Annotated in this window: 48 protein-coding genes and 6 pseudogenes; 28 read left to right on the top strand and 26 right to left on the bottom strand. The window is 57.6% G+C overall.

All coding sequences use genetic code 11. The features are described 5' to 3' along the window. Window positions 1-597: 597 nt before the first annotated feature. Window positions 598-1,059, top strand: a complete 462-nt coding sequence (locus tag AB4048_RS21965; protein ID WP_442204107.1) for a hypothetical protein — start codon at window positions 598-600, stop codon at window positions 1,057-1,059. Here the strand turns inward: AB4048_RS21965 and AB4048_RS21960 are convergent. Then, complete coding sequence (locus AB4048_RS21960) at window positions 1,056-2,012, bottom strand: IS1595 family transposase (protein WP_442204106.1); 957 nt, start codon at window positions 2,010-2,012, stop codon at window positions 1,056-1,058. The two genes, AB4048_RS21965 and AB4048_RS21960, sit on opposite strands and share 4 nt — an antisense overlap. 2 nt (window positions 2,013-2,014) lie before the next feature. Beyond that, window positions 2,015-2,149, bottom strand: coding sequence for a hypothetical protein (locus tag AB4048_RS21955; protein WP_442204105.1), 135 nt, complete (start codon window positions 2,147-2,149; stop codon window positions 2,015-2,017). 395 nt (window positions 2,150-2,544) lie between these two features. On the opposite strand from AB4048_RS21955, the gene AB4048_RS21950 reads away from it, so the two are divergent. Then, window positions 2,545-3,948 (top strand): ATP-binding protein, encoded by a 1,404-nt coding sequence (locus AB4048_RS21950; RefSeq protein ID WP_442204104.1) that lies wholly within the window; start codon window positions 2,545-2,547, stop codon window positions 3,946-3,948. Window positions 3,949-4,220: 272 nt separating this feature from the next. Here AB4048_RS21950 and AB4048_RS21945 read toward each other — a convergent pair. From AB4048_RS21945 to AB4048_RS21935, 3 genes and pseudogenes are all read right to left on the bottom strand, one after another. Further along, window positions 4,221-6,610, bottom strand: a pseudogene (locus AB4048_RS21945) (phosphoketolase family protein). Between the two features lie 2 nt (window positions 6,611-6,612). Continuing rightward, on the bottom strand, window positions 6,613-6,936 hold the full coding sequence (locus tag AB4048_RS21940; RefSeq protein ID WP_442204103.1) for a hypothetical protein: 324 nt from the start codon (window positions 6,934-6,936) through the stop codon (window positions 6,613-6,615). Beyond that, on the bottom strand, window positions 6,923-8,548 hold the full coding sequence (locus AB4048_RS21935) for an MBL fold metallo-hydrolase RNA specificity domain-containing protein (RefSeq protein ID WP_442204102.1): 1,626 nt from the start codon (window positions 8,546-8,548) through the stop codon (window positions 6,923-6,925). The genes AB4048_RS21940 and AB4048_RS21935 overlap by 14 nt, the downstream gene beginning before the upstream one ends. Before the next feature lie 120 nt (window positions 8,549-8,668). Here AB4048_RS21935 and AB4048_RS21930 point away from each other — a divergent pair, with 120 nt between their 5' ends. Beyond that, window positions 8,669-9,502, top strand: coding sequence for a universal stress protein (locus AB4048_RS21930; RefSeq protein WP_442204101.1), 834 nt, complete (start codon window positions 8,669-8,671; stop codon window positions 9,500-9,502). A gap of 416 nt (window positions 9,503-9,918) precedes the next feature. Here the strand turns inward: AB4048_RS21930 and AB4048_RS21925 are convergent, their stop codons facing one another. Continuing rightward, a complete protein-coding gene (locus tag AB4048_RS21925; RefSeq protein ID WP_442204100.1) occupies window positions 9,919-10,740 on the bottom strand; it encodes a MarC family protein in 822 nt (273 codons plus the stop codon). 303 nt (window positions 10,741-11,043) lie between these two features. Here AB4048_RS21925 and AB4048_RS21920 point away from each other — a divergent pair, with 303 nt between their 5' ends. The 4 genes from AB4048_RS21920 (at window position 11,044) to AB4048_RS21905 (ending at window position 16,498) form a co-directional block, all read left to right on the top strand. Then, window positions 11,044-11,712, top strand: a complete 669-nt coding sequence (locus tag AB4048_RS21920; RefSeq protein WP_442204099.1) for a VIT1/CCC1 transporter family protein — start codon at window positions 11,044-11,046, stop codon at window positions 11,710-11,712. 505 nt (window positions 11,713-12,217) lie between these two features. Then, on the top strand, window positions 12,218-13,624 hold the full coding sequence (locus AB4048_RS21915; RefSeq protein WP_442204098.1) for a DUF2252 domain-containing protein: 1,407 nt from the start codon (window positions 12,218-12,220) through the stop codon (window positions 13,622-13,624). 27 nt (window positions 13,625-13,651) lie between these two features. Continuing rightward, on the top strand, window positions 13,652-15,388 hold the full coding sequence (locus AB4048_RS21910) for a SulP family inorganic anion transporter (protein WP_442204097.1): 1,737 nt from the start codon (window positions 13,652-13,654) through the stop codon (window positions 15,386-15,388). Between the two features lie 609 nt (window positions 15,389-15,997). Continuing rightward, the gene (locus tag AB4048_RS21905) at window positions 15,998-16,498 is read left to right on the top strand and encodes a cytochrome b (RefSeq protein WP_442204096.1); all 501 of its coding nucleotides are present in this window, start codon (window positions 15,998-16,000) and stop codon (window positions 16,496-16,498) included. A 397-nt stretch (window positions 16,499-16,895) separates the two neighbouring features. Here AB4048_RS21905 and AB4048_RS21900 read toward each other — a convergent pair whose 3' ends face one another. The 5 genes from AB4048_RS21900 to AB4048_RS21880 all read right to left on the bottom strand — a co-directional run bounded on the left by AB4048_RS21900 (window position 16,896) and on the right by AB4048_RS21880 (window position 22,010). Continuing rightward, complete coding sequence (locus AB4048_RS21900; RefSeq protein WP_442204095.1) at window positions 16,896-17,210, bottom strand: c-type cytochrome; 315 nt, start codon at window positions 17,208-17,210, stop codon at window positions 16,896-16,898. Between the two features lie 14 nt (window positions 17,211-17,224). Beyond that, a complete protein-coding gene (locus AB4048_RS21895) occupies window positions 17,225-17,686 on the bottom strand; it encodes a pyridoxamine 5'-phosphate oxidase family protein (protein WP_442204094.1) in 462 nt (153 codons plus the stop codon). 618 nt (window positions 17,687-18,304) lie between these two features. Next, window positions 18,305-20,410: a mechanosensitive ion channel family protein gene (locus AB4048_RS21890; protein WP_442204093.1), complete on the bottom strand. Its 2,106-nt coding sequence runs from the start codon at window positions 20,408-20,410 to the stop codon at window positions 18,305-18,307. Between the two features lie 157 nt (window positions 20,411-20,567). Further along, window positions 20,568-21,071 (bottom strand): Hsp20/alpha crystallin family protein, encoded by a 504-nt coding sequence (locus tag AB4048_RS21885; protein WP_442204092.1) that lies wholly within the window; start codon window positions 21,069-21,071, stop codon window positions 20,568-20,570. A 114-nt stretch (window positions 21,072-21,185) separates the two neighbouring features. Beyond that, entirely contained in the window at window positions 21,186-22,010 is an 825-nt protein-coding gene (locus tag AB4048_RS21880; protein WP_442204091.1) for a universal stress protein, read from the bottom strand. 240 nt (window positions 22,011-22,250) lie between these two features. Here AB4048_RS21880 and AB4048_RS21875 point away from each other — a divergent pair, with 240 nt between their 5' ends. Then, window positions 22,251-22,940 carry a universal stress protein gene (locus AB4048_RS21875; protein WP_442204090.1) on the top strand — a complete coding sequence of 230 codons (690 nt, stop codon included), beginning with the start codon at window positions 22,251-22,253 and terminating at the stop codon, window positions 22,938-22,940. Here AB4048_RS21875 and AB4048_RS21870 read toward each other — a convergent pair. Beyond that, window positions 22,937-24,808, bottom strand: a complete 1,872-nt coding sequence (locus AB4048_RS21870; RefSeq protein ID WP_442204089.1) for a heavy metal translocating P-type ATPase — start codon at window positions 24,806-24,808, stop codon at window positions 22,937-22,939. The genes AB4048_RS21875 and AB4048_RS21870 overlap by 4 nt on opposite strands. Before the next feature lie 137 nt (window positions 24,809-24,945). Here AB4048_RS21870 and AB4048_RS21865 point away from each other — a divergent pair, with 137 nt between their 5' ends. After that, complete coding sequence (locus tag AB4048_RS21865; RefSeq protein WP_442204088.1) at window positions 24,946-25,389, top strand: hypothetical protein; 444 nt, start codon at window positions 24,946-24,948, stop codon at window positions 25,387-25,389. On the opposite strand, the gene AB4048_RS21860 is transcribed toward AB4048_RS21865, so the two are convergent. After that, window positions 25,346-26,095 carry a response regulator gene (locus AB4048_RS21860; protein WP_442204087.1) on the bottom strand — a complete coding sequence of 250 codons (750 nt, stop codon included), beginning with the start codon at window positions 26,093-26,095 and terminating at the stop codon, window positions 25,346-25,348. The genes AB4048_RS21865 and AB4048_RS21860 overlap by 44 nt on opposite strands. Window positions 26,096-26,212: 117 nt before the next feature. Here AB4048_RS21860 and AB4048_RS21855 point away from each other — a divergent pair, with 117 nt between their 5' ends. Both AB4048_RS21855 and AB4048_RS21850 read left to right on the top strand, forming a co-directional pair. Next, on the top strand, window positions 26,213-26,926 hold the full coding sequence (locus tag AB4048_RS21855; protein WP_442204086.1) for a helix-turn-helix domain-containing protein: 714 nt from the start codon (window positions 26,213-26,215) through the stop codon (window positions 26,924-26,926). A 22-nt stretch (window positions 26,927-26,948) separates the two neighbouring features. Next, entirely contained in the window at window positions 26,949-28,850 is a 1,902-nt protein-coding gene (locus AB4048_RS21850; protein WP_442204109.1) for a PAS domain S-box protein, read from the top strand. Window positions 28,851-29,001: 151 nt separating this feature from the next. Here the strand turns inward: AB4048_RS21850 and mgtA are convergent, their stop codons facing one another. Next, window positions 29,002-31,656 carry a magnesium-translocating P-type ATPase gene (gene mgtA, locus AB4048_RS21845; RefSeq protein ID WP_442204085.1) on the bottom strand — a complete coding sequence of 885 codons (2,655 nt, stop codon included), beginning with the start codon at window positions 31,654-31,656 and terminating at the stop codon, window positions 29,002-29,004. 721 nt (window positions 31,657-32,377) lie between these two features. Continuing rightward, window positions 32,378-32,515 carry a hypothetical protein gene (locus AB4048_RS21840; protein ID WP_442204084.1) on the bottom strand — a complete coding sequence of 46 codons (138 nt, stop codon included), beginning with the start codon at window positions 32,513-32,515 and terminating at the stop codon, window positions 32,378-32,380. A gap of 356 nt (window positions 32,516-32,871) precedes the next feature. Here AB4048_RS21840 and AB4048_RS21835 point away from each other — a divergent pair, with 356 nt between their 5' ends. Next, a complete protein-coding gene (locus tag AB4048_RS21835; protein ID WP_442204083.1) occupies window positions 32,872-33,309 on the top strand; it encodes a plastocyanin/azurin family copper-binding protein in 438 nt (145 codons plus the stop codon). A 177-nt stretch (window positions 33,310-33,486) separates the two neighbouring features. On the opposite strand, the gene AB4048_RS21830 is transcribed toward AB4048_RS21835, so the two are convergent. Continuing rightward, on the bottom strand, window positions 33,487-34,569 hold the full coding sequence (locus tag AB4048_RS21830) for an ABC transporter ATP-binding protein (protein ID WP_442204082.1): 1,083 nt from the start codon (window positions 34,567-34,569) through the stop codon (window positions 33,487-33,489). 80 nt (window positions 34,570-34,649) lie between these two features. On the opposite strand from AB4048_RS21830, the gene AB4048_RS21825 reads away from it, so the two are divergent. Then, window positions 34,650-34,937, top strand: a complete 288-nt coding sequence (locus tag AB4048_RS21825; RefSeq protein ID WP_442204110.1) for a DDE-type integrase/transposase/recombinase — start codon at window positions 34,650-34,652, stop codon at window positions 34,935-34,937. On the opposite strand, the pseudogene AB4048_RS21820 reads toward AB4048_RS21825, so the two are convergent. Continuing rightward, a pseudogene (locus AB4048_RS21820) lies at window positions 34,896-35,106 on the bottom strand (heavy metal translocating P-type ATPase); the annotation flags it as partial. The gene AB4048_RS21825 and the pseudogene AB4048_RS21820 sit on opposite strands and share 42 nt — an antisense overlap. A 175-nt stretch (window positions 35,107-35,281) precedes the next feature. Next, a complete protein-coding gene (locus tag AB4048_RS21815) occupies window positions 35,282-36,265 on the bottom strand; it encodes a zinc-dependent alcohol dehydrogenase family protein (protein WP_442204108.1) in 984 nt (327 codons plus the stop codon). Window positions 36,266-36,571: 306 nt separating this feature from the next. Here AB4048_RS21815 and AB4048_RS21810 point away from each other — a divergent pair, with 306 nt between their 5' ends. From AB4048_RS21810 to AB4048_RS21785, 6 genes are all read left to right on the top strand, one after another. Then, window positions 36,572-37,219, top strand: a complete 648-nt coding sequence (locus AB4048_RS21810) for a BON domain-containing protein (protein WP_442204081.1) — start codon at window positions 36,572-36,574, stop codon at window positions 37,217-37,219. Between the two features lie 55 nt (window positions 37,220-37,274). Continuing rightward, entirely contained in the window at window positions 37,275-37,610 is a 336-nt protein-coding gene (locus AB4048_RS21805) for a hypothetical protein (protein ID WP_442204080.1), read from the top strand. Window positions 37,611-37,645: 35 nt separating this feature from the next. Next, complete coding sequence (locus AB4048_RS21800; RefSeq protein WP_442204079.1) at window positions 37,646-38,176, top strand: CYTH domain-containing protein; 531 nt, start codon at window positions 37,646-37,648, stop codon at window positions 38,174-38,176. A gap of 358 nt (window positions 38,177-38,534) precedes the next feature. Next, the gene (locus AB4048_RS21795; RefSeq protein ID WP_442204078.1) at window positions 38,535-38,828 is read left to right on the top strand and encodes an HdeA/HdeB family chaperone; all 294 of its coding nucleotides are present in this window, start codon (window positions 38,535-38,537) and stop codon (window positions 38,826-38,828) included. A gap of 239 nt (window positions 38,829-39,067) precedes the next feature. Next, window positions 39,068-41,488 carry an arylsulfatase gene (locus AB4048_RS21790; RefSeq protein ID WP_442204077.1) on the top strand — a complete coding sequence of 807 codons (2,421 nt, stop codon included), beginning with the start codon at window positions 39,068-39,070 and terminating at the stop codon, window positions 41,486-41,488. Between the two features lie 42 nt (window positions 41,489-41,530). Then, on the top strand, window positions 41,531-41,869 hold the full coding sequence (locus AB4048_RS21785) for a hypothetical protein (RefSeq protein ID WP_442204076.1): 339 nt from the start codon (window positions 41,531-41,533) through the stop codon (window positions 41,867-41,869). Window positions 41,870-41,971: 102 nt separating this feature from the next. Here AB4048_RS21785 and AB4048_RS21780 read toward each other — a convergent pair whose 3' ends face one another. Genes AB4048_RS21780 through AB4048_RS21765 form a run of 4 tightly spaced genes read right to left on the bottom strand, consistent with a single transcriptional unit; the run spans window position 41,972 to window position 44,798 of the window. Continuing rightward, a complete protein-coding gene (locus AB4048_RS21780; RefSeq protein WP_442204075.1) occupies window positions 41,972-43,291 on the bottom strand; it encodes a sensor histidine kinase in 1,320 nt (439 codons plus the stop codon). Continuing rightward, window positions 43,288-43,965 (bottom strand): response regulator transcription factor, encoded by a 678-nt coding sequence (locus AB4048_RS21775; protein WP_442204074.1) that lies wholly within the window; start codon window positions 43,963-43,965, stop codon window positions 43,288-43,290. The genes AB4048_RS21780 and AB4048_RS21775 overlap by 4 nt, the downstream gene beginning before the upstream one ends. Beyond that, entirely contained in the window at window positions 43,962-44,528 is a 567-nt protein-coding gene (locus AB4048_RS21770) for a cytochrome b/b6 domain-containing protein (protein WP_442204073.1), read from the bottom strand. Before AB4048_RS21770 ends, AB4048_RS21775 begins: the two co-directional genes overlap by 4 nt. 3 nt (window positions 44,529-44,531) lie before the next feature. Further along, a complete protein-coding gene (locus AB4048_RS21765) occupies window positions 44,532-44,798 on the bottom strand; it encodes a PepSY domain-containing protein (protein ID WP_442204072.1) in 267 nt (88 codons plus the stop codon). Between the two features lie 350 nt (window positions 44,799-45,148). Between AB4048_RS21765 and AB4048_RS21760 the strand changes: the two are divergent. Both AB4048_RS21760 and AB4048_RS21755 read left to right on the top strand, forming a co-directional pair. After that, window positions 45,149-45,953 (top strand): annotated as a pseudogene (locus tag AB4048_RS21760) (type III polyketide synthase); the annotation flags it as partial. Window positions 45,954-45,967: 14 nt separating this feature from the next. Further along, window positions 45,968-46,426: pseudogene (locus tag AB4048_RS21755) on the top strand (isoprenylcysteine carboxyl methyltransferase family protein); the annotation flags it as partial. A gap of 369 nt (window positions 46,427-46,795) precedes the next feature. Here the strand turns inward: AB4048_RS21755 and AB4048_RS21750 are convergent. Then, a complete protein-coding gene (locus tag AB4048_RS21750) occupies window positions 46,796-47,584 on the bottom strand; it encodes a PRC-barrel domain-containing protein (protein WP_442204071.1) in 789 nt (262 codons plus the stop codon). Window positions 47,585-48,000: 416 nt separating this feature from the next. Between AB4048_RS21750 and AB4048_RS21745 the strand changes: the two genes are divergently transcribed. The 3 genes from AB4048_RS21745 (at window position 48,001) to AB4048_RS21735 (ending at window position 48,976) form a co-directional block, all read left to right on the top strand. Then, the gene (locus AB4048_RS21745) at window positions 48,001-48,210 is read left to right on the top strand and encodes a cold-shock protein (protein WP_442204070.1); all 210 of its coding nucleotides are present in this window, start codon (window positions 48,001-48,003) and stop codon (window positions 48,208-48,210) included. Window positions 48,211-48,341: 131 nt separating this feature from the next. Then, window positions 48,342-48,560 (top strand): hypothetical protein, encoded by a 219-nt coding sequence (locus tag AB4048_RS21740; protein WP_442204069.1) that lies wholly within the window; start codon window positions 48,342-48,344, stop codon window positions 48,558-48,560. Window positions 48,561-48,595: 35 nt separating this feature from the next. Next, window positions 48,596-48,976, top strand: a complete 381-nt coding sequence (locus AB4048_RS21735; protein ID WP_442204068.1) for a DUF6481 family protein — start codon at window positions 48,596-48,598, stop codon at window positions 48,974-48,976. Between the two features lie 124 nt (window positions 48,977-49,100). On the opposite strand, the gene AB4048_RS21730 is transcribed toward AB4048_RS21735, so the two are convergent. Together AB4048_RS21730 and AB4048_RS21725 are read right to left on the bottom strand one after the other, a co-directional pair. Next, window positions 49,101-49,493 (bottom strand): response regulator, encoded by a 393-nt coding sequence (locus AB4048_RS21730; RefSeq protein ID WP_442204067.1) that lies wholly within the window; start codon window positions 49,491-49,493, stop codon window positions 49,101-49,103. Between the two features lie 70 nt (window positions 49,494-49,563). After that, window positions 49,564-50,447, bottom strand: a pseudogene (locus tag AB4048_RS21725) (sensor histidine kinase); the annotation flags it as partial. 604 nt (window positions 50,448-51,051) lie between these two features. On the opposite strand from AB4048_RS21725, the gene AB4048_RS21720 reads away from it, so the two are divergent. The 3 genes and pseudogenes from AB4048_RS21720 (at window position 51,052) to AB4048_RS21710 (ending at window position 55,523) form a co-directional block, all read left to right on the top strand. Beyond that, the gene (locus AB4048_RS21720; protein ID WP_442204066.1) at window positions 51,052-51,420 is read left to right on the top strand and encodes a hypothetical protein; all 369 of its coding nucleotides are present in this window, start codon (window positions 51,052-51,054) and stop codon (window positions 51,418-51,420) included. A 3,027-nt stretch (window positions 51,421-54,447) separates the two neighbouring features. Beyond that, window positions 54,448-55,147, top strand: a pseudogene (locus tag AB4048_RS21715) (IS6 family transposase). Between the two features lie 208 nt (window positions 55,148-55,355). Next, entirely contained in the window at window positions 55,356-55,523 is a 168-nt protein-coding gene (locus tag AB4048_RS21710; protein ID WP_442204065.1) for a hypothetical protein, read from the top strand. A gap of 105 nt (window positions 55,524-55,628) precedes the next feature. On the opposite strand, the gene AB4048_RS21705 is transcribed toward AB4048_RS21710, so the two are convergent. Continuing rightward, the gene (locus tag AB4048_RS21705; RefSeq protein ID WP_442204064.1) at window positions 55,629-56,126 is read right to left on the bottom strand and encodes a histidine kinase; all 498 of its coding nucleotides are present in this window, start codon (window positions 56,124-56,126) and stop codon (window positions 55,629-55,631) included. A gap of 585 nt (window positions 56,127-56,711) precedes the next feature. On the opposite strand from AB4048_RS21705, the gene AB4048_RS21700 reads away from it, so the two are divergent. After that, a partial coding sequence (locus AB4048_RS21700; protein WP_442204063.1) for an aquaporin occupies window positions 56,712-56,912 on the top strand: 201 nt, incomplete at its 3' end.

The following is a 56,912-nucleotide window of genomic DNA, read 5'->3' as shown; positions in this document are numbered from 1 at the left end:
GGATTACGCTCAGTAACGCCATGTCGATCACTCCAAAGCCCCCGCTGAAACCACAGGGGATGATTGAAACATGGGTCAATTCTCAGTGATATTTTCCCGCAATCCCGGGTCAGCTCTCAGCGCAAATCAACACGTAGCCAAACTGGAGCATCAGGTTCATGAGAAAATTGTGAGAGAACTTGATGCTCATATTCGCGGCCAAGAGGCATTGAATGCGGCGGGTTCGTCTTTGCCGGGCTTTGGGAGAGGACGTGTGATCGACGATCGATTCACTCAGATGACGCACAGGAATCGCCACACAATGGCTTTGGACCTATAACAACGAACGGCCAAACATGGGCATTGGCGGCATCACACCCGCACCGAAACTGAAAACGGCTGCGTGAATTCTACTGATGAGCCCCGTTAAAAACGGGGGGATTACCCTGGTTGCCGACGTCCGTCACGGCTCCGAGATTGCTTTCATCCATCGAACAATACCCCGCTATCAACTTCGAGAGCGATAATCGCAGATAGGCGCGGCATTAGGTAGCAAAAACCACCAGACCTGAAATGGTATCCCGACTACCCTGGTTTCCGGTAAAAACGGAGCCTCGAATGAGTGTAGCGTACGAGTTGAAGCAGAAGGGAGCCGCCTTGATTGATAGGCTGCAGCAGCTTGAAAGGGAGCGGGTAGACATTCAGGAACTGATGAGAGCGCTGGAGCGCGTGATCCTGAGCTATGAGCCAGACTTCCACGCATCGTTACAGCCGGGGTCAGGTCGCGGTGATCGGCCTCGTAAGGCAAAGCCGTCGTCGTCCGAGGTAAAAGCGGCCATGAATGGCATAAACAAGCGCCAAGCCGTCTTGGAGGTCTTGCGCGAAGTAGGAGAACCGATCTCGGTTACCGACTGCGCTACGAAGTTCGCCTCCAAGCTTGGAATCCCGAGCGAGCCACAGAACCTCTCAGACATCGAACACCGCCTATCGGCGGTCCTCACCCAACTGTCGACTGCGGGACGCGTTCGGCAGTCCGGCCAATTCGGCGGCCGTAAGGTTCTGTGGGAGGTCGCCGCTTAGCCTTCCCAGATCATGTCAGGTGGCTTGTTACCCTGCCAGTACCCGCACAGATAGCGTGACGTCGGGCGAGATAGCGCCTTGCCCAGCACCTGGAACGTATGGCCGCGGTTGCTCATCTGGCGGCAGTCCTCGCGCCACGCGAGTTCGGCCACGTACCAGTCGAAGTACTTCAACGAAAACCGATGGTGGATGCCGGCGTAGGCTCGTTGGACCCGCGAGAAGAAGCTCTCGACCTGGTTGGTGTTCGTGCCGTCGTCGGTCTGATATGCCTTTGAATGGTTGACGCGTTTCAACGCGTTCAAGCCAGCCAAGTCGTTATAGCTGCCGTGCTCGTCCGCGAAGACCGTTGCCTCCCGCGACACGTGATCTCGGACGGCCGCCCAAGCCGCATTGCTGTCTTCGTCTCGGATGATCCGCGTGAACGTCTGCCCTCCCAGTCCGCGCTGGCGGATCGCAAGGGCGCACAGACGCTTCATGTTCTGGTATTTCTTGAGGCGACGATCAATGCGATCCTCGGCCTTGTTTTCAGGACGAATGTGGCCGCCAGCGTACTTGCCGTCAATCTCGACCTCGCCATCGAGTACCATCCCCTCCCTGCGCCATGCGATGGCCTCGCGCAGCTTCATCAGGAGGACCCAGGCGGTCTTGTATTGGACGCCGATCTCGCGCGAGAGCTGGAGCGCGGCTTTGCCTTTCACCGAGTTCGCCGAGAACCAGATGGCGATGAGCATCTTTTTGAAGCTCAGCTTGCGTGCATGGAAAACTGTGCCAGAGGTGACGCTGAACACCGCCTTGCAGGTCTTCTCGGTGCATTTGAAGCGGTTGCGGCTCATCGTATGGCAGTGCAACGTTCCGCACTTGGGGCAGTAAGGCTCGCCCTCCGTTTCGTGCCAGCGAAGGCGCTTAAACCAGTTGTAGGCGGTCGTATCCCGCATCTTGGCGAGATCGAGCACCGTCAGCGTTCGGCACTCTGGCGAGAGCAGGAAATGCTGGCCCTTGGGCGTATTTCCAAGCCCCCGCCCATGGCACTGACGGCCAACACCGAGGCGTGGCTACGGTGGGCAATGGCGGCGGTGGCGATGATGGTCATGTTCAGGCTCCAGAGGTCGAAAGCAGGCACAGCGGATCGGCGGCCGAAGGCCGCGGGGAGATCAGAGCTGTATGCGTATCATCCTGAACATGCCCCAGGTTCTTACACGGTCCTCCGCAAGAGTCGATCAGAGGAGGTCTAAATGGTTAATTGCTGAAGGTCGACAAACACACACTTGGGGAACTCTTTCTGCCTACGCGAGATCAACAGCCGGCTTTCAAAGGGAATAGGCTTGCCCTGCTGCCTGAGGAAAAATCGACAATCTGGAGAAGGTTTGGAGAGCCCACAGCGCGCAGAACTTGACAAAAGGGATCGTCACTAAGATAATCACGATTAAGGTAATCACGATTAAGGTAATCACGATTAAGTTAACTATATTTACCAAAGGCAGGCATATGCAGTTTCTCGGGCGCGAACGTGAACTCAAGCTGGTGCGGACCGAATTGGATTCGCAACGACCCTCCCTCATCATCGTATTTGGCCGACGGCGGATCGGCAAATCGCGGTTCCTTCGGGAGGCCGCTAAGAATCGCCCGGAAATCTACTTTCAGGCGACCCGCGTCTCATCACTTTTGAACTTGGAGCAGTTCAAATCCGATGTCGGAAAGGCAATCGGATCAAAGCCACAGCTCGAAGCCCTGTCAAGCTGGGAGGGGGTACTGCACTATGTTGCCGAGCATGCCGGCGAGCATCCGGGATTGATCGTCACGATCGACGAATTTCCCTATCTGCTTGATAACGAGCCAGCGCTGCCATCGATCGTGCAGAAATTCTGGGATTCCGGCGCGCTTGCAGATGGGGCGATGAAACTAATCCTTTGCGGCTCTGCCATTTCTCAAATGGAAGACCTGTTGGCGGAACGGAACCCGCTTTACGGGCGAAAAACCCTGTCGCTCGACATGAAGGCCTTGCCCCTTGTCGATGTCGCCAAGTTTTTCCCGGAGTACACGGCCGACGACATTATCAGAACCTATGCGATTTTCGGCGGCATTCCCTACTATCTTCAGCTTTGCGACGCTCGGGAACCGCTCCGCAACAACGTCATCAAACTCTTGCTCACCGAGACAGGCACGCTGATCGACGAACCGAACACGCTGCTGCAGACCGAACTCAGAGAGCCGTCCTTTTACTCAAGCGTGGTTGCGGCTGTATCTGACGGTTGCAACACTAAGTCGGAGATCGCAAACCGACTGGATGTCAAAGCAGACGGTATTGGACCGTACCTGGCAAAACTGCTCGCGCTTGATTTGATCGATAATTCGAAATCGTTGGATGCCGACGAAAAGGGCCGAAACCGCCGCTATCGCGTTGCAGACAGCCTGATGTCGTTCTGGCATCGTTTCGTGCGACCAAACCTGAGCGCGATCAGCAGCGGGTTTGGCGAGGAGGTTTACGACCGCGTCGTGGAGCCTCGGTTCTCCGAATATATGGGGATTGCGTTCGAACCGATCGCCCTTCAATTTGCAAGGCTTCATCTGCAGGAGGTCCTTGCGGTTCCGACGCAGGAGGTTGGCCAGATTTGGGGTCACGCCGATTTCGACATCGATGTCGCGGGGCGATTATTGGATGGTGCATTTTTCTATGGCGAATGCAAATGGCGATCGCGCGTGATCGACCTTGGCCACGTCCGATTGTTGCGTGAGCGATCCGAGAAAACGACTTACGGGGAAGGAGCGACGGGCAAGCACTACCTGTTTTTCAGTAGAAGTGGTTTTTCAAGCGATGTCGAGAGTTTGGCGAAAGAAGACGAGCGGCTGCATCTGATAACCCCAGAAACACTGGTAAAACCGCGTCGGTAGAGGCGACAACGTGGGCGCGTTGCCACTCCTAACGCGCCGCCTGACGCATGTGGCACTTGCTCCATAACGCCGATAATTTCTGTAGTAATTCAGATACCTAAGCTGCTTTTGGTGGTCTTTGCTACCTAATGCCGGATAGGCGACGGGATGCATTGACGCAGCGCAATTCCGAAGAACGCTGCGATGATGCCTCTTCAGCGACTGCCGCGTCGATCCTTTCCGTAGAAGACCGGCGACTTCTAGCCGTTGTCGCGGATATAATGTCGGCACATTCATGGAGTCTTTCTAAAGTCGCGCCAGCGCGAGTTGCGGATCTCCGGCATGTCCTCGCCGTTCTCGCAGATATATGTTCGATGCGAGGAGAGTTTCGTGTGCAGGAGCTCGACGAGGTCTGGCGCCTTCTCGGCTAGTCCTGGAATCCGACCGATGGCCTCAAGTGCGAGATGATATCGGTCGACCCCGTTCAACACGGTCATGTCGAATGGGTGGTTGTCGTTCCTTCCTCGACAAACCCGCGCACGTGGATGTTGCGATGGTTCGTACGGCGATAAGTCAACCGATGGATCAGGTATGGGTAGCCGTGATAAGCGAAGATGACTGGCCTGTCGGCCGTGAATATCCGATCGAACGTCGCGTCGTCCAGACCGTGCGGATGCTGCGAAGGATCCTGCAGGGCTAGAAGATCGACAACGTTGACCGTGCGGATCTTCAAGTCAGGTATGGATTCGTGCAGCAGCATCGCTGCAGCGAGCGTCTCCATTGTCGGGACGTCACCGGCGCAGGCCATGATCACGTCTGGCGCGATGGCATTGTCCTCGTAACTTGCCCACTCCCAGATGCCCAGGCCGGCTTCACAATGTGTTCGGGCTTCGTCAATCGTCAGGTACTGGGATTCCGGCTGCTTGCCAGCGACGATCACGTTGATCCGGTCGTAGGTCTTCAGGCAATGGTCGCCGACCCATAGAAGCGTATTGGCGTCTGGTGGCAGGTAAATGCGGACAATGTCAGCCTTCTTATTGGCAACTAGATCGACAAAGCCTGGGTCCTGATGCGAGAAGCCGTTGTGGTCCTGCCTCCATACATGGGATGAGAGCAGGTAGTTCAAAGACGAGATCGGCTTGCGCCATTCCAGTCCGCGGGCGACCTTGAGCCACTTGGCGTGCTGGTTGAACATAGAATCCACGATATGGATGAACGCTTCGTAGCATGAAAAGAGGCCGTGGCGCCCGGTCAATAGATAGCCTTCAAGCCAGCCTTGGCAAAGGTGTTCGCTGAGAACTTCCATCACGCGTCCGTCGCGCGAAAGATGGACGTCGTAGTCTTCGATGTGTTCCATCCACACCCGCTCGGTCACTTCGAAGACGCTGCCCAGCCGGTTCGATTCCGTTTCGTCCGGGCCGAAGACACGAAAGTTCGATGCGGATGCGTTCAGCTTGAACACGTCGCGCAGATAGTTTCCCAGAATTTCCGTCGATTGGACCTGTCTACTTCCCCGCTCGCCGATATCGACTTCGTAGTTCCTGAGGTCGGGCAGCACGAGTTCTTTCCGCAGAACCCCGCCGTTGGCAAACGGCGTCGCGCCCATGCGTTTTCCACCAACGGGCGCGAGAGCCCGCAGTTCAGACTTGAGGCGTCCGGATGCGTCGAAAAGGTCGTCCGGATTGTAACTGCGCATCCAGTCTTCGAGAATTTTTCGATGAGCATCGTCCTCTCTGCAGTTGGCGACCGGCACCTGATGTGCGCGCCAAAAACCCTCCACCCTCTTGCCGTCGACTTCCTTTGGACCAGTCCAACCCTTGGGACTGCGGAGCACGATCATGGGCCAGCGCGGCACGCCCGGTTTAGAGGCATTTTGGCGCGCCTCGTCCTGCAGCACCTGGATGTGATCGAACGCCTGGTCAAGGCCAGCGGCCATCTTTCGATGCATCTCCAAAGGCTCGTGGCCCTCGATGAAGATCGGGTCGTATCCGTACCCCCGGAAGAGGCTTTTCAAATCCTCGTCGCTGCAGCGAGCAAGGATTGTCGGGTTTGCGATCTTGTAGCCGTTGAGATGCAGGACTGGCAGGACGGCGCCGTCGCGCCGCGGGTTGAGAAATTTCGTAGAGTGCCAGGCGGCGGCAAGCGGCCCTGTTTCCGCCTCTCCGTCGCCGACGACGCACACGGCCACTAATTCTGGATTGTCGAACACCGCACCGAAAGCATGGACAAGCGCATAGCCGAGTTCGCCGCCTTCATGGATCGAACCGGGTGTTTCCGGCGCGACATGGCTCGGGATACCTCCCGGAAAGGAGAACTGTCTGAATAGCCGCCGCATTCCCTCCACAGACTCAGGGACCTCCGGATAGATCTCGCTATAGGAGCCTTCGAGATAAGTGTTCGCGACCATACCAGGACCACCGTGGCCAGGCCCGCAAACGTACAATACGTCGAGATCGCGGGCCCTGATGATGCGGTTCAAGTGAGCGTAGACAAAGTTTAGTCCCGGCGTCGTGCCCCAATGACCGAGCAGGCGCGGCTTGATATGCTCCGGCTTCAGTGGTTGGCGCAGCAGCGGATTATCCATCAGGTAGATCTGGCCTACCGACAGGTAGTTGGCGGCCCGCCAGTATCGGTCGATGAGATCGAGATCGAGGTCGTTGGGAGCTGTCACGGCGTTCTGCATTTTCAGACCTCCTCTAGCGTCTTCTTTTCTGTCGCTTGTTCGGCGGAAGCCGCTTCGATCGCCGAGTCCAGTAGTTGCAGACCATAGTCAGCCGCAGCCGTCTGGTCTTCAAAGCAGAGCCCTTCCGTCCTGCATCGGCAGGCGAGATCGCGTTTGATGTTTTGGCGAATGTGGGAAATGCTGCGTGCCTTTCGTTGCTTTAACCGCTCCCGTAGGCAGGCAAGAGCCACGACTTCCATCACGATCAGCTTGCCCTCAACCTCGCCAAGCGTGGGGATCGCAAAACGTTCACCGCCGCGTTTGCAGTCTCGATCAGTTGACAGCATTTTCGTTCCTCCTGTTGCGTTCCGAATCTGTCCCTGCCTCCAGAGCGCGGCGCAGTCTGCGCAGGATGACGTCGCGGTGCTTGCGGTCGGCGGCGCGGCTCAAGCGATCCGACATGTCGAGAAGGAGGTTCTGATATTCGTTGTGCCAATCCGCGTGACCGGCCTCCTCGGGCTGAAGACGCGGGTATGCCGGAGGCACGATAGGCTCCGCGAAGGTGTCCGTAAGCCGATACCCAGCATCGAGGCAGGGGAATGTGATCGCGACAGGGACCAACTGTTTCAAGCGGGCCGCCATCGCATGTCGCGCCGGCTCCTCGCCATGTACAAGGAACAATCCCTTGTGGATCGGGCGTCGCTGCGTAACCCATTCCTGCAACTCGCTCGCATCTGCATGGCCGCTATAGGCATCTAGGACCGCGATGGTAGCCCTAACCTTGATCTCGTCTCCCTGGATCCGAACCACGCTGGCTCCTTCCTGAAGCACGCGGCCCAACGTGCCGGCGGCTTGAAAGCCGACGATTAGAACTGTGCACTCGGGTCGCCAAAGCCAGTTGCGGAGCCGGTGTCGAATTCTGCCGGCTTCGCACATGCCACTGGCTGCGATGATGATGTGAAACCCTGTGACGAAATCGAGCGCCTTCGATTGTTCGGCACTCTCTGTAAATCCGACGTTGGGCGCGTTCAGCCCCCGGATGAATGCTTCGCCGTTGATCGCGCTGCGAGCATGCTTCTTGAAGACATTCGTTGCTCGGGACGCCAGCGGCGAGTCGATTACGACTGGGCAACGAGCTAGCGTCCCTTGGTCCATCAGCGCGATGAGATCGGTGAGGACCTCCTGCGTGCGCTCCACCGCGAAGGAGGGGATCAGCAGCACGCCATTGGACTGATAGGCCTTTGCAACGATTTCCTGCAAGCGGAGACGCCGCGCCTGGGTCGTATACTCGTCGCGCTCGCGGTCGCCGTATGTGCTTTCACAAACAAGGTAGTCGACATCCGCCGGCGCCTCGGGGGGACGCTCCAAAAGCTTGGTCTGGGGACCGATATCGCCCGAGAACAGGATGCGCCTTCGGTCTTGTTCGCCGGCGGTCTCCAATTCGATCGAGGCGGCGCCCAAGAGATGCCCTGAATTCCAGAAACGGAATCGCACGCCCTCGGTAGCTGCCTGCCATTGCCCGTAGTCGACGCCTCGGAACTGCGGCATCAAGCGGCGCGCGTCATCGGCAGTATAGATCGCCTCAACCGGCTCGCGAGACCGCCATCGGTTTCGACGATTGAGCTGCTCGACTTCGGACTCCTGAATGTGGCCAGAGTCCTGAAGCATGATGGAGCAGAGATCTATCGTCGCCGGCGTCGCGAAAATCGGACCACTGAAGCCGTTCTTGGCAAGCTTCGGCAGCAGTCCGGAGTGGTCGATATGGGCATGGGTCAACAGAACGCAGTCGATGCTCGACGGTTCAAAGGGGAAGGGTCTGTAGTTCAGCTCCTTTTCCGTTTTGGAACCTTGAAACATCCCGCAATCCACCAGGATCCGGGCCTTGCCGAACTCCAGCAGGAAGCACGAGCCGGTCACTGAGCCTGCGGCGCCGTGAAAATGTAGGATGGGGTCTGACATGTCGCCTCCTATCTGCTCCGGTCCAGACTACGAGGTCCAAAACTTTTCGCTTTGACGAAGGTCAAGGAGCTGTCAGACAGCGCAGCTATCCTCCTTGCAATCAATCAGGGAGAAACCGAAATGACGATCAAAACCGTATTAAGCATCCTAGACGCCAGCAAGTTCGACGAAGACTTGAAGAACGCGATCGAGTTCAGCCGGGCTCGTGGCGCGCACCTGACCGCGATGGTGATTTCGATCGGGGAGGCGGGAACACTTGCAAACTACAATTCCATCGGCGGCGTCTGGATTGACCAACGACAGACTGAGATCGATGATCTTCTTGAAAAGACAAATCAGATCAAGGAGATATTGATAGGTAGCGACATTTCTTACGATGTACAGCAGGTCTATACCGAGTTTGTCTGGGCGGACGAGGACATCGCCGAGCAGGCGCTGTATTCGGATCTGGTTCTCGTTGGCCGGCAGGCGGTTGCGGACAAAGATCTCCGCAGACGAATTATCGATGGGGCTCTTTTCCAGACCCCGACGCCGATCCTGATCAATCCGAGCAAGACGGCGGTTTCCACCATTGTCAAATCCGTTCTTCTTGCATGGGACTCAAGCGCCGAGGCGTCGCGCGCCGCCCGCCAGGCGCTGGACCTCCTCAAGCAAGCACAGGAAGTTCATGTGACCTTGGTGGATCCCGTAGCGCTTGTCGGAGTCAACGGAGAGGAACCCGGTGCAGACGTCGCGACATATTTGGCACGCCACGGAGTCAACGTCCGGGTCGACTGCGTCTCTAGCGGAGGGCGACGGATTACTGACGTACTGCGACAGCATGCCGTCGATGCTGCTGCCGATTTGATCGTCATGGGCGCCTACAGCCATCCCCGCTGGCAGGAGAGATTGTTCGGAGGCGTGACCAGAAATATGATCGAAGAAAACGTCATGCCATTGTTCCTATCTCACTGAAAAGGAGAAACGCCCGAATCCACGGCTTCGGGCGTTTCCCTCGCAACATTTGCCTCTTGCGCCAAATCTCGGTCAGGCGCTCCAATGCCGAGGATGAAATTCAGCTTCAAGCACTCGGCAAGGGAGCAATTAAGCGTTCGGATCGTCCGTCGAGGTGAGGATGACCCCGAAAGAGGTCGAGCGCCGCTTGGTGCCTATCCGCTGACTCGGCGACGGTGGGTTCTCCCCCCAAGAACAACGCGCCCGTATGCGCTCTCTAGTTGTCGGAAGCAACTTACAGGTTGGGTAGAGGTGTTTGCCAAGTGGTTTCGCTGTCATAGGAGCAAGCGGTCCGGTGATAGGTGCCGCTTGCGGAAATTCTCAGAGAGGGAGAATGCCGGTTGAAGCGCGCAGCTTTCCCGTGTCACACCGAAACACTACCAAACAATCATATCGATACTGTGCAGTATGATCTGCAGGCCGAGCGCTGCCTGCGTAACCCCGAGCACCACCGCCAATACTTGAAGGGCAGTACCGGTCCACCTTAGAATCGTGCCAGCAAATATCATCGCCACCCAGTCCATCGCCAGGATCAGTGATACAAGTATCGTCACGGCGAGGCTTTGCCCTTGGCTGCCATTGGCTAGCGTAGCAAAAACAATTACAGCAGCAATACCATACGGCGTGACGATCGTTGGAAACGCCAGCGGGGTGAGTGCCAGCCGCAGATCTGGCGGTTGATCCGGCTCAGCCGGTCGTTCCGGCACGGTGATAGACTGCTGCATTATGGTTCGAAGGGCTACTAAAAATAGAATGATGCCTCCCGTCATTGCCAGCACGGGCAGGGAAATTTCAAAGTTCTCAAGCATGCTGCGTCCCAAAATTCCTGCGATCGCCAATGCTGCCGCCGAGAAAAGAATAGCTCTCGTGGCCATGCGTCGGCGGATGCGGGGTGCCCAGTTGCCTGCAATGGCGACGAAGGGCACTAGGATCTTACTTGGGCCAAGCATCAGAAAGAGCATGAAGAACATCTTGCGTGCACCGAACTCCACTTGCGGCATTTCCCCACTAAAAGCCGCTTCCGCAACGGAATATATGGGCAGAAAGGTGGCGAAGACCGCGGCCAAACCAATAACTGGAAGGATTGTCGGGATAGCACTCAGCGCCCAGCGCCTCTTTTGACCAATTGGCTGTATCGAACCAATGGGGATGCGCGCCTTGGATTCGGTGGGGTTAGGGATCTTTGTCTGATGGTTCATTCTCGATCATTCTTCAGCCACGCTTGCGCCTGCTCCGCTTTCAAGTCAGAACAGTCGAACAGCACGCTTTTCCCAAAGATCCGAAGTCATTGTTTACCTTGAGGCGGACGGAATGAAGTTTGCCCCCTCGCGAATTCGGATAGCTTCCACCATAACCGCTTCTCGCAAGATTGCATAAGCAATCACATAATCTTCGGGCGGGCTCTGTTCTATGATGTAGGTCAATGCTTAGGCAGCGCTGTAGGCATACACACTGGACGTGGCTGTGCGTCGAGAGCGAACGTGACAGCATCGGGGGGAGCCATGACGCAGCAGTCATTCATCTTTCGCTTTCTCGACCCTGGTGACGCGCTTGGTGAAATACTGTTCGGCCTGGTCATGGTTCTTACGTTCACGATCGGCGCCCGACTGTTGTCAGGTGAGGCGGGTGTCGATGCCCGAGAAATCGGAGTAGCGGCGATTGGTTGTAACATTGCCTGGGGTGTGATCGACGCGGTATTCTTTGTTCTTGGCAAGCTCTTCTATCGCAGCCAACGCACTCGTTTCTTTCGCCAGATTAAGGGCGCCGAAAGCGAGCAGGCTGCGCTGCTTGCGGTTCAGGAGGAGTTCGGTCTTGATGAGGAGCCGCTCGCCGCCTCCCCGGAAGATCAGGCTCTACTCTATCAATCCATCCTGGCGCTTGCTACGCACTCGCAGCCCATGCGTGTGAACCTCACACGCGCTGACTTTATCTCAGCCCTCTGTGTCTTCGCACTCGTAGCGACAACTGCAGTTCCGGCAGTCATTCCACTACTGTTCATTGGAAACTCATGGATTGCACTTCGTGTAAGCAATCTGTTGCTCGTGGTTCTGCTATTCGTCGTCGGCTATTCATGGGCCCACTTTACCGATGCCCGGCCAATCTATGTGGGGCTATCGGTAATGTTGCTGGGACTTGTCATGGTTTGCATCGCGATCGCGCTTGGGGGCTGAGTTAGTCCGTCTCACAACATAGCTCCTGAATTCTTGCTCGCTGAGGCGGCGAAGCTACTTCCGCCCGCACACGCTTGTCTACCTGTCAGGGCTGCAATTCGGCAATATCCGCGTTCGTGTTTTCGGCCTTGCCCCTGAGCTTGACGGGCTTCCTCGCGGGACGGCCGCGAAGCAATCCGCTGTGCCTGACGCTTGCGCCGGTCCTCTCCTTGCGGTTGATCGGCGAGCATGTCGAGCATCATCGCATCGACTAGGATCCAGCATCGGGCAAGTGCACCCATTCGTATCACCAGCATGTGTGATGTCGGCAGTTGACCGCCACGACCTGAAACGCTTTGCGAATCTCCCGGTCCGCTACAGTCGGGGGCTAAGACGGTCCACAGCCGGTAATAGAAGCCGGACGCTTCCTGGCCGGCGGCGAAGTAAATTGATCCATGTCAATTTCATGACCAAAAACTTGTGACAATGTTGAAGAAATTGGCGATTTATGGGTGGAGGTTAGGTCATGAATGACGTTCAATCTTCCAAGGGCGTCGCATCAGTTGACAATATCGGGCGCTTCCCCTCTCGGGAGGATCGCCTGGCAGCCGGAAGGGCTCTGCGCGATAAACTGCAGCGTGCCGATCATCGTCTCTGGAAGGCGAAGGACGACCGCGCGGACCCGATCGCAATCCTGCAGGAAACGGACGCGGAACGTTTCGAAGAGCTGATACCCATCAAATATGGCCGGATGCTGCAGTCGCCCTTCGCCTTCTATCGCGGCGCGGCCGCGGTCATGGCCTCCGACTTGGCGCACACACCGACGTCAGGGCTTAAGGTGCAGTGTTGCGGCGATTGTCACCTTGCAAACTTCGGGGGCTTTGCCACACCGGAGCGCAATCTCATCTTCGACATTAACGACTTCGATGAGACGTTACCGGCACCGTGGGAATGGGACGTCAAGAGGCTGGGGGCCTCGATCGTGCTAGCCGGCCGGTCTATCGGCCTGTCGGATGCCAAGGCGCAAGACTGTGCCGAGGCCAGTGCCCGCAGTTATCGCAAGCGCCTGTGTAAGTTCTCCGAACTCGGTCCGCTGGAAGCATGGTATCAGAAGGTCACCGACACGGACGTCATACAGAGCCTGCCGCATGGCGTGCAAAAGTTAGTTCGAGACCGCATTGACAAGATTGCCTCAGGCAGCGGATCGGAGCTCGACTTCCCGAAGCTCGCCGGCACGGTCGGCGGCAGGGTCCGCATTCGCGAACAGCCGCCGCTGATCTTTCACCCCGAGGAGGCTAAAGCGCCCGAGTTCCGGAGCGTTCTCGAGGCCGTCTTCAACGACTACCGCAAGACACTGTCGGACGACCTGCGCACGCTTCTGGACCGGTACCAGGTCGTCGACGCGGCCATTAAGGTCGTCGGGATAGGCAGCGTCGGACGCAGATGCTGGATTGCCCTCTTGATGTCGGCGAGCAACGATCCGCTGTTCCTGCAGTTCAAGGAGGCGGGACCATCGGCGCTCGAGCGCTTTGCCGGTAAGAGTGCCTATGGCCATTCCGGCCAGCGCGTCGTCATGGGCCAACGGCTCATGCAGCCGGTCTCGGACATCTTCCTCGGTTGGGTGACGGCACCGAACGACCGGCAGTTCTATGTCCGCCAGCTCCGTGATGCCAAGATCAAGCCACTGATCGAGAGTTTCGATGCCGAGTGGATGGAGGCCTATGCGAAGACTTGCGGCTGGGTGCTCGCCCGCGCCCATTCAAAAGGTGGCAACGTGACGACGATCGCCGGCTATCTCGGCGCAACGAACGATGTCTTCGACAAGGCGATCGCGGGCTTCGCAGTTGCCTATGCCGACCAGGCGGAGCGCGATCACGCAGCGCTCAAGTCGGCTGTGAAGAAAGGGAAGATCAAGGTTTTTTTAGAGGCCTAGTCAAACTTCCGGGGATCGGCGAGCATCATGGAAAAGACCGAAAATCATGGCCTGCGGAAATGGCTTTCCTATCTGCCACCGACGCAATGGCTCCCGGACTACCGTGCCTCCTACTTGCCGTCTGATCTGGTGGCGGGTGTCACACTTGCTGCCTATGCCATCCCTGTTTCGCTGGCTTACGCTACACTTGCGGGGCTGCAGCCACAGGTTGGCATCTATGGCTATCTGCTGGGCGGTCTGGGCTATGCCCTGCTCGGCTCGTCGCGCCAGCTAGCGGTCGGGCCGACGTCCGCCATCTCACTGATGATCGCCAGTTCAATCGCGTTGATGGCGGGTGACGATGCACTGCGTTATGCGCAGATTGCCAGCCTTGCTGCATTCACGGTCGCTGGACTTGCCCTCATTTCCTGGGCGTTGCGGTTGAGTGTGTTGGTGAGGCTGATCAGCGACAGCATTCTGGTCGGTTTCAAGACGGGTGCCGGCCTCACCATTGCCGTGACACAGCTTCCAAGCCTGTTTGGCGTGGCGGGCGGTGGCCACAATTTCTTCGAGCGCCTCGTGCTGATCCTGGGGCAGCTCAGCGGAACCAACCCGATCGTTCTGGCTGTCGGCCTTTTAGCAATCCTGGCAATCGTCGCGGGCGATCGACTGTTTCCCGGGCGCCCTGTCGCGCTTGTCGTCGTCTGCGCCGCGATCATTGCCGCCACGCTGCTAGGCCTCCCCGCTATGGGGGTGCCGATCACCGGTGCCATACCGTCCGGCCTGCCATCCCTCCACGGTCCCGCGCTGAGGCTCCGCGACGTTGAGGGAATTGTGCCACTGGCGGGTGGTGTTCTGCTGCTGGCCTATATCGAAGGCGTCTCCGCTGCCCGCAGTTTAGCCGTCAAGCACGGCTATGCGCTGGATCCGCGGCAGGAGTTTCTCGGCATCGGCGCCGCCAACCTCTTTGCAGCGCTGGGGCAGGGCTATCCGGTGGCCGGCGGCCTATCCCAGTCTGCCGTCAACGACAAGGCGGGAGCCCGCAGCCCGCTTGCGCTCGTCTTTACCTCTATCACCCTTGCGATATGCCTGCTTTTCCTCACCGGACTTCTGGAAAACCTGCCCAAGGCGGTCCTTGCCGCTGTCGTGCTCACGGCAGTCGCAGGTCTGATCAACTTCCCGGAGCTTCGGCGCATGTCGCGGGTCAGCCGGGTCGATTTCTATGCCGCGACCATCGCGCTGATTGCCGTGCTGCTGCTCGGCATTCTGCAAGGTATCCTGCTGGCAGCGCTGGCATCCATCATCATGCTGCTGATCCGGGCCTCTCGTCCGCATGTCGCCTTCCTGGGACGCATTCCGGGCACCTATGACTACTCGGACATCGATCTTCATCCGGAAAACGAGCCGCTGGAGCATGCCATCGTGTTCCGCCCGGAAAGCAACCTGATCTATGTGAATGCAGATACAGTCCTGCAAGCTGTCCTCGATCGCATCGAGGCGGAAAAGGTCAGCGACCTGAAGCTGGTCGTATGCGACCTCTCTGCGTCTCCATTGCTGGATCTGGCCGGCTCGGGCATGTTGCGCAAGCTCCATGCGGAACTCGCGGCGCAAAGCATTCCGTTGCGCGTTGTCGGTGCACACGGCAGGGCAAGGGATTTGCTGCAGGCCGACAACCTCGAAGAGAAACTCGGTGGCGTCGAAGGCCGCTCCTTAGACGAGCTGCTCGAGAGCCAAGGAGCACAAAGCAGCGCACATCGCGAAATCCGCGTGGCTGATCCCGACTGAGAAGTTTTGGGTATGACGGAGTAAGCGCGCAAGCCGGAAAGCATTTCACCGGGAAGGTCGAGGGCGCGGTGCGCGTGGGAAACTTACCTTGCTCGTTGGTGGAAGCTGGGCGTCCAGCTCTTTGTCAGGGCAGGGATCTCACCATGGCACCGGGCTTTCGCTTAGAGGTGCCTATCCGCGAAAGGAGGACCAAAAAATCAATGAAAACTCTGGCGTCGGGTAGAGGGTGACCTTCTACCTGCAATGACATCCGAGATGCTCGACCATACGTTCAGGCCGCCGTCAGTATCTTCTCATAAGCGTCGATAGGGCTGTTCCATCAGAAAAGGTGAACGCCAAATGACGCTACCGATACGCAATTGGCGCAATTGTAGTTTCGCGCTTGGTAACGCCTTTGTTTGCTGCAGCCACAGTTAAGTCACCAAGTTTGGCGGCGTCGGCAGACCCATAACACTGGCCTTTTTCGACGACAAAAGTCGGCGAGACCACGTGCGTCGTCTACATGCCATTTTCATACGCCATGAACGGGCGAATCGAAATCACAGATAGACATGGCATGGGGCGGTCCTCGGATCGGACTGGTCCAAGAGCAAGCACCAGGAGAGAACGTTGCAAAAAGAGGCTCTAGTTGCGTACTCGGTGCCGCAGCGTCTCCTGCATTGGCTGACTGCCTGCCTGGTCTTCTTCAACTTATTGCTGCCCGATGGTATGAATGCATGGCGACGGAGTGTTAGGCAGACAGGGTCTGCGACCGCCGACCAGATATCGAGCGCCAACATCCATGCCTATGTCGGCATCGCGATCTTGCTTCTTGTCGCTATTCGGCTTTGGTTTCGAATGTTCCAAGGGGCTCCTGCTTCACCGCCGCAAGAACCGGCATTCTTCAGGCTGGTAGCCAAGATTGCCCATGCAGCGTTGTATTTTCTCCTCATCGCATTGCCGCTCTCCGGGGGCGCTGCTTACTATTGGGGCTATAGAGCAGCCGGCGACCTTCACGCCGACATTCTCAAGGTCATTTTATGGGTCATGATTACCGCCCATATTTTGGGAGCCCTTGTTCACCAGTTCTACTGGAAGACGAATCTTCTTCGAAGAATGACCGTCGGCTGACATGCTACCGTGTCGTCTCTAAAATGGCCTGCAATGCCTGAGGTGTGTGTAAAAATTTGCGGTCTTAGGCATTTCTGGTGGGTTTTGTCGGGGTCGACGTCTTTTGTCATCTCTGGCTACCTAGTTGGCCTTGATCCCTGACGAGATTGTGGAAGGCGAGTTCAGTCTTCTATGAGGCGCACTGCCAATGATGAACTCCAGCGTTGATCGGTCGGGCTGAAGGGGGCGCGTGGACCGTGAAACCCGGATGAGCGTTCCCTGCAATCCGAGCCGGTCACCGTGATAATCATAGAGGGAGATGCCCGGAGGGCGCGGTCGACATCGCCGACTGAACTGCTCATATGTGGACCGCGTCCTGTTTCGCAGTTATGTCACAGTCCGTCAAACTGGGGAGTTCTTATTTCGCGAGGCTTAGAATATAAGCCGATACGTCTTTAACATCGGTTTGCGAGAGTATGACGTTGGGCATTGTCGGATGACTTTGGGCCGTGAGCCAAACGTTAAGTGCCATGGCGGTCATGCCAGGGGTCGCAGCCACCGCTTCGAAACTGGGCGCCTCGGTGACGACGGATCGAGTTTGGCCTGCGAGTACGGCGTGGCAGGATGCGCAGACCTCCAGTGCTACCCGCTGTCCTCGCTGAAGATCTTGTGCTTGTACTGCCGGCGCCATTGCAATAATGCCGATAATGACAACGATGATTACTTTTCGCATCTCGATATCCAGTTCTATCGTTCCTTGGACGTGGCAATCCGACCGTTGACGTTGCGGAGGAATATACCGAAAAACACATGTAGCGATACCGCTTGGACGGTAATTTCGTGCGGCTTCAGTGAACCTATCTCCCACCAGTCCGAATGCTTCTGAAGCAGGGACCAAGCATGAAGTCGCTCACCGTTCCAAACGGCGGTGTCCGGAAATTCCACGTATCGGCCTTCCAGAACCACGCTTCTCCATCCCTTTTCGCCTAGTTTTTGATCGACCTGAAGGCACACCTTGTCGTTCTCTCGCATCCAGTCAAGCTTTCGGCCAGGCATTGAGAACGCATAGGCGATGCCCTTCTCGTAGGAAAAGAAGATTGGGACGACGTAGGGTTGGGAATCCTTGCAGCAGCCCAGATGCCCGAACCGCGACTCCTCCAGGATCACGAAGCATTCCTCTTCGTGCAATTCTCGTAGCTCCAGTGGCATGATGAACTCCTTTGACGCGATCGCACCTATTCACGCTAGTCTTTCTCGAGGGGCCAGACTTTGACCGAGCGCAAAGTGGGCGAATAATGCGCGCTAGCCGGTGAAAGACGGTTTGTTTGTTTGACTCGCTTTGCGGGCGAGGGTGGCGTCGGGAAAGGACGTAGGAAGCTTTTGGTTTGCGCACCAGAAGCAGGCGTTGGTGGCTTCTGCCGCACACCCGTCGTCGTCCGGATTAAAGCTTGCTAGGTTTGCCGAATAGGAAACCGCTGGAGGCTTTACAGCCATTTTGGTACCACGGCCTGAGATGCCACGATGACGAGGACCGATCGAAGAACCACTCTTCGTATCCATCTAGGTGTCGCCTCGTTCGAGCGGATCTACCGTATCTAGGATTGTCGGCCAAGCCTGGGACGGGTAGAATGAGATCGATCATCGCGGCGACGTTGGTTGCGTCTTGGTCTTGCTGGGCGGGACGGTCGATGGTTATCGCGCATTGAGCGAGTTCGAGAACTGGAAGATGACTTTCAACAGGGCGAGATCATATACGAGCACTGGCGACTAAGCATGCCGCGAGAGGGTCCGGGAGCCAAACCTTACAAGTTCGAGATGGTTACGACATCAAGCTGCGGCTTCTCCTTCTAATGCCTCGGCAGCCTGGGCCTTCTTCATGGTCTGTTGGATCTGGAAGGCGGCGGCAGTGTCGCTACTGCCTTCCACATGGACGGTAGGAACAGCAATCTTGATACCGTTCTCGTCGAATGCTTTCTTGATCATCATGAAGGCACGCCGCTTGATGGCAAACTGCGTGTTCGGCTTGGTCATAAGCTTGAGCCTCAGCACGATTGCAAAATCGCCAAAACTGTCGACGCCCTGCATTTTCAATGGCTGCAGCGTGTCCGCGGCGAATTCCGGATCGACGGCCAGCTCCTGACCAATCTGCTTTATCAACTTGCGTGCCAACTCGACGTCAGAGTCGTAGGTGACGTTGATTGTCATTTTGTCGATCACCCAGTCCCGGCTCATGTTCTGGATGGCACCAAGCTGTCCGAACGGAACCGTGAAGACGGGTCCGCGATGATGCCTGAGCCGCACCGATCGCAGGCTGAACGATTCGACTGTACCTTTGTAGCTGCCGCTCTGGATGTATTCACCGACACGGAAAGCGTCGTCGAGCATGTAAAAGACCCCGCTCAGAACGTCCTTGACCAAGGTTTGCGAACCGAAACCGATGGCGACGCCGAAGATGCCGGCGCCTGCAATCAAAGGCGCGATCTGCACACCCAGGCCGGATAGGATTGTGAGCGCGGCGACCGCGCAGATGAAAACTGCCAATGCGTTGCGAAATATGGGTAGCAATGTACGCAGTCTGCCGCCACGTGCCACCTCGTCCGCGGTGCCGGCTGCATGCTCGGCGAGGTCCATTCGATAGGCGATCAACGCCTTCGACGCTTGCCAAAGCAAGTCGGCAACCAGCAGGATGACGATAGCATTTAGCACGCCGCTGACCACGATCGTGCCAATCTGGCTTCCGATCAGAGCTGCTGCTCCGAATCGCCAAACATATGCAATCCACGCGACCGCCGCTGCAATTACCAGCGCTCGGGCGCCCCTGACGATCGTAACGTTCAACAGGACGCCGAGAGCTCCGGCCGATTGCACCCTATCGGCGAGGACTTGCGCCACTTGGCCGGCGCCGCGCGCCATAGCTGGCAGGACCAGTGAATAGATGCCAACGAACATCAGTCCGACGAGACCGGCTACCCATGCCAGCCAGAGTAAGATGAGATATAGAGTAAGCAGCGAGAGCACGACGGGTGCGGCAGATGTGCCGGGCCGTCGCCAAACCGCTTCGATCGCGGTCGCCAGAATGCCCAATCCAAACGCAAACGACGCGAGCCTTGCTACATCTATGGAGAAGCCGAGGGAGGGCATGAGGCTGACCGTGGCCCAGCCGATCAACAAGGATCCGGCAATGATATTGACCCGGCGAAGCCAGAAGCGCCCGGCGGCATCCCTTTCCGCCATAGGCATCGATTGATCTGACAAACCGCTGCCGGCGGCCCCGAAGGCAAACAGCGATTGCGCGATCGTATAGATGACGCGAAACGCGATGAAAGCAAGAAGCAGTGTCAGCACGACCTTGCGCAGCAGCGGTGGCCAATCGAATGCCAGAAACGATCCGACGCTCGCCAACGCAAACGTCAGCAGCTCTACGGCGTCCAGCGCAATCGTCTTTCTGACGTCCTCTCCCACCTGCGGCGTTCTCACACGCGTGAGCGCGCGTCGGATCACCCACTCGGAGCCAAAGCCGACGATAAGCAAAAGCGCCAAAATACCGACGACCAGCCCTGGCCTCCCCGAATTCACGTCACGCATGATCACAGCCATGGCATTCGCCAGTTCCGCTGGTACGCGGGTAACTGCATTAGCAAGGGCAGCGATTCGACCCTCGACGGCCGCCTCCCAAATCGAGATCGCTTCGGCGATCGAGGAGCCGGGTTCTCCGACAGGGGTTGCGATTTTCCCTTCCAGCCACGCCTTGACCTCCGGATTGCTTGCGAGTTCTAGGAACTGCCGCACCTTTTCCGGGGGGAGGTCGCCGGTGGAGGTGGGCTGCGCCCACGACGAGGTTTGCGGAATCAGGAGCGTAACTGCCGCGACAAGCGAGCTCCATAAACGAGGGGCTGCGGCTGCCGACAGAAGCCAGGATAAAAGCTTGATCATTAGTTTGAGGCTTTCTGAGATTTTTGGCTTAGGCATTGATAGCAACCTATCCGCCCAGATCGCCGCATTTCGCTACGGGCGATCTGGATGTCGTTCATCGACCAGTTTGACCCAGCCGCCGGATCAGGATCCTTGCCGTCGGCGTCCGTGCCGTTGCTCAAACGCCCTTGATCGCGATCTTGCGATTATTGGTCTGGCGCTCCGCCGTCTTCGGAAGGACAACCTTCAGAATGCCGTTGGTGAAGGTCGCTTCGATCTTTCCGCTATCGACGCCAGGAGGCAGTTCAAGGCTGCGACGGAAGGTGCCGTAGCGGCGTTCCGACAGATAGTAGTCCTTTTGCTTTTCTTCCTTCGCCTCGTTCTTTTCGCCTTTGATTGTCAGAACGCCCTCAGCCAAGGTTATGTCGAGATCCTTGACGTCGACGCCGGGCAGTTCGGCGGAAAGCTCGAAGTTCTTATCGCTCTCGACAAGATCGACAGCAAGGACGCCTCGCGAAAATGACGCAGGCATCCTGCTGGGGCGGTCGAAGATCGCCGGGCTGAAATCGTTAAACACGCGATCTATCTCAGAGCGGAGGGTGTCAAACGGCCACCAGCGATCGATGGACGCGGTTGGCTTCTTTTCGGGATTCACGGGAAGCTTGGTAGCTGCTTCTGCCATTGCATTTCTCCTCGTCTTGATTGTTGTCGTGCCGCCGACATTCTCGGCGGTCAGATTATTGAACATGTCTTCGGCGCCGACGGCTTTGACGAGCATCAAAGTGGACACCCGAAATCAAGTTGAGAGCAGTCGATTAATTGAAGCGTTTTCGAGCAAAGACCGCGTTACGCCGCCGAATACCCATTCTCGCAGGCGGCTGTGGCTATAGGCGCCGGCCACGATCAGATCGGATTTGAGCTCACGAGCCACCGAGATGATCGATGCTCCTACGTCTAACGACGGACGATCCGCGGACATTTTTCGAGAAGAAATCCCGTGCTTCGATAGATACCGCACGACATCGTCACGCGTATCCCCGTGTCCGGAGTGTTGTTCGCGCACAGACAGGACAACGACATCTCTGGCTCGGGCCAGCACCGGAAGGGCGCCCGAAACGGCACGACGCGCTTCCTTGCCGTCCTTCCACGCGACGACGACGGTACCACCGTCGAAAGCCTTCATCGAATGGGAAGGCAAAAGCACCGGTCTGCCCGAGGAGACAAGGATGTCTGCTATATCCACTGTGCGCCGAGGATCCAAAGGGTGGTTGCGATTGGGCTCAAAGAGTATCGTCAGATCGCTGGCGCAAGACTGCCCCCTGACAAATTCCGTTGGATTGAGGACAGCGCTTGAGCAAACGACGCCGTTCATGAACGGCGCCTTGCACATGATGCTGTCGTGTATCTCGCGCTGGCTCGCTTCGATCGCGGCGGCCTCCCTGCGCACGACGTCTGCAGCGGTGACATGTCCTAGACCGGATTCGATGATCTGAAGGGGTTCCGCCGCGCAGAGGAAGTCGGTATCGGCGCCGAAGCGGTCAGCAAAAGCGAGGGTGAAGGCGACGCGCGGGTCCGTCGCAACGTCGATGTCGAGGTGTGCGGTGAGCGCCGCTAGATTCATGGGGAACATCCTTGTCGTGATGGTCAGGCTTGTTTTGTGCCAGCACCTGCGGAGACCCGCCTTGACACTCGTCAATGTGGCCGCAGGCGAGATCGGCGATGCTCTGTGAAACCAGAGGAGGCCGCCATGATTCCGCAGTTCCATCTCCCGCTTGTGACGTTTCCGGATGTCACTTCATTTTCGATAGTCGACAACGCGATCGACTTGGCTCGGCATCAGCGCGGCGATCTCGTTGCCGTTATGGCGCAGATCCAAGGACCGGTCCGATCGCTCACGACCGCAAGCGGCGGGGTCGACGCCGAGGCGTTCAGCCGCGACAGCGGGGCTGCATTGACAGCCTATCTCGAGGAGCGCGCCGCCAAGTCTCGCGTGCCTTACAGGTTCCATTCCTTCGATGCGCAGGAATTCCAGATTGTGAAGCGGTTTACTAATATTTCGCGCGCGTTTGAACTTTCGATCGTTGAAGCCACGAAGACGAGTCGGCATCTGATTGAAAGCCTGCTTTTCGGAGGAGGTCGCCCCGTTGTCCTCTTTCCTCCCGGTGGGTTTTGCGGGCGCTTGGACAACATAGCAATCGCCTGGGATGGGAGCGTCGCGGCTGCTAGAGCGCTCTCTTGTGCCGGCCCACTGATGCGCAGCGCCACCAGCGTCCGGGTTATTTCGGTAATCGACGACAAGGAAGTCGAAGACGAGTCACACGACCTTCTCCTCGCCGCACTAGACCATGCCGGCTTTTCTGTGGAGGACATCCGCGTCAAGCGCGACGGTGAAACAACCGCTGCAGCAATTCAATCCGCCGCGCAGCAAAAACATGCAGACCTCCTGATTGCGGGAGCGTACAGCCATTCCAAGCTTCGTGAAGTCGTCCTCGGCGGTGTGACACGGGAACTGCTAGGTGGCGTGGAGCTTCCCGTTCTACTGGCCCATTAGAAGCGGGCACGAAGGGCATTGAGGATGACTGCGACGTCGATTGCCTCTTGCAGGAACGCGCCGGCGACTGGCGGAAGAAATCCCATGCCGGCCACACCCATCGCGACCAGCGACAACCCCATCCCAACATAGACGCTCTGAAGTGCGATTGCGCGCGAGCGACGTGCGATCGCGATCGCGGTCGGGATCGCTTTCAAGTCGTCTCGAACGAGTACGATGTCCGCCGCTTCGGCGGCTGCGGCCAGATTGGTCGACCCGACCGCTACGCCGACGTCGGCGGCCGCGAGCGCCGGAGCGTCGTTGACCCCGTCACCGACCATGAGCACCCGACCCAAGTCTCGCTGTTGAGCAATGACTTCGACCTTCCCGTTGGGTGTAAGTCGGGCTCTCACTTCGTCGAAGCCGAGTTTCGAAGCGATAGACTCCGCCGCGGCCCTTTGGTCGCCGGACGCGAGAACCAACCGTTTGATGTCGAGTTTCCTCAGGGCAAGAACTGCAGCCGTTGCGTCGTGGCGCAATTCGTCCTCGAGAATAATTGAACCCGCGATTTTGCCGTCAACGAAAACCCGTGCTTGCATCGAGGATCGTGGATCGGATGAGGAGGCTTGCTCGTTCTCATCGAGGCCAAAGTAGTGGTCGCCGCCGACGCTGACACGCACCCCATCGACATTTCCCTCTATTCCGGCGCCTGGGAGTTCGCGCACTTCCGTCGGGCGGCCGAGTTCCAGATGCAGTCGTCTGGCTTCCTTCACCAGCGCGCGTCCAACAGTGTGCGCCGACATCTGATCCAAGGATGCAGCGAGCCGGAGCAGTTCGTTGGGATCCGCCGATCCCTCGATGCGGGTTATGAGAGGTTCGCCGGCGGTCAGCGTGCCCGTCTTGTCGAAGACGACGACCGACGTCTCCGCTAGCGCCTCCAGGGCGGCGGCACCCTTCACCAATATGCCTTCGCGCGCCGCCTTCGAGGTTCCCGCAACCAGCGCAACCGGTACGGCAAGGATTAATGGGCAGGGCGTCGCGACGACAAGCACCGCCACGATGCGCGTCACGTCTTCAAACGCGATTGCCGAAGCGCCCGCAACGGCAAGCGTCAAAAGCAGGAACCCAACTGCATATCTGTCCGCCAGCCGCATCATCGGCGCCTTCGATTGCCTGGACGCCTCGACCAGTTTGACGATGCCGGCGTAAGCGCTGTCCTGCGGGGTGCGCGTGACGCGGATTTCGATCGCGTCGCCGGCGTTGGACGTCCCGCTCATCACGTCGCAGCCCTTATCCTTGCGCACGGGAATAGGCTCTCCGGTCAAAACGGCCTGATTGAACACTCCCAGATCGCTGTTCAGGACGCCATCAGCAGGGACGGTATCGCCTCTTCTGACGAGAAGGATGTCTCCGACCGCAATATCGGAGATTGGAATCTCGCCCAGACCCGTCGCGGTGACCCGCAGAGCTGTGCTCGGAACGTGGGACAGCAGTTCCGACATCCCATCGTCCGCCTGCATGTGCGCGTACACTTCGAGAAACTGTCCGCCTGCATACATGACGGCGACAACCGCGCTGGCTAGGTATTCTCCCAGCCACAGGGCCGAAGCCATGGCGAGCGCCGCTATGAGGTCGAGCCCGAACTCCTTCTGGTAGAGCTTCGTCGCGATTTCGACGCCAAGGGATGTGAGAACTAGCAGCGCACAGATCACGAGCACGATCGAGGCGAGGGCGCCTATTCCCACAAAACTGAGTGCGCCCGCCAAGACGAGGCCAAGGGATGACACTACGAACAGGACCGCTGAGCGGGGCTCTTTTTGGAAGATCGTGTAGATGCGGCTCCGCAGACCGATGTGGCGGACTGTTTGTTCACCGACGATGGTAGTCATTATCGCCTCCGGCTGTGGTTTTCGCATAACGAGCCGCATCGTCGCATCGCGTGTAGGTATCCACTTTGATCTAGGACAAGGACGCGAAAGGGCCGGCGCTCGAAACTCTTGCAAACTGGAAGCCGGGGAGTTCCAACATGAGTTCCGATTATCTCGTCGAAAATCTTAGCCGACAGAAGGCGCTGTCTGGCTATGCCCTGCTGCACGCCGTCGAGCCGGCATTTCCGCCGCAAGACTGGGCGGCGATTTTAGCTCCCGAAAGCCAATGGACCTGTATCGCGGCGGAAGACCCCGGCGACTACATCAGAGGACTTGTGGTCTACCGCGTCGGAAAACACCCACTTGTCGGCGCACTCATGGATGTTCCGATCTTCATCGCGGCCAGCGTCGTAGACGACGCCAAAATAGCAGAGCTGCTTTTCTCGTCATTGCGCAAAAAAGCTTTGCGTTGCAACTATCTTAGAGTGTGGAGCGAGGTGCCGAAGTCCCTCGTTCATATAAATGACGAGTACGTCTTTTCCGGCTGGGACCACGGGCTTATGTATCGGATGGCCTCGGACTCGTCCCCGGCCTTGCTGTGAAAATGTAGCCGACGCCGCGGACCGACTTTATAAGCTGCGGATTGCTGGGATCCTTTTCGATCTTGCGGCGGAGTCTTACGATCTGTGCGTCGATGGTGCGATCGAATCCTTCCCGTTCTCTCTTGCGAGTCAAATCCATCAGCATGTCGCGAGTAAGCACACGGCCTGGATGGGTGACGAAAACGCGGAGCATGTCGAACTCTCCAGTCGAAAGGGCGACCTCCGTTCCGCCGAAGTTCCATAGCTGCCGCCTTTCAAGGTCAAACCGCCAGCCCTCGAAAAGAACCATCTCGCCGCCGTTTTTCGCAGGAGCAGCGCCTGGCTGTCTTCTTCTTCTTAGGATATTTTTCAACCTTGCGTGGACTTCGCGAAGGTGAAACGGTTTTCCGACGTAGTCGTCCGCACCGACTTCGAGACCGACCACCCTGTCGACTACGTCGTCGCGACCGGTCAGCATCATGATTGGCACGTCTGATGTGGACCGTATTTCGCGGGCAAGATCGAGACCGCCGGTTTCGCCGGGGAGCACCAGATCGAGAAGGACCACGTCGAACGCTCGCACGGCCATTGCGGCCCGCATTTCGGCTCCGCTGGAAGCACAGACGACCTCGTAGCCCTCTTCGGAAAAATATTGCGCAAGCATCCGCTGAATGCGGACATCGTCGTCCACGACGAGAATGCGGATACATGTCTTGGCTTCAGCCATGGTTGCGATCGGGTTGTTACAGACCGTTACAAAACTGCACGTAATTTAACGCTCATCGCATGCTGGTGTCACTCACCGATCGTCAAATAATCGCATCGACATTGGGGAGAATGTGTGATGTTGGCGATACCAAATCTTCAAGTAGTTTCGCATACCTATCCTTGCGGCGACGGTGGGCTCGCTTCGTTGTTTCTACGGCAGCCCTGCGAAGTTGCAGAGCCCGGAACGGCGCTGTTCTTCGAAGGGGACGCGGCCAGTCACATATTTCGCCTGACGAAGGGGAACGTGCGCATTTGCCGTTTCCTCCCGGACGGGCGGCGGTTCATCGTTGGTTTTCTCCGGGCAGGGGACTTGATCGGCCTGTCTTTTCGTAGCCGGTACCTGTTCAGCGCGGAGGCGATCGACCACGTCGGCTTCAAGAGAATGAACAAGCGCACGTTCGAAGCGGAACTGCAACTCGCACCTGAACATCGGTCGCAAGTGCTGTCTCATCTTCGCGACGAGATCACCGCTTCTCAGGATCACATGCTTCTGCTTTCCCAGAAGAATGCCGAAGAGCGCGTCTCTACCTTCCTCCTTCATCGGCTGGATACCAGCGACGACACGGATCGCCACTTGATCAGCCTTCCCATGATAAGGTCCGACATTGCTGACTATCTGGGTATGACTATCGAAACAGTGTCTCGGACGCTGACAAAACTGGTCTCCAAGGGCATATTGCTGCCCGCCGAGCGACACCAGTTCAGGGTCATCAGTAGAACCGCCCTGGCGCGCCACGCAAACGAATACGAAGACGACTATGCTGACGAGCAGCGGCGGTATCTGCAATGATATGGCAATCGCGGAGGAGCAGATGGAGGAAGACCGGGTCAATGAAGGCGACCTAGACAGGATCGTACGTCTGCTCGATGGAGCCAGTCTGATCGTCCATGGGTTCGACGGCATAGTGCAACGCTGGACCGCAGGCTGCGAATATCTCTACGGCTGGACGCGCGACGAAGCGATCGGCAAGGTGGTGCATGATCTACTCGCTACGGAATTCCCTCAGGAACTGGAGGAAATACGCCTCGAGGTAAGAACCAGGGGTTTCTGGACAGGCGAGGTGTCTCATCTTCGCAAGGATGGGGTTCGCATAACAGTTGCGTGCCGTTGGACCTTGCTCCAGCTTAATGCCCCGCAGGCACTTATCGTTCAGACTAACAACGACGTCTCAGGAATGCGGCGCGTTCAAGAGGAGCTTGGCGAGCGCGAGGCTCACCTGAAGTCAATCCTGGCCACTGTGCCCGATGCAATGGTTGTTATCGATGAACGTGGGATGGTCACGTCGTTCAGCGCGGCGGCCGAGAGGCTTTTCAGCTATCGCGCCGACGAAGTAGTCGGCCGCAACGTCCGCATGTTGATGCCCTCGCCAGAACGAGAAGCTCACGACAGCTACATCTCGAACTATTTGCGCACCGGTCAGCGTCGCATCATAGGCCACGGACGTGTCGTCGTTGGTCTGAAGAAGGATGGCTCGACGTTTCCCATGGAATTGTCCGTTGGCGAAGCGACGGCCAACCGGACGCGGACTTTTACCGGCTTCATTCGAGATCTTACGAGCCGGCATCGCATCGAAGCCGAACTGCGACAATCCCAAAAGATGGAAGCGATCGGCCAGTTGACCGGCGGACTGGCTCACGACTTCAACAATCTCCTGGCAGCTATCGGCGGCAATCTCGAGATGCTCGAAACCCGTCTCTCCGACACCAGCCAATTGACACTATTGCGGGAGGCTCAGTCCGCTGCCGACGACGGAGCAAAGCTAACGACACAGTTGCTGGCATTCGGCCGCCGACAGGCGTTAGCTCCGCAAACGATAGATGTAGGCGCGCTGCTTGCGGAATTTTCCGAGCTTCTGCAAAGGACCCTCGGCGATTCGGTGGAGCTTCGAACTATCCTTCCAGGCCGGCGGACCTGTGCTCTGGTCGACAAGGCGCAGCTACAAAGCGCGCTTCTCAACCTGTCGATAAATGCCAGGGATGCGATGCCGGACGGCGGGCGTCTGACGATCGAGATCTCCGCGGTCGAAATCGACAGCGATTATTCGCAAATGTACCCACTCGTGCAACCCAACAAGTACGTCCTGATTTCCGTGACCGATAACGGCATCGGGATGTCGCCGGACGTTCGTGACCACGCATTCGAGCCGTTCTTCACGACAAAGGCGCCGGGTGCTGGAACCGGACTTGGCCTCAGCATGGTGTATGGATTCGCCAAGCAGTCGGCAGGACACCTCCAACTGTACAGCGAGGTGGGCCAGGGAACCACCGTGCGATTGTTTCTGCCCCGCGCCGCGGAATCCGACAGGAGCGTCCCAACCGACAGAGTGGACATTTCGGTCTCTCCGTCCGGTCGCGAGACAATCCTCGTGGTGGAGGACGACGCCAGAGTGCGGCGGGTCACCGTGGCCCGCCTCACAGCTCTGGGATATGACGTCATCGAGGCGACGAACGGACATGAGGCCTGGGCGGAGCTTGAGCGCCAGGACGGCATCCGGCTTTTGTTCACCGATGTGGCGATGCCAGGCGGCATGAACGGTGACGAACTTGCCAGTAGGGTTCGCGAAAGCCGGCCCGATATGAAGATACTTCTGACCTCTGGATATTCCGAACCTCATGCGGCAAGCCGAGAGATCGCAGCGGGTGCCGGTTGGCTCAAGAAACCCTATACGTCTCACGAGCTTGCCGTTCGCCTGCGATCGCTGCTGGACGGCTAATGGGCCGCGCTGTTGGACCGTCTGTTTGATGGCGATCAATGCGTCCGGCTCGACCGGCACGCACCTTGGGGGCGATCCAGCTGGGAGCCAATTTCTTGCATTATGAAAAGTCACGTTGCCAAATTGCCTTAGGGCCGTTCCTGCGCATCGATTACATGCCCCATCGCCGAATGAACCACGTTTTCACGATAGTAGTCAGGATGGCATAGCTCATCAAAAAGCCTGCGATAATCGGCCAATAGAGTGCCGGAAGCGGAATAAACCCGAGCGGCCCTGCCAAAGGTGAATAGGGCAATGCAATCGCGATGGCACAGATTGCGATTGTCGAAGCGATCAAGGGCGGACTGGCCCAGCTCTCAATGAAAGGTTTCTTGGCGGTCCGGATGACGTGAATGATCAGGGTTTGAGTCAGAATCGACTCTACGAACCAGCCCGTTTGAAAGAGCGCAGCATTGGTCCAAGCGTTAAACACGAACAGCATGGTCAGAAAGGTCGCGTAGTCGAAAATCGAGCTAATCGGCCCAATGAAGAGCATGAACCGCATGATGTTGCCGATTTCCCATTTCCGCGGGCGTGTCAGGTACTCCGCATCTACTGCATCGGTTGGGATCGTTGTCTGTGAGAAATCATAAAGCAGATTATTGGTCAGAACCTGTAATGGTGCCATCGGCAGGAACGGGAGGAATATCGACGCCCCGAGAACACTGAACATGTTCCCGAAATTCGAGCTGGCCCCCATCTTGATATATTTGACGATATTGCCGAACACCCGCCGCCCTTCAATGACGCCTTCGTCGAGAATAGCAAGATTTTTCTCCAGAAGGATAATGTCGGCGGATTCCTTGGCGATATCGACGGCTGTATCTACGGAGATGCCGACATCAGCTCGCTTAAGGGCCGGACCATCATTGATGCCATCTCCCAAGAACCCAACGACGTGGTCGTTTGCCTGCAGGGCACCAATAATGCGGGCTTTCTGGGAGGGTGATACCTTGGCAAACACGTTGGCAGCTTCAGCGGCTTTCACCAACTCGCTGTCACTCATCGCATCCAAATTGCTCCCAAGCACCAGCCCGGAAATGCCCAACCCAACATCCCGACAGGTCTTTCGAGCGACCAGATCATTGTCGCCGGTCAGAATTTTCACTTCCACACCCGATGCATTGAGTCCAGCGAGGGCGGCGGCGGCTGTGTCCTTAGGCGGATCGAGGAATGCAATGAAGCCCTGGAGCGTCAAACCGGACTCATCGATCGCGCTATAGGCCGCCTGGGGGGCGCCGTATTCCTTGGTGCCTACCGCAATGACACGGAGGCCGTCCGCATTGAGCTTCGCTGTCAGATTGGCGACACCCGCCCGATGTTCGTCATCGAGCAACTGGATTCCACTTGCTGTCCGGCAATTCACGCAGATGGAAAAGACCTCCTCGACAGCGCCTTTGCAAATTAAGAGGGGCTTCATCTGAGGAGTCTGAACAACGACCGAGAGCCGGCGACGGTTGAAGTCGAAGGGGATTTCGTCGAGTTTTCTGTATCCGAAATCGACGGACAGATGGTCTTCAAGCTCCACATGTTCCTGTACTGCGACATCCAGAAGATTTTTCAGCCCGCTTTGGAAGCGGCTGTTAAGGTACGCGTAGGTCAAAACCCCGTCGTCCTCTTTACCGTTCACGTCCAGATGCAATTTCAGGACAATCCGGTCTTGGGTGAGCGTTCCGGTTTTGTCGGTGCACAAGACGTCCATGGCCCCGAAATTCTGAATCGCGTTGAGTCTTTTGACTATGGCGCCCTTTCGAGCCATGGCCATGGCACCCTGGGCCAGGTTCACCGTCACGATCATCGGCAGCATTTCTGGGGCAAGCCCAACTGCGACTGCGACCGCAAAGAACAACGCCTCAAGCCAATTGTGCTTAGTCAATCCGTTGATCAGGAACACCAACGGGCCCATGACGAGAATGAATCGCAGCATAAGCCATGCAAACCTCCTGATGCCCCGATCGAAGCTTGTTTCCTCGTCCGCCTCCATGATTTGGTGGGCCAGCTTGCCGAAGAAGGTCCGCATGCCCGTGTGAATGACAACGCCGGTCGCATAGCCGCTCGAAATGCTTGATCCCATGAAGCAGATGTTGGGGAGTGTAAACGGGTCATCGTCCGTGACCCCTCCGGCATCGGCCGCCTTCTCGATGGGCATGGATTCGCCGGTCAACGCGGACTGGTTGACGAATAAATCATTAGAGGTGAGAAGCCTCAAATCGGCTGGAAGCATGTCGCCTGCAGACAGCTTCACCACGTCCCCAGGAACCACCCCGTCTAGGGGTATGGAAAAAAATCCTTCCTGGTCGCCGTCGGTCATGCCCCGGCGTTTCACACTCACATGCACGCGGACCATTTTGGCGAGCTTGGCCGCGGCCGAGTTGGACCGATGCTCCTGCACGAAGCCGAGGCCCACGCTGAGAACAACCATCGTCGCGATCACGACTGCCGAACGAATATCTGAAAGCAGCCAGGAAAGCAGAGCCAGGCTAAGAAGGAGACCATTGAGGGGGTTTTTAACCTTGCCCCACAGTTCCGGAAGGAGGGGAGACGCCTGGCCGTCGGCGAAAACGTTGGCACCATAGGTCGCCAGGCGTTCTTCAACCTCGTCAGTAGCCAGCCCTTCCGGAGAGGATTCTAGCTGTGAGAATACGCTATCGGGCGTGGCGGCAGAAATCACCTGAAGCAACGGTGACGTTTCGGCAAGGTTGGCCCGAACGGGATGATGAGGAGTGCTCGCAAGCGCCGGAGGCTGCGGCTTTGTGAGAGATGCCATGCAGGGTCTCCTCGGCGCTAAGCCTCCAGCTCACCACCCTCAGCCCGATGGAACCGGTCTCCATTTTCCGATGAACCACACCTTTAAGGCATGAAGCCATTTGACTGCAGTTAACTTGTAGCAGATTTTTCGTTAGATTGATGACATTCCAAGCAATGTAGTAATTTGCCGCAGGCATAGAGCCTTATAACGAAGACGCCTGGACTTTCACGCTGAGCAAGGAATCGAACAACAATTAGAAATCGCGACTGGTCGGTCCCGATCAACTTCATGGTCACCAAATTCGTCAAGGTAAACAAGCAGCCGATTAGTTTGTAGGCCGGTTCACGGTCGTCGGCTACGAGCCAGGATAACGGTCGCGATGATCTCGGGGTGCGCGTCGTCGTGAGATTTTCTCTTCCCAAAATGAATGATGCGTTGTCGCGTACTGCTGGGCATGATTGTTGTTGGCAGGCAGTCTGGTTTAGGGCAGGGCGCTGAACGGCATCTTTGCGGGGTGACAAGAAATTGTCATCCTATCGCAGCGGTCATTCCCAAGCTGTGGCACTTCGTCCTGTTCTACGGAGATGTGGCTGTTGCGGAACGTTTGTCAGTGGCTTGGGTACTGCCTGAATACCATTCTCGCGGAAGGCACGATGCAAGGTGGCCAGCGCGGCACGGAGGATCATGGTCTGCTGCCGACTTTGGCTTTTGAATTGGCGCGAATGACCAGCGTGCCGTCCTAGACTTCGGAAATTCCCTGGCTCTTTAACGGCTCAAGCAAGTCGCCGGAGATTTCTGGGGCGGCGGCAATGTCCTGGCCGATCTGTTTAAACAGCATGCGAACCTTCTCGACGACGATGGCGCGGCTGAAGTTCACAATCTTGCCGATCTATCCGTAGGGCACGGTAGGCAGCGTGCCCTACGGATACCGCAGAGAAACGGACCGCACCGAGATCTTCGCCACGGTACCCTTGGTACCGAACGTTTCGATGTACTCTTAGAAGCGGAGGTGTCGTCGACGAGGAAGAACAGACCGGACACCACATCCTTGACGAGCGTCTGCGAGCCGAACCCGATACGCCGCATGTGGGGAAAGGATGAAGCGATACGCTTGATCGCCGAAAGCAATCAAAAAATTGGACTTTGACCCAGGTCAAACCGGGCCCTCGCTGGGTAGGCTATGCTTGATTTGGCCCTGATGCTTGGTGCGCGGGGCACGGGAGGAGTATGCCAATGATCAGATTAGCTCTGATTGCGCCCACCATGGTCGCGTTCTTCTTCATCGCTGCAGTACCGGGCCATGCCGCTGGCCTGACCGTCGTAAAGGCGGACCTGTGGAACAAACCAGATGGCTCACAAGGCATTACATTGAGCACTGATCACGTCAAACCGGGCAAAGTTCAGTTCCAGGTAACGAACGTTTCCACTGACGAAGATCATGAACTTCTGCTCGTCAAGACAGACCTTGCACCGGCGGATTTTCCGGTGGATGCAAGCGGCGCGCGTGTCGATGAAGACAAGTTCAAGGGCCTCAAAGAGCTCGGCGACGTGCATCCGGGCAAGTCGCGAAATACCACCGTGACCCTCAAATCGGGTCATTACGTTCTATTCTGCAACGAACAGGGGCACTTCGGTGCGGGAATGTTCACTGCTTTCATCGTTGAACAATAGGCTCCGCTTGGGCTCGCAACATATTGCCGGAGGCCAAAGCGATCGGGCAAAAAGCAGGGACGCTCGGCGATGCCTGCCAGATCGAAGTAGTCGACTGCGTCTCTCACGCTCTGGCTAGGGACTAATATAAGCTCCGAATCCAGAATCCGATGCCTGAGGCCGGAGTGCAAAGGTCGGCTACTTGGCGCTCATGTGGGCGTTCACGCTTGCCACGGCAGTCCCATGCGAATTAAGTGCTGTTTCGGCGGCCGACCGGATCAGCCGATACTTCACCTGCGTCACCCTGAGGTCGCGATACCAATCGACCAGGTCGCCCCAGGGGGCATTGATCTTCGTAAGCCCGGAGACGAAGGCGACAATCGTGCCCACCTCCAGACGGCCAGTGACGACATAGTAGCCGCCAAGCGCGAATATGCCGGCGTAGCCAATCTGAACCAGGATGTTCATCAGGAAGTTCATGGAGAACTTCAACACGTAGATGCGCATGTTATCGCCGAAGACGTCGAACATGCGTTCATCCTGAGGCTTCTCAGTGTCGAACGTCATGCCGTCTTCGACGACGGTCTCGCTAATGTGGCGCATAGTCTTGATCCGCTCCTCGACGCGGCGGTTGATGGCCGATTGCATGGCAGGGACGAACAACATTTGGGGTAGGAAGACGACGGCGACAGCAATTGCCATCACCGGCTGCAGATAGAGAAGGTAACCGGCGACAGTGGCAAGAATACCTATCTGCATTACAGGTTCGGAGAGGCTCGTGCCGATGAAGCCGCCGACCGGCTCCGCCTCGGCGAGAATGATGGACAACGGCACGCCTTCTGCCATCATCCTGTCGCCGTCGCTCCCGTCGCCCTCGGCTGTGCGGAAGGTCAGTCGGCGGAGCCACAGGATGGCGGATTCGCCGAGCCAGTTGCGGTAGACGTTAAGGCCAAGCTTGCACATGCCCTCGCCGAGCGCCATGGCGAGATAGATGGCCGCAAGAATCGCCACCAATCTGAATGAACCTTCGGCGACCGCCGTGTTGATGAGGCGCCGCTGTACTTCAAGCGGTGCCGCGCCTGCCGCAAAGGAAAGCACCGAAAGCACCACGATCCCGATCTGATGCCGCGCGCCGAAGCTCAGGACAAAACCATAAAGGTGAAACGGCATGGGAATGTTGCTGCCGGCCGAGAGTGGCTCGGGGTAGCGCATGCCGCGGTAGGGACGGTTAAGTCCGCCTCTTCCGCCACCTGGAACGATTCGGGACGATTGCATTTCCATTTGGCAAAATCCTTGGCAGAACGCGGCGTTGGCGTCTCCTATGAGACGGTGCGGCGTTGGGTAAGCCATTTTGGGGGCCGATGATCGCAGCGGTTTTACGCAAACGCCGGCCCAAACCGCACCCAAACTGGCATTTAGACGAGGTTCATCTCAAGATTGAGTGGCGCCTAGTCTATGTCTGGCGCGCCGTCGATGCCGAGGTTCTCGTCCAGTCCAAGCGGAATGAAGCCGCCGTCACCGACAATCTGCGATCATACCACGCCCTGCGCGAGATCTTAGCATTGGGCACAGGCTTCATCGCGGCCGATGGCCCAACAATCGGGCGGCGTGCCCGTCTTGTCGAAGACAACGACCGCCTCTCCGCTTAACGCCTCCAAGGGGGCGGCACCCTTCACCAAAATGCCTTTGCGCGCCGTCTTTGAGGTTCCCGCCACAGCGCGCGACCGGTACGGCAAGGATCACCGGGCAGGGGGTCGCGACGACCAGCACCGCCACGATGCGCGTCACGTCTTCAAACGCGATTGCCGAAGCGCCGGCGGCAAAACGCTTCTATCCTCGAATTATCTCCGGCGACGCGCGCAAGGATGACGCTCGCCGTTCCAATGCTTTAGACGCGTAGCAATTGCGTTGCGGCGACAGTTGCAGAAACCCACGGTTCGCTAGTAGCTCGGATGGGCAGGAAAGTCTTAATGCGCGCAACCCCGTCCCGCCGTCAGGGAACCAAGACGGCAGCACCGTTGATGCGCCCGGCACGCAAGTCCTCGAGTGCTTCGTTGGCATGGATCAGCTGATAGGCGGTCGTGACGGTGCGGACGGCCGCGGCGCGGGCCACCGGGAAGAATTCCTCGGCGTCGCTCCTTGTCAGATTCGCGACCGAGACGAGACGCCGCTCGCCCCACAATAGCCGGTAAGGCATTGCTGGGACATCGCTCATATGGATACCACCGCAAACCACGGTGCCACCCTTGCGAACTGCGGCGAGGGCCGTGGGGACCAGTTCGCCAGCCGGGGCGAAGAGGATCGCCGCGTCGAGGGGCTCGGGCGGAGTTTCATCCGACCCTCCTGCCCAAACGGCACCGAGATCAAGGGCGAAGCGTCTTCCAGCCTCGTCGTTCTTTTTCGTAAAGGCATAGACATCCCGCTTTTGCCACCGGCATACCTGGGCGATGATATGCGCCGCCGCGCCGAAACCGTACAATCCGATGGCCTTCCCAACGCCGGCCTTCTTTAGGGATCTCCAGCCAATAAGGCCCGCGCAGAGGAGGGGAGCCATGGCGACCGGATCATCCTCCATCGGCAGCTCAAAGGCGTATTGCGCGTCGGCGATAACGTGCGTCGCAAAGCCGCCGTCGCGGGTGTATCCAGTAAATAGAGGGGTGTCGCAAAGGTTTTCCTGTCCACTGCGACAGAATGAGCAGCATCCGCAGGTATGTCCCAACCACGGTACGCCGACCCTACGTCCTCGCAGAACCGCGGACGCACCTAATCCTACCTTCGCCACTACGCCAATGATTTCGTGACCGAGAACCAGAGGAAGCTTCGGATTCGCCAATTCTCCGTCAAAGACATGAAGATCGGTGCGACAGACACCGCAGGCCTCGACTCTTATCAGCAATTGCCCGGCTGCCGGTGAGGGGTCTGGCAGCTCGACCAGCCTGAGGGGACCTCCCAATTTCTCAAGCACCATTGCTTTCATTGTGGCCTCATCTGATCGTTGACGACGCATGATACCTCACCTTGCGGATCCGGTCTTCCGCCCCGCCAGGCGTCCTTGAACCACTAGCCGACCCTTTTGACCAAGTTTTTCGCGTCCGATCGCGCGGCTGAACGGACTGCCGTCGAATGAAGTTGGAATAGACGCTCGTGCAACACCTGAGCTTGTGCAAGCGGCGCCGCGATCGCCGCCGGTGCGGCTTTGATTGCGTCATTGACCGGGATCAACGCCGCCGTCGCGACGGGAAGCTAATATTCAAGTGTCGATCACCATGGAAGGAGTACCACCATGAACGATAACATCTTGAGACAGAGCGTCATCGACGAACTCGAGTTCGAGCCCAGCGTTAACGCTGCGCATATTGCTGTGACCGCTAGAGACGGCGTGGTTACGCTTGCCGGACATGTCTGCACATATGCGGAGAAGGAGCAAGCGGAGCGCGTCGCAAGCCGGGTCAAAGGGGTGCGGGCTATCGCGCAGGAAATTGACGTTCACCTACTTGGCGAAAAGACCAAAGACGACGACAGCATCGCGAAGCGGGCGTTGAACATGCTCGACTGGGACGTTTCCGTACCAAAGGATGCGGTGAAGGTACGGGTGGCGAAGGGATGGCTGACGATTAGCGGCAAGGTCGAATGGCAGTACCAGAAGGACGCCGCCCTGGATGCTGTCCGCAATCTCGAGGGAATGGTCGGCGTCACGAATATAATCGAGCTTGCACCCGGCGTCACCGCGAGCGACGTCAAGAAGCGCATCGAGGACGCTTTCGAACGAGACGCCGAACTGGAAGCCAAGGCGATTCAGGTCGACGTCTCCGGAAGCAAGGTCATTCTCAAAGGGAAGGTCAAGACCTGGTCGGAACGGCGCGCCGCGGAAAGAGCGGCCTGGTCAGCGCCGGGCGTTAGCATGCTCGATGATCAGATCGTGATCAACTGAAGGGCGTAGCCTCGTCGGCGGTCGCTTGGCCGCCGGCCATTGAGGAGGATTGGAGATGCAAAGCATTGAAATAACCCGAAACACGGAAGCTCTTCTGTCCGCGGCCGGCTGCAACCCGATCTCGGCGGAAGGACAGAATGCGGACTTGGTTCTGGAGCGGTGCAGCGACGACCAATGTATTGTCAGAATGACGTCACCGCGGGCGCGGCACTGGGCGGCCAGCGAACTCTGCTGCTCGCTGCGACAGTGCTTCGCCGGAACGATGCGCCTGGATATGATGAGCACCGACCGCCTGCTCAAACAAGCACATGAGCAAGGACTTATAACCGAGTTTGTCCCGGCGGGCTTGGCGATATCATTCTTTCTTAGGTTTGGGGCGCCTGTGGCGTGAAGCACACGCGACACTAACCATTTTGGACAGCCGCGATGAAGACGATCGAGATCGAACGGAAGTTCTTGGTGCACAATGAAGCCTGGCGCGCTAGCGTGACCTCGGCCCACGTATTTCGCCAGGGGTATCTCACCCGCGGCGAACTCTCTCTGCGGGTGCGCACAATCGACGGCCAATCTGCATGGCTAGCCGTGAAGTTCGAAAAGTATGGCCTGAGGCGCGAAGAATACGAGTATGAGATACCCTACGAGGAGGCTGTCGAACTGCTCGCCCGCGTGACCGGCGGCATCGTCGAAAAGACGCGCTACACGGTTCCGCATGGTGGGTTTAACTGGGAGGTCGACGTTTTCGGTGGTAGGCATTCCGGTCTGACGATTGCCGAAATCGAAATGGATAGCGAAGGCAACAAGCCATCTCTTCCAACTTGGCTCAGCAGAGAGGTGACTGCTGACAAACGATACTCCAATCGTTCATTGGCGACGAGCCAGCTTGCAAGCCATGTTACCTCCAATCCAGACGCTTGTCCTCTCGAGCCACTAGAATCTCCCTTGATCCAAGGCGGGTAGTTTGAGGTTCGTCATTGCGGTCGCGACGCCGCCTTGTCCGCCCGTTGTCCTCATGTCGGCGGTGAAGCTGACTACTCCCTATCTCGATTTTGAAGGGTCGCTTTCTGCCACTTCGCCCCTTATCCCAATTCCTTTATGATCAAACTCTTGATGTTTGAAAAGAATCTTTGTCAGCCGACATGTATCCTCGCGTATACTCTCTAATTATACGCTCATCGTCCGATGCATCGTGCTATTATTATTAGTTTCAATACCTCGCTCTGCCTGGTCGGCCCTGATCACGGCTTGGCGCGGTCTCCAAACTATAACTGCACACACGAGCGCTCGCTCTAGCAGCGAGGTGTTTGGGAGGACGACCATGATACGCGTTATTTCAATCGCACTAGCAGTTGCAGGCCTTGGTCTGGCCGGACAAGTCTTTGCCGCTGAGATGGACATGTCAAAGCTCACCTGCAAGGAGGTCGGCAATATGCCTCCGGCCAAGATTATTGGCATTGCAATGTGGGTAAACGGTTATGTCCACGGCAAGGCTGGAAGCGCCATGATCGACGGCGACAAGGCTCATGCAAATGCGGAGAAGGTCGCCGCCTATTGCAAGAGCAACGCCAGTTCTACGTTGGCGAACGCCCTGGAAGCGGTTGCTAAAAAGTAATAAAACTTCTGASGGTGGCGGCGTTCGCGCCGCCACCGAGGGTGTGGTCGTTGCCGACTGCTGCCCGTGTCACGTCAACCTAAACCCTCCAATCATATCCGCGCGCGGCTACGGCTATTCCCCCTATTCTCGGATATACAATCTAAACGAGAAGGACGGCGAGCTATTGGGTGTGGTTTTATCCCGCCGCACTAAAGTATGATCTCATAGCTGTCCGCTTTTAGGAGCGAGGGCTCAAAATGAAAATCCGTCACACTTTGCTCGTGGGCGCCTGTTTCCTCGCGGTCGGTTGGATTCCGGCGCTTGCCCAGCAGGTTATCGGTGTTCCCGGCTCGCCCGGCGCCACCACAACCATCGACGGAAAGCAGCTTCCACCGCCAGATCCGAAATTCGGGGGCGTCATCAACGAAAAGGCTGCCGACTCCCAGTCTTGGTGGGCACCGCGCATCGTGCCGCCGGAAGGTGCACCAAACATTCTCCTCATCATGACAGACGATCAAGGGTTTGGCGCGCCAAGCACCTTCGGCGGCGTGATACCCACCCCCGCCATGGACCGGATTGCGAGCAATGGCTTGCGCTTCACGAACTTCCATTCGACGTCGCTGTGCTCGCCGACGCGGGGGGCCTTGATCACCGGACGCAACCACCATTCCGTCGGCTTTGGCGTCGTTGGCGAAATCGCGACGGGATTTCCGGGTTACGATTCGATCATTCCGATCGAGAAGGGCACGATCGGCACGATCCTCAAGGAGAATGGATACGCCACGTCGTGGTTTGGCAAGGACCACAACACGCCTTCCTACCAGTCCAGTCAGGCGGGGCCGTTCAACCAGTGGCCGACCGGCATGGGCTTCGACTATTTCTACGGTTTCGTCGGTGGCGACGCCAGCCAGTGGCAGCCGAACCTGTTCCGCAACACGACAGCCATCTATCCGTTCGAGGGTAATCCCGGTTGGAATCTGGAAACGGCGATGGCCGACGAGGCTGTCCAGTACATCAAGCAACTCAAGGAGGTCGCTCCCGGCAAGCCTTGGCTCGTCTACTACGTGCCGGGCGCCACCCATGCGCCACACCATCCTACGCCGGAATGGATCAAGAAAATCAGCGATATGCACCTCTTCGACGCGGGCTGGAACAAGGTACGCGAAAGGATCTTCGCCAATCAGAAGCGGTTGGGCATCATGCCCGAGAACGCCAAGCTGACGCCGTGGCCTGACACCCTGCCGCAATGGGATACGCTCAGCTTTGAGGAAAAGAAGCTTTTCATCAAGCAGGCGGACGTCTACGGCGCCTACCTGGCCTATGCCGATCACGAAATCGGCCGCGTCATCCAGGCAGTCGATGATCTCGGCGAGCTCGACAACACCCTGATCATCTACATCGGTGGCGATAACGGTGCGAGCGCCGAGGGTATGATTAACGGCACGCCGAACGAGTTCACCACCTTCAATGGCGTCGAAGTGCCGGTCAAGGACCAGTTTCTGTGGTACCCATTCTGGGGCTCGGAACGCACGTTCCCGCACTATGCGGCAGGCTGGGCTTGGGCGATAGATACGCCGTTCAAGTGGGTGAAGCAAGTGCCGTCGCATTTCGGCGGAACCTCGCAGGGCGTCGCGATGTCGTGGCCCGGTCACATCACTGACCTCGGCGGCATCCGCCGGCAATTTAGCCACGTCATCGACGTCGTGCCGACTATCCTGGAAGCAGCCGGCATTCCGGCTCCGGACGCAATCGACGGCATCGCGCAGAAGCCGATCGAGGGCACGAGCATGGTCTACACTTGGGACAAGGCCAACGCCAAGGCACCGACCCGGCACACGACGCAATATTTCGAGATGCTCGGCAACCGGGCGATCTACAACGATGGCTGGGTGGCGGCCACGACCCCTGTGACGCTGCCCTGGGAACTGAGCTCCAAGACGCCGCCGGATGTGATCACCGGCTACAGCTGGGAACTCTATAACGTTGACGAAGACCCGACCCAGTTTAACAACCTCGCCTCCACGATGCCGGACAAGCTCAAGGAGCTGAAGGACCTCTTCTACTCGGAGGCGAAGAAGTACAACGTGCTGCCGCTCGACAATTCGACGCTGGCACGCTGGAATACACCACGGCCGAGCCTCACGGCGGGTCAAACCGAGTTCACCTATTCGGGAGAACTGAGCGGCGTGCCGGCCAGCGCCGCGCCGAGCATCCTGAACAAGTCCTACACCATCACGGCTGATGTCGAGATTCCCGATGGCGGTGCCGAAGGCATGATCGTAACTGAAGGCGGGCGCTTCGGCGGCTACGGGCTGTTCCTGAGCAAGGGCGAGTTCGGCTTCGACCGGGGCAAGGTTGTGTTTCTCTACAACCTGCTCGACCTCAAGCGCACTATGTGGGAAGGGCCGGATCTGGAGCCCGGCAAGCACACCATCGTCTTCGACTTCAAGTCCGACGGCCCTGAACTCGGCAAGGGAGGCACCGGCGTCTTGTCGGTCGATGGCAAGGAATTAGCCAGGAATTCGATCGATCACGGTACCCCGATCACCTTCCCAGAGGACGAGACCTTCGACGTCGGTCTGGACACCCGCACGCCGCTCGCGCTCTTGGAATATCGCTATGACACTCCGTTCAAGTTCACCGGCAAGATCGACAAGCTGACGTTCAATCTAAAGTAGGAGCGACTTCCTTCGCCTGTTGACCGTGAGAGTGTTGATCTGATGAACAAGGCCCTTCTAGCCGCTGCTGTCGGAGAGAGCGCGACGGGCGTGGCGTTGCTCTTCGTTCCCTCGCTTGTCGGAGAGCTGTTGCTTGGAGAGGCCTTGGCCGGTGCGGCCGTGGTGACCGCTCGCGTCGGAGGCCTTGCTCTGATCGGATTGGGGATCGCTTGCTGGCGCAACTCGCCCTTAGCCGGCATGCTGACCTACGGCATGACCGTTGCGCTATATCTCGCCTATCTCGGCCTAACAGGCGGAGCGACGGGTATTCTCCTATGGCCCGCAGTCTTCCTTCACGCGATCCAGTCGATCCTTCTCGGTCGTGCGTGGTTGGCCACTTAGAGATAGCTGCAGCCCCGTCGAGGATGAATAGACGATTGGCGGCGAAGCAGAGCCACTATGGGCTCCGTTGGCCCCAAGTTGCCTTCAACGATGCGGTGTTTATCAGGTGCCGATCGTCAAATCAAAGGTGTGGCCTTGCTTGGAGGCAGAGCGTCGAACTGAGCCACGATGCAGTTCGGCAATGCGCTCCACAATCTTCAAACCTAACCCGAGGCTATCTGAGTGACGGGCGGGGCCGGTGTCTCCTTGCATTCCAGCCGGATGTCGATCCTCAACCTGGACCATGCCGCTGCCAACCCGGACGACAATCTTGCTTTGGTCGGGCGTGTGCCACACGGCATTCTCGACGAGATTGCGTAGCGCATCCTTCAATAGGGCTGGAACGCCGTGCACGACCGACGAATCAACTCGAGCGGAAAGCTCGAGCGAGTGAGCATTCTCGTAGACCCACGGAGCGAGTTGCTCGACAACATCGGAAGACAAGGCCACAAGATCGACTTCCTCGAACATGCCGTGATCGAATGAGTCGAGTCGAGCAAGTGCGGTCAACTGTCCAATGAAGAGCACGAGGTCATCGAGATCGGCTTCTGCTTTTCTGGCCCGCGGATCATCGATACGGCCGAGTTCCAGTTTGATTGCCGCGAGGGGCGTGCGGACTTCATGCGCGATTCCCGACGTCAATACCTTCTGGGACGTCATCAGCTCGCCGACACGATCGAACGCGCGGTTGACAGCGACGGCCAGGTGGGCAATTTCGCGCGGCATTTCCTCGAACGCCAAGTGTGAGCGCGCATCCAGCGGATCAATTTGGTCCGCTGCATCAGCCGCGGCCCGCACGGATTTGAGTGCCTGACGGACTGAAAGTAGCGTCGCGCCGAGGACAAGAACCAAGAGGATACTCATCGGCACGATCATGTGCTCGATCACCTCGTTCCAGAAGACGCCGGATACTACGTTTTCCGGATCGCCCGTTGTGGCGACATCCACGACGAAGCGCTGACTGCCGACATTGAACGCACGGCCTCCAACGAGAGTAAGCGGCTTGCCAGGCTTCAGCACTCTGAGCCAAAAGTCTGGCAAATTGACATCACGGGGAAGAAACCGACTTTCGCATGCATCCTCGCAGGATTCGAAAACGAGGGCGCCATTGGCATCTCGAATCCGGGCCAAGTAGCCGGTCTGCTCGCCCTGATACCTCTGTCCCACACTCTCCGGAAGCTTATAGCTGACACTTCCATTGTCTACGAGGATGCCGGAGGCCAATCGTTCGGTCTCCTGTTCAACGTAAAGCCTCGAGAGCTCGCCGACATTCCAATAGTAATCGGAGAAGATAACAGCAAGCTGGAGGACCATAGCCAACACGGCAAAAAATGCGATCCGCTTCGTCAGGATGCTACGCAGTGATGGACGGGATCGGATCAATCGCGAGCCTCTCGCATCATGTAGCCAACGCCCCTGACCGTTTCGATCAGGGTATTGGTCTGGCGTCCTTCAAGTTTTTTTCTCAATCTGGAAACGGCCAACTCGACAGCATTGCTGCTTCGCTCGTCTCCGAATTCGGAAAAGGCATGTTCGAGCTTCGACTTGGGAACCACCCGGCCGCCATTACGCATTAGTATTTCGAGGAGCCCCTTCTCTGAGGGGGCAAGAGCAATCTCCGAGCCCGCGCAAGTCACGCGTCGAGATGCCACGTCATACTGGACGGCGCCGAACTCCAACGTCGGCATTGTCGAGACAGGAGCGCGCCGCATTAGGGCACGAATGCGAGCGATCAACTCGCCGTTATGGAATGGCTTGGCGAGATAGTCGTCGGCTCCCGCATCCAGCCCAATGATCCGTTCGTCAATGGCTCCACGTGCCGTCAGCACGAGAACCGGCAACGGCATCTTCGCCGTCCGAAGCGATTTCAGGACGTCAATTCCGTCTTCATCGGGAAGCCCGAGATCAAGAAGCAGGAGATCGTATTCTGCACCGGCGAGGGCCAGTCGCCCCTCCTGCGCAGTTGCGAATGCGTCAATTCTCCAACCGGCGTCCCTAACGGCTTCGCAAAGCAGATCGCGAAGCCGAGGGCTGTCCTCGATCAGCAGTATTCTCATGCCTTCTTTCGACCCGTGACCATCGACCAGATGAGATTTTCCTTATGCCTCAAGCTTTCGACGACAGCAGCGCCGGCATGGACAAAGACGAGCACCATAATGCTGTTAGCAAGAAGGCGATGCAATTGTTCAAGCCATTTTTCGCCCCAGAAGGCATCAAGCGTCGTCATCCAACCGGTCAGTGCCGTTGCCGCCAGCAGTGCCATCAGGCACAGCATCATAACCGAAGCCAGAGGATTGTGTCCAAGGTAACGTTTCTCCTTGCCGTCGAACAGGTCCTGTATGTGGTTCGAGACCTTGCCCGGCGTTGGCAGGAAGTCGCCGAACCGAGCATGCTTCGTCCCGATAAAGCCCCAGATGACTCTAACAGCGATGGCCGTGGCAACGACATATCCGGTGACACGGTGCCAATATTTGCCCTCTTCGAGGATGAAAAGGTTGAGTGTGCAAGCCGTGACAACGGTCCAGTGGAATATCCTGACGATTGGATCCCAGACCCTTGTCATCGGCTGAGCGGCGTCGGAGGGCTGCATGCCCTCCTTCTCCGTTGAGACCATCGTCATCGCTCAGCCACCCTTCTGCACGATATCGCCGGAGACGGGATTGAAGTAGACTTCGGCCCGGTTGCCGCTCTTGTCCTTGCCGTAGATTTCGTAGCAGTTCCCTGTCACTTCAAAGGTCTTTACCTTATAGCCCATTGTGTCGATCTTCGCCTTCATGCTGTCTTCCGACATCCACTTGGACTTCGGTTCGCTGGTGCAGCTTGGGCTTGCGAGCGTCAGTGCCGGAGTTGCGGCGACGATTGCGAGAGCGGCGATGAGTTTCAGTGTCATGATTTGTCCCTTTGCGTTTGCCCGTCGTGGGCGACAGGCAAATCAATAGGGGGAAAAGCTGTCTGTTTGCTGTCAGGCGTCGCTTTTGGCGAGATTGGCGGCCGGCGCTATGGCTACATTGGGAACTGCGGCAGCGTTATTTGACAAAGGGGCGCGAAGCCTCTGTTGACCTGGAACCGGTACAATACAGCGGCTCTTGCTCGTGAGTTTTGCGTCTGTTGTTTCACGCGCCCAGGCCGGAGGGTGGGCGGCGAAATAGGTAACGGTTCACGTCGTCGCTGAAACAAAGATGCAGCGCGAGCGGCCGGCGAAAACCTGCGTGAAATTGCATATTCGGTCGGGTTCAGACTGAAGGCGCTTGTGCTTTGTTTGTTGCGGCGGCGACTAAGGCGCTTCAATCTGCAGGTCTCTCAGCAGCAGATGTCGACACCATTGTCACGGTCTTTTCCACGGGCATCGCAACACCAAGTCTGGAGGCTCGCGTCGCGTCACAGATGGGGTTCCGTTCCAACGTCGAGCGTGTACCCCTCTTCGGGTTAGGATGCGCGGGAGGTGTTTCTGGCCTTTCCATCGCATCGCGACTGGCGGCGTCTCGCCCCGGATCGCTCGTCCTTGTTGTCGCCGTGGAGACCTGCACGTTCGCCTTCCGCATGGACAAGCTCACGTCGCAACGGCATTGTTTGGCGACGGGGCTGCAGCGTGCCTGCTGCGAGCAACAGATGCCGGCATCGCCGAAGTCGAGATGAGTGGCCAGCATACATGGCCTGACACACTGGACATCATGGGATGGAGGGTCGATCCCGAGGGGCTGGGAGTGATATTTGACCGGGCAATTCCACCGTTCGCCGAGGCCAACGTTCGGCAGTCGCCTCTATACTCGGACGATCAAACCTCTCGATTGACGATGTCGACCGCTTTGCATGTCATCCAGGCGGAGCCAAGGTGGTCGATGCGCTTGAGACCGCGCTCGCTCTGGGACAGGGAAGCCTCAACCACGAGCGCGATGTCCTCGCCGACTATGGAAACATGTCGTCCCCAACGGCACTGTTCGTCCTCGAACGTCTAATTAACGCCGGTCTGCCGCGGCGAACTCTCCTAACCGCGATGGGACCCGGATTCAGCTTGAGTTGTGTCTCATTGAAGGCAGCCGCGTGAACTGGTCCGTTCTTATGTTGGCTGCAGTGACGGTTGAGCGCCTTGGCGAACTCTGGTTGGCCCGACGCAACACGCGTGCCTTGATCTCACGCGGAGCCTTCGAAGTTGCCGCAGGTCATTACGCGCTGATCGTCGTGCTGCATGCCTTGTGGCTAGTCGGGCTGTGGGTGGTTGCCTGGAATGCACCAGTTCAATTGCCGTGGGTCGGAGTATTTGGAGTCCTGCAGGTCCTTCGCTTCTGGACGCTGTCAACAATCGGCCGACGCTGGACCACGCGCATCATCCTCTTGCCAGGTGAGCAGCTTGTGTCGGCTGGCCCCTATCGCTTCCTGTGACACCCAAACTACATCATCGTGGTAGGCGAGATCGCGGTGGGGCCACTTAGCCTCGGCCTGCCGATCTATGCTTAGCTGTTCTCGATTGCCAATGCGATTGTCCTGACGATACGGATCAAGGCAGAAAACGCGGCACTTTCTGGATTGCCTCAGCAGGATCAGCCTGAACCCTCAGCTTCAACAAAGCGAGCTGTGGCGGTCTCTCGACTGGCTTCTTTCGAGCCCCGCGCAGAGGTTGGCTAGTAGAGCTTCCGCCAGCTCAGCGCAATGGGGGAGATGAGGAAGAGTATGGCGATAGTGTGCAAGGGGATCACGCTAAGCGGACCCAAAACCGGATAGGACTTGGAAGGAAGTCACGGCGACCTTCCCCATCGTTGTCGTCGAAGTTGGATTCGCGTCGTCCGGTCCTGCCGTGAAGAAGGCGTAGCCGAAGCGGTCAGGATATCGCCTTGAAAGCATGGTGACGAACGGTCCCTCCTCGACCCCCAAAGCAATTTCTCGGGAGCGTTATTGCGCCCGGCCAGCCGCAGGCTTTCGATCGGATTGATCAGGTGCCGGGTCTGGAATCAGGCTCTTGAAGATCGCGTCGTTAGTTTCGCGCCATTTCTTGTCCGTTAGCCAAAGGTACTTTTGGTCCGGCATCAGAGGTACGGCTTTTACCTGTGCGTTGGAGATGCGTAGAAAAAAGCTCTTCCTCTTCTGATCGATGAACAAGTACCGAAGGGGAACGACTAAGCTTTTTTTACCGGGCACAAAGAAGCCACCGGACGCAACGATCACGTAGTCTTGCCGGTCCTTGGTCCCGATGATGACATTGCGCACCTCCCCGACGATCTTATCATCAGAGGTGCGTACCTCCGCTCCAACGATTTCGTTCGTCAGTAGACCGGGATCAAGATCGTTGATGCTAATCAAGGCGCCCTCGTGCGGCGTGCCACGGGTACCTTTGATCTGGCCAAGTCTGTGCCATTGGGGCTCGCCAGCCGCAAGCTGCTGGTCGGCAGCATCTTCGTCGCTCGTGCCAAGCTTGCCCATAGATGGAGCAGCTATCAACTCGCGGATGTTGCCGAGAAGCCGCTCGCAGCCGCTTTCAAGTCCATAACTCCACAGAAGAAACGCAGCGTCTCGCAAGGCACGCAAATCATGCACAAGGTATCGATTTTGCGGGTCGAGCAGCTCCGGTTTTTGGAGGATGGCTTCCTCGAGCTGTGCGTCAGAAATGTTGCATGCGGCGAGAGCGGGGGAACTGCCGCAGGCAAGCAGCGCGCCGAAGGCGGCTGACTTCATCGATGTCATGTTTGGTCCAACTAGGCGGGTTTCGCTGTCGCTTGGTGTCGTCAGGCACACTAATCGGAAGGCCGCGCACCGCATGACGCTTGTCTCCACGACAACAACATGAGGGAGAGGACTTTGTTCCGGTTGGCCTGGCGGAACGCGGATTGTCGTGGCGCGGACGAAGCTTGGTGGCGATCGTTCGAATGTCGTCGATGACGCCCGAGATGGCATATCACTTCATAAAAGCTAAAACTAAAAATTGACAGACGACTTATGAACCGCTATCTCTGGTTTATCGATCTTTTGCTTGCCGAACTTTGTCTACCGCGCGATTGGCACCGCGCTCTAAACGAACTTCCTTTCAAAAATAGTCGTTATCGTCGTCCGCGAAGCGTCGCTTCCGCGGTTCCTCAATCTATGCTTTGAAAGGGTTCATCATGACCACAGGCACAGTAAAATGGTTCAATTCCACCAAAGGCTTCGGCTTCATCCAACCTGACAACGGCGGCGCTGACGCCTTCGTTCACATCTCGGCCGTCGAACGCGCCGGAATGCGCGAAATCGTCGAAGGCCAGAAGGTCGGCTACGAACTCGAGCGCGACAACAAGTCGGGCAAGATGTCGGCCTGCAATCTCCAGGCTGCTTAATTCGGTATCTGCTTTCCCTTGACCACGGATATATTGGCACTGTCGAAAGCGTGAGACGAAGTAGGTCAGGCAAATTGCCTGACCTTTTTTATTTCCGCTCCCCTGCCGAACCCATGAATGGAATATCCATTATGACAGAGACATATAGCAAATCTCGCCAACAGGCGGAGATCGCATTCGGCGCCACGCAATCGCAGTTCTTCGCTCGAGGTCACGCCGTCGACGAACTGAACTCGATCGTGCAAGCCCGTGAAGAGAAGACCTTGAGGCTGCGCGAAGCACGTCTCGCTAAAGAACTGCAAGACAGGATGACAACGGCCACCATACCGAGACGTGTCAAAAGATCCTGACGATCGCGGTATAATACTCCAACTGGACTAGAGATTTGAAGAACATCAGGAACAATGAAATTTCCGACCGTCGCAGCGCTGCTACCGACGCTAGGGCTTCGCTCCTTCTGGCTTATCGCGCTGCCAAGGAAGCTGCTGAGCCGACCCGTGCAGCCAAACAGGCAGAACGCCTTGCAACCGCTGCAGCCAGGGAAGCGCGCCGCGCAGAGCGCGAACAGCTTATGCTCGACGAACAGACCCGCATGGAAGCGGAGACGGCGCAACGCGAGGCCGCCCTCGAAGCCGCCGCAAGAGCTGAAATCGACGCGCGTGAAATGGCTGAGAAAAATCGCATCGCACGCGTCCTTGAGGACGAAGCAGCCCGCAAGGCCGAGCGTGACCGGCGCTACGCAAACAGAAAAGCCCGCCAGGCATAAGAATTGCGCTCACGAGCTCAGCCGAGCTTCGGCGACGCTTCCAACTGTGGGTGATTGTTTGAGAGTTGTAACGGGGAAATCCGGCAATGCTCTGAGCTGTTAGCAGTCGGTTGCCGAGAAAGATTCAGCCGGTGGGAACGCTGCGCGATTCGCTCGAAAGCAGGTGGGCCATTGCATCTATGATCGTATGATCGTCGTAGGGTTTGGAGAAGAACCTGCTTCCCACGGGCAGACTACTCTCTTCGAGAATTGCAACACCGGATGCAACAATCAGCTTCACTGGCGGCCACCGATCCCTGATGTAATGGGATAGCTTTATGCCGTCCATCGTCCCAGGCATCTGAACATCCGTGAAAACGAGGTCGATGTCGTCTCTCGATTCAAGGATGTATATTGCCTCATCCGCATCGCACGCCTCAAGCGCTTCATAGCCCGCAGCTAGCACCAGATCGACGGCGCCCATCCGAATGATCGTGCTGTCTTCGACAACCAGGACGACCGCTTTTCCATTTTTCATTCGCTCGCTCAATTAATGGGAGTTGGGAGCCTCGCAGACGCTGGTAAACCGCTTCGGAGGCATTAGGTTCCTATGCGGCCCTCGGGAGATCGGTTCGCGAACCGGCGCCTTCCCGGTGTCTGATTGTAACGACGGTGCCGGGATGGGCGTCGCTCAACTGAATCTCGCCCTCCAGCTTCTTTACAAGCGCTTCGACAATGCCGGTCCCTAGTCCAGCCTTTGGTGCATCTTTTCCCACCGACATGCCGATGCCGTTGTCGGTAATCGAAAGAGTCCATTCGTCGCCGCACGAGCGATAGTCGATCACGATGGCGCCTTGTCGCTCATCGGGAAATGCGTGCTTTAGGGCGTTATGACGAGCTCGGTTACGATAAGCCCCAAGCTCACGGAAACGTCCGCTTCCACGGCGCTGTTGTCGACCGTCACCTCAATCGAGAGCCGGTCAGGGTCGGCGATCATCGACGCGGCAAGGCTATGGCATAGCTGAGTCATATAGGTACGGAGTTCAACGTTTCCGTCATGCGACGTCGAGAGTTGCCGTTGCAGGGCGGCGATCGACATGACCCGGTGATGGGCGTTCTGGATGTGCCCGCGCGCTTCCTCGGACTGAACTCGACGTGCGCTCTGCATTAAAACACTTGCGATAATCTGGAGACTGTTCGCTACCCGGTGCTGGACCTCCTGCAACAGGATGGCTTTATCGCGAACCAAATCTTCTTTCAGTCGAGCTTCGGCGCGCACGTCGGTTAAGGCCAGCAGTAGGCGAATATGCTCGATGTCGCCGTCATTGAGCGTGTGAGCGTTGACGACCAATTGCCGTGTCTTCTGGTTTGGCCGCTTGAGGTCGATTTCGTAGGCTTTTATATCTGCGCTTCCAGAAGCGGTGGCCTGCAGGAGTGACGCAAGCGTGGGCATAGCCCATTCGCCATTTCCAATTTCGCTGAGGCGTCTACCGCATCTCATTGGTCATCGGTCGTCTTTCCATCAGGTTGAGCTTCAACAACCCGACCCTACCGGAAAAACACTGATGGCCACCGTTCCTGCTACACCACTCCCTGGGACATCATCGTCGGCTAGAGGGGTAGACTGTCTCTCTTGCGTGTCCGGTTCGTTCGCTCTCTGTCTGTAGGTCAACAAGGGCGTCGCTTGTCTAGAGCGATTCATGGTCTGTCCAGATACGTTTATGGCTATAGCCCGTCGACGCTTGCCTCTTTCGTCGTAGAGCGTCTCTGAGAGCGAAGGTGTGAGCACAGGATCGCGTCTATGAGTCTCTCTGTGTCGCTCTATCTATGAGGAATGCGTTCGCTCTGCTGCTGTCGTATGTTGACGCTTTTGAGCAAAAACCCGATTTCGGGGGTTTTGGCGCAACATAGTGGAAACTTAGTGTTACGTTTGGCTTGGTTTTGACGGTTGTAGGCAACGTTTTTGTTTACCTCTGGTGGCCTGACGTCAACATGGCCTGGCCGGAAATGGGCCTTTTCGGGCTCCTATGTTTACATTCGCAACGTCCTTAGGGTTGAGATGTAAACATTGGCGCACAGCTAGAAGGAGAACCGCAATGCGTCTAGCCATGGCTCTATTGGTCGGCTTGGTGCTTCCGGGAGTGGCTCGAGCGGATACCACAAAGACCGAAGAGGATGTGAATCGCCTAATAGCGATGACCAGGCTTGGCGATGCGAGGGCGCTCTACGGACAGGATGCGATCGTCACTGCTTATATCCAGGGTGTGATCAGAGGGTTGATAACGCAGAACGAGTTAGGTAGCGCGAGGTCGTGGTGCCCACCCAACAACGTCATCATCAACGTTGACCTCGTGTTCGCCGCGATAACCGCAGACAACAACGGCACTGAGGATACGGCCTTTCTAGCGGATTTCGGTTTGTATGCATTGCCCGGACTGGAACGGATGTTTCCGTGCGGGGCCTGAAGCTAGCAATCGGCCAAAACCATCAGCCAATCGAGAAAGATCCATACTCATGTGCTCTGAAGATTCCCATAAGGATGGCTCCCGACCGGCGGCGGACGTTCGCTATGAAGCGACTCCGGACGCCGACGGAGCTTGGCGAGTGGTAGACTTACTAACTGGAATGCCGGCGGCCTCCAATGGCCGAGATTTCTTCCGACTCGCGAGAAGAGACGCCGAGGATATCGCGCAGGAGCTCAATGCCTGTGAGAGAGACGGTCTTCCGAGCCCGCTCCTATAGAGTCATAGGCTCTAGAGAGAAGGTTCCGAGGGTGGGAAAAGAAAGAAGCCGCCGCTTAGCTCAAATGAAAAAGACCTCACCGGAGGGAGCGGTGAGGTCTTCTCGAGGTCAATATAGGAGCAAGGCCGTGACGGGAGGCGTGCGGGCAAACACTTTCCTGCGAGGGGTGCAGGGATGGACCGTCACGGCCCGCTATCTCAACAACATCGGAGCTGCGAGTTTGTTCCCACCGTGCCCCGGAACAAATCGGAAAGCGCACAGTTTTCGCCATGGATCGCGTCGGAAGCCTTCGTGCTCCTTCATACCAGGGCGAGGCGATGCGTCGGCGTCCGGCGCGATCCACCTTTTCGAGGAAATCGGAAATAGAACGGCGAGCTGCATTCTAAAAACTCGCCCTTATAGGTGCGTCCACATGAACCGGCGCGACGTGAAGACACAGGAGAGAGGGTCGTTCGGGAACTCCTCTCGCCTGGACGACCGGTCTCGTCCACGAGCAATGCCTAGCATGAGCTGGCTAGTAGGAGAAGCTATCGGAAAGCGTTAGGGCATGAACCCAAAGAGAAGGGCGAGCCGCGGGTGGCATACTCGCCCTTTAGGTGCGTCCACAGGTCCGGTGTGTGACGTGATTTGGAGCGAGAGGAAAAGAAAATCGGGCTTTCCTCTCAAAACGTCCGGCCTCGTTCCACGAGCCAGGTCTACCATGGCGAAGATAGCAAAACTAAGGCTTGATTGGGCACTGCCCACCCTTGCTTCTTGCCGACATGAAAAGACCTCACCGGAGGGAGCGGTGAGGTCTTGTCCATCTAGCTGACAAGAAGCGAAGCCGTGACGGTGGTCTGGCGACAAGCAGCCCACGAGGGTGCGGGGGACTGCAGACCGTCACGGCCTGCCATTTACTCAACATCGGCGATGCGAGTTTGTTCCGCGTTGCTTGCTCGTTAAAAAGAAAGAGCGAGCCAATTGGGGTGAGCTCGCTCTTATAGGTGCGTCCACAGATCCGGTGTTGACGGGACGTGGAGAGTGGCAAGTTCGGGTTCACCTCTCGAGGGGCGTCCGGTCACGCCCACTACAACCTAACGTGGGCAAGATACGGCGAGAACCTGTCGGAAAGCCTTAATGCTCGGCCTTACGCTGAGAGTGGAAGGTGAGCCGCGAAACTTGTGGGGGCCCGCGGCCCGTCGAAAGAACGGGCGACCTGCTTACTGGTTCCCGGCGGGATCGCCGTCGACATCCGAGGCCGCTGCTATGACCGCGAGCTCTGCCTCCCGCGCTAATCGCAACTCTCGGAGGCGAGCGGTATTCTCATCGCGGGCGAGCTTTTGCGCCTGAATAGTCGCGTATGCTACCTCGTCCGTGGTGATGCGGTTTTGCAATCTCTCTGCCGCTAAACTCATATCTGCCCTCCCTTACGTTATGGAGCTTTTGAGAGCCGATTAAACGGTGGACGCTTCCCAAAAGTTCCCTGGGTGACATAAGCAAGAAAAAGACCTCACCGGAGGGAGCGGTGAGGTCTTCGAGAGATCAATATAAAAGCAAGACCGTGACGGGGAGGCAGCGCGCATCCAAGCCACCCTGAGAGGGCACACAGGGGTGGACCGCCACGGTCCGCTAACCTCAACAACATCGGAGGTGCAAGTTTGTTCCCGCAGTGCCCCGGAACAAATCGGTAAAGCGCACAGTTCTCGCCAGGATCGCGTCGGAAGCCTTCGTGCTCCTTCATACCAGGGCGAGGCTACGCGTCGGCCTTGTCCGGCGCGGTCCACCTTTTCTGGCAATCTGGCCTCGTCCGTTAGCAGTGCGCCAACAAAGGAAGGCTGTTTCGCGATTGTGACAACTGGATGAATAAGCGGCCCTGCTTAGCGCGAAAAGAAGAGCGAGCCGCGGGCAACGAACTCGCTCTCTAGGTGCGTTCATGGGCCGGCATTAAACGTGGGCTCTAGGGGACTGAACGTCCGGCCTCGTCCAATAGCCGTGCTTGGCAGGCACGCTATCGACTAGGGAACGATCTAGAGGGTTCAATGTTCAGCTAGGCTTAGCACCTAAAGAAAAGGCGAGCCGTCGGGGGACAGGCTCGCCTTTGCAGGCGCGTCAGCAGATCCGGTGCTTGACGTGATACCGTGGAGAGAGGCGGAGTTCAGACACCTCTCCGAGCGCCCGGTCGCGCCCATCGAACTCCGGCACTCTAGCGCACAAGCTGTTAAAGACCTTATTTCTTGATCATTGCTCGATGCACCATTGCCAACCGGAAGTCTGTTCGCTCGTTCTCGGTCTCGGCGAACAACTGGTTGAGCGCGAGGTTGACGATCGCAGCCGTGGCTTCTGAGCGCGTCCAGCCTACCAGGGCAGCCTCGTCGACCAGATCATGGATCCTCGTCTCCAGAGCCAGCTCACAGTCGGTATCTCGGTCGTCGTAGGGCTCGTCCTTCAGCGGTGAGGGATCATCGTGGTTTCTCTTGGTTGGACTGCCTGTGCATCACGGCCCACCACACAACAACTGCCGAGACCGTTATGTTCCGGACGATCTCTTGCTGAGGATCCACTCCCAGCTATCCCCGATGGCGTTCTGCTCTCTGATAACGCGGCCGCGGTGTCGGAGTTGCAACGTCGATCGCGGGTTCAAGTGATGGAGGTATTCCTCATAGGCTGCCTGGGCGGCGTAGATGTTGTTGGCGCCGGCGACCTTCTCAGCCTCACCTGTGGGGGCATCGTCAACTTAACGGAATGTGGAATTCGATGTGCGATGACAGGCAATGACAGACCCTGATCCACTTTATCGCCGCCATCGCTTTCCTGCTGAAATCATTGCCCACGCCGTGTGGCTTTATTTCCGTTTCCCTCTCAGCCTGCGAATGGTCGAGGACTTGCTGGCTGCCCGTGGGGTCGTCGTCTCGCATCAAACGGTCCGGCTTTGGGCGGAGAAATTCGGACGTGCTTTCGCCAACGAGATCCGCCGCCGCTCATCCGGTCGGCTCGGCGACAAGTGGCATCTCGATGAGGCCGTCGTTTCGATCCGTGGCAAGAAGCACTGGCTGTGGCGCGCCGTGGATCAGGACGGTTTCGTCCTGGAGGTTCTGGTGCAAAGCCGCCGCAACGCCAAGGCGGCCAAGTGCCTGATGCGCAAGCTGTTGAAGGGCCTGGCGGGCGCCACGGGTGATGGTCACCGATAAGCTTCGCTCCTACGATGCCGCAAAGCGGGACATTATGCCCGGTGTCGAGCATCGCTCCCACAAGGGCTTGAACAATCGGGCCGAAAATTCCCATCAGCCGATCCGGCGACGAGAGCGGATTATGAAACGCTTCAAGTCACAGCGACATCTTCAACGCTTCGTCTCCATCCACGATCCCATCGCCAACCTGTTCCATATCCCCCGACACGACATCACCTCCGGCCATCATCGCGAATTGCGTTCAGCGGCGATGAACCTGTGGGCGACAATTGCCCAAGCATGACCGACAAACTCGCCCGGCGTCATGGTCTGTCCTCGTTGCCGTTAAGTTTACGATGCCCTATTGGTCGTTCTCACCACCCACTACGTGATGGGAGGCGCTACACGGTGTTGACGGGGCGGTGACCACTCCGTTGCTAGGATTACAACAACATCGTCGAACATTGCTGGAAGATCATGTCCATTGGCCTCAGAGATTGGGCGCATCGGTCATGATCAACGCTCGTTGGTATGACATGGTTTTTACAAAAATCGCACGATTGCTGGCTATGCTCGCGGCACTGAGCGGCGTGCTAGGTATTGTCGTAGGGTTTGTGATCGCAACCGGAGTGACTGGCTGGTGCGGAAGAGGAACGCTGGCCAACGCTCCTCTGGAATGAACGTCACGGGGAATATGTCGCGCCGGTATTGACCATATCGCCGAATACAAAACGGGCGGCGTCTATAGAGCATCGCCCGTTTCAATCCTTGCGAGGTGGCAAAGCTTACTTCGCCGCCTTCAGCGATTGGATGATGTTTTTCAGTTCCTTGTCATGCTTGTCCTCGTCACCCTTGCTGCCCCAATAGGTGATAACAAGCATCTTGCCTGTCTTCGGCGACATGAAGCCCAGGCCGACCGACACCGGGCCATCCTTGTCTGTGCCGTCCCATTCAAGAGCCGTGAATTCAAGGCCATTGATTTCGGTGCTGCCATCGTCCTTCTGGGTCTTGGCGTTAATCGCCACGCCGTTTTCAGTCAAAAAGTCGACAGCGTCGCTAATTACCTTATCGGTCGACTTTTCGTCGGCGACGTCGATGGAGAAATAGACCGCATTGTCGCCGGATGTAGCATCAACGCCAGTCTCGGTCTCTTTCGGGCCCCAGCTATCGGGAATGCTCACTGAGGCGACAGGCCCGTCGCTTGGAAACTCGATGGTTTCGGCGTGTGCGAGTAAGGGAAGGGCTGCAGCGAACACGGCAGAGAGAATGGCAAGCTTATTCATAAAAAATCCTTGATAGGTTGGCTGTTACCGGCGGCTCGTGTCATGCGCACGCTGCTGAATAAGATATAGCTCCTTAAATTATGGTATATTCGGTGTAGCCTTAGGGACGCTCGCGGAAACCATCGCTTTACTCAAGATTGTGAATCCGCACAGAAAGTTGCCCCGGACAAGAGGCAGCAAGTGTATGCCTTTGCAAGCAAATCGCGATCTGGGCGGGGTCATCCTCCGCGCCGATTGTGACCCCTCTCGATTTCGATTTCGTATATGTAAATCATCGCCTTATGTAGAAAGGGCAGGGGGTCAACCTCAGGTGCTGATTCACACCCGTGCAAATTCACCTCGGATCGACGCGGCCCGCGCCGCTTACGCTGCGTTCGAAGCGTCGAAATCAGCCCCCAAGAAGTGAGGGGGCTGCAGCGCAACGGGCGGCAGTTTGCCAAAAGGTCTGGTCAGGACGGTCAGAGGCCGCTGTCATGCTGACGCACGCCACTGACCGGAGTGGCGCTAGTGCCCGCCTGTCTAAATTGATAAGCCGTGGCGAGGTCGCCACAATCGGAGTCAACAATCAGTGCGAAAGGACGCGCTATGCGCCGATATGCCGTGGAATTCATCGGGACGTTCTTTCTTGTATTGACGATAGGCTGCACCGGGATGGCCGCGGCTCCGGGCGTAATCGCTCCGCTGGCCATAGGCAGCGTGCTGATGGTTATGATCTACGCAGGCGGTCACGTCTCGGGCGCCCATTACAATCCCGCGGTCACGCTTGGGGTCGGTCACGCTTGGGGT

The organism is Rhizobium sp. RAF56, assembly GCF_052113965.1.
GTDB lineage: Bacteria > Pseudomonadota > Alphaproteobacteria > Rhizobiales > Rhizobiaceae > Rhizobium.
This window is presented reverse-complemented; position numbering and strand designations above follow the sequence as displayed.

Bases quoted from the DNA above. Each gene is read 5' to 3' on its own strand.
- AB4048_RS21730 (WP_442204067.1), bottom strand. From the start codon at position 49,493: ATGAAAAATGGAAAAGCGGTCGTCCTGGTTGTCGAAGACAGCACGATC.
- AB4048_RS21940 (WP_442204103.1), bottom strand. From the start codon at position 6,936: ATGCTGTCAACTGATCGAGACTGCAAACGCGGCGGTGAACGTTTTGCG.
- AB4048_RS21830 (WP_442204082.1), bottom strand. From the start codon at position 34,569: ATGGAAATGCAATCGTCCCGAATCGTTCCAGGTGGCGGAAGAGGCGGA.
- mgtA (WP_442204085.1), bottom strand. From the start codon at position 31,656: ATGGCATCTCTCACAAAGCCGCAGCCTCCGGCGCTTGCGAGCACTCCT.
- AB4048_RS21815 (WP_442204108.1), bottom strand. From the start codon at position 36,265: ATGAAAGCAATGGTGCTTGAGAAATTGGGAGGTCCCCTCAGGCTGGTC.
- AB4048_RS21955 (WP_442204105.1), bottom strand. From the start codon at position 2,149: ATGACCATCATCGCCACCGCCGCCATTGCCCACCGTAGCCACGCCTCG.
- AB4048_RS21745 (WP_442204070.1), top strand. From the start codon at position 48,001: ATGACCACAGGCACAGTAAAATGGTTCAATTCCACCAAAGGCTTCGGC.
- AB4048_RS21900 (WP_442204095.1), bottom strand. From the start codon at position 17,210: ATGCGAAAAGTAATCATCGTTGTCATTATCGGCATTATTGCAATGGCG.
- AB4048_RS21740 (WP_442204069.1), top strand. From the start codon at position 48,342: ATGACAGAGACATATAGCAAATCTCGCCAACAGGCGGAGATCGCATTC.
- AB4048_RS21860 (WP_442204087.1), bottom strand. From the start codon at position 26,095: ATGGCTGAAGCCAAGACATGTATCCGCATTCTCGTCGTGGACGACGAT.
- AB4048_RS21810 (WP_442204081.1), top strand. From the start codon at position 36,572: ATGAACGATAACATCTTGAGACAGAGCGTCATCGACGAACTCGAGTTC.
- AB4048_RS21785 (WP_442204076.1), top strand. From the start codon at position 41,531: ATGAACAAGGCCCTTCTAGCCGCTGCTGTCGGAGAGAGCGCGACGGGC.
- AB4048_RS21895 (WP_442204094.1), bottom strand. From the start codon at position 17,686: ATGCCACTGGAGCTACGAGAATTGCACGAAGAGGAATGCTTCGTGATC.
- AB4048_RS21935 (WP_442204102.1), bottom strand. From the start codon at position 8,548: ATGTCAGACCCCATCCTACATTTTCACGGCGCCGCAGGCTCAGTGACC.
- AB4048_RS21885 (WP_442204092.1), bottom strand. From the start codon at position 21,071: ATGGCAGAAGCAGCTACCAAGCTTCCCGTGAATCCCGAAAAGAAGCCA.
- AB4048_RS21880 (WP_442204091.1), bottom strand. From the start codon at position 22,010: ATGAATCTAGCGGCGCTCACCGCACACCTCGACATCGACGTTGCGACG.
- AB4048_RS21910 (WP_442204097.1), top strand. From the start codon at position 13,652: ATGGAAAAGACCGAAAATCATGGCCTGCGGAAATGGCTTTCCTATCTG.
- AB4048_RS21825 (WP_442204110.1), top strand. From the start codon at position 34,650: ATGATCGCAGCGGTTTTACGCAAACGCCGGCCCAAACCGCACCCAAAC.
- AB4048_RS21965 (WP_442204107.1), top strand. From the start codon at position 598: ATGAGTGTAGCGTACGAGTTGAAGCAGAAGGGAGCCGCCTTGATTGAT.
- AB4048_RS21865 (WP_442204088.1), top strand. From the start codon at position 24,946: ATGAGTTCCGATTATCTCGTCGAAAATCTTAGCCGACAGAAGGCGCTG.
- AB4048_RS21790 (WP_442204077.1), top strand. From the start codon at position 39,068: ATGAAAATCCGTCACACTTTGCTCGTGGGCGCCTGTTTCCTCGCGGTC.
- AB4048_RS21800 (WP_442204079.1), top strand. From the start codon at position 37,646: ATGAAGACGATCGAGATCGAACGGAAGTTCTTGGTGCACAATGAAGCC.
- AB4048_RS21930 (WP_442204101.1), top strand. From the start codon at position 8,669: ATGACGATCAAAACCGTATTAAGCATCCTAGACGCCAGCAAGTTCGAC.
- AB4048_RS21870 (WP_442204089.1), bottom strand. From the start codon at position 24,808: ATGACTACCATCGTCGGTGAACAAACAGTCCGCCACATCGGTCTGCGG.
- AB4048_RS21875 (WP_442204090.1), top strand. From the start codon at position 22,251: ATGGCGCAGATCCAAGGACCGGTCCGATCGCTCACGACCGCAAGCGGC.
- AB4048_RS21750 (WP_442204071.1), bottom strand. From the start codon at position 47,584: ATGACATCGATGAAGTCAGCCGCCTTCGGCGCGCTGCTTGCCTGCGGC.
- AB4048_RS21705 (WP_442204064.1), bottom strand. From the start codon at position 56,126: ATGAATAAGCTTGCCATTCTCTCTGCCGTGTTCGCTGCAGCCCTTCCC.
- AB4048_RS21805 (WP_442204080.1), top strand. From the start codon at position 37,275: ATGCAAAGCATTGAAATAACCCGAAACACGGAAGCTCTTCTGTCCGCG.
- AB4048_RS21950 (WP_442204104.1), top strand. From the start codon at position 2,545: ATGCAGTTTCTCGGGCGCGAACGTGAACTCAAGCTGGTGCGGACCGAA.
- AB4048_RS21850 (WP_442204109.1), top strand. From the start codon at position 26,949: ATGGAGGAAGACCGGGTCAATGAAGGCGACCTAGACAGGATCGTACGT.
- AB4048_RS21765 (WP_442204072.1), bottom strand. From the start codon at position 44,798: ATGACACTGAAACTCATCGCCGCTCTCGCAATCGTCGCCGCAACTCCG.
- AB4048_RS21710 (WP_442204065.1), top strand. From the start codon at position 55,356: ATGATCAACGCTCGTTGGTATGACATGGTTTTTACAAAAATCGCACGA.
- AB4048_RS21920 (WP_442204099.1), top strand. From the start codon at position 11,044: ATGACGCAGCAGTCATTCATCTTTCGCTTTCTCGACCCTGGTGACGCG.
- AB4048_RS21855 (WP_442204086.1), top strand. From the start codon at position 26,213: ATGTTGGCGATACCAAATCTTCAAGTAGTTTCGCATACCTATCCTTGC.
- AB4048_RS21890 (WP_442204093.1), bottom strand. From the start codon at position 20,410: ATGATCAAGCTTTTATCCTGGCTTCTGTCGGCAGCCGCAGCCCCTCGT.
- AB4048_RS21795 (WP_442204078.1), top strand. From the start codon at position 38,535: ATGATACGCGTTATTTCAATCGCACTAGCAGTTGCAGGCCTTGGTCTG.
- AB4048_RS21775 (WP_442204074.1), bottom strand. From the start codon at position 43,965: ATGAGAATACTGCTGATCGAGGACAGCCCTCGGCTTCGCGATCTGCTT.
- AB4048_RS21915 (WP_442204098.1), top strand. From the start codon at position 12,218: ATGAATGACGTTCAATCTTCCAAGGGCGTCGCATCAGTTGACAATATC.
- AB4048_RS21835 (WP_442204083.1), top strand. From the start codon at position 32,872: ATGATCAGATTAGCTCTGATTGCGCCCACCATGGTCGCGTTCTTCTTC.
- AB4048_RS21770 (WP_442204073.1), bottom strand. From the start codon at position 44,528: ATGACGATGGTCTCAACGGAGAAGGAGGGCATGCAGCCCTCCGACGCC.
- AB4048_RS21925 (WP_442204100.1), bottom strand. From the start codon at position 10,740: ATGAACCATCAGACAAAGATCCCTAACCCCACCGAATCCAAGGCGCGC.
- AB4048_RS21720 (WP_442204066.1), top strand. From the start codon at position 51,052: ATGCGTCTAGCCATGGCTCTATTGGTCGGCTTGGTGCTTCCGGGAGTG.